At 62.5% G+C, this 56886-nt stretch carries 50 protein-coding genes and 1 tRNA gene (1 of these 51 only partly in view); 31 read left to right on the top strand and 20 right to left on the bottom strand.

Annotated features, from left to right (window positions below; genetic code table 11):
• The 5 genes from NH195_RS18680 to NH195_RS18660 all read right to left on the bottom strand — a co-directional run.
• Positions 1 to 228 carry the beginning of a GNAT family N-acetyltransferase gene (locus NH195_RS18680; RefSeq protein WP_066710671.1) on the bottom strand. The gene continues 393 nt to the left of window position 1, outside the view, so 228 of the gene's 621 nt are visible here — the first part of the coding sequence; its start codon is at positions 226 to 228; its stop codon lies off the left edge, out of view.
• A gap of 41 nt (positions 229 to 269) precedes the next feature.
• Entirely contained in the window at positions 270 to 914 is a 645-nt protein-coding gene (locus tag NH195_RS18675) for a DUF2306 domain-containing protein (RefSeq protein ID WP_066710665.1), read from the bottom strand.
• A 74-nt stretch (positions 915 to 988) separates the two neighbouring features.
• Positions 989 to 2266, bottom strand: coding sequence for a phosphopyruvate hydratase (gene eno, locus NH195_RS18670; RefSeq protein WP_066710663.1), 1278 nt, complete (start codon positions 2264 to 2266; stop codon positions 989 to 991).
• A 193-nt stretch (positions 2267 to 2459) separates the two neighbouring features.
• Entirely contained in the window at positions 2460 to 3368 is a 909-nt protein-coding gene (locus NH195_RS18665; protein ID WP_066710661.1) for a DMT family transporter, read from the bottom strand.
• A gap of 264 nt (positions 3369 to 3632) precedes the next feature.
• Complete coding sequence (locus tag NH195_RS18660) at positions 3633 to 4469, bottom strand: oxidoreductase (protein WP_066710659.1); 837 nt, start codon at positions 4467 to 4469, stop codon at positions 3633 to 3635.
• Between the two features lie 121 nt (positions 4470 to 4590).
• Between NH195_RS18660 and NH195_RS18655 the strand changes: the two genes are divergently transcribed.
• Entirely contained in the window at positions 4591 to 5226 is a 636-nt protein-coding gene (locus tag NH195_RS18655) for a TetR/AcrR family transcriptional regulator (RefSeq protein ID WP_081424024.1), read from the top strand.
• Positions 5227 to 5506: 280 nt separating this feature from the next.
• On the opposite strand, the gene NH195_RS18650 is transcribed toward NH195_RS18655, so the two are convergent.
• The 3 genes from NH195_RS18650 to NH195_RS18640 form a co-directional block, all read right to left on the bottom strand.
• Positions 5507 to 6340, bottom strand: a complete 834-nt coding sequence (locus NH195_RS18650) for a PhzF family phenazine biosynthesis protein (protein ID WP_066710654.1) — start codon at positions 6338 to 6340, stop codon at positions 5507 to 5509.
• Positions 6337 to 7608, bottom strand: a complete 1272-nt coding sequence (locus NH195_RS18645; protein ID WP_066710651.1) for a cation:proton antiporter — start codon at positions 7606 to 7608, stop codon at positions 6337 to 6339. Before NH195_RS18645 ends, NH195_RS18650 begins: the two co-directional genes overlap by 4 nt.
• A gap of 77 nt (positions 7609 to 7685) precedes the next feature.
• Positions 7686 to 8393, bottom strand: coding sequence for an endonuclease/exonuclease/phosphatase family protein (locus NH195_RS18640; protein ID WP_066710649.1), 708 nt, complete (start codon positions 8391 to 8393; stop codon positions 7686 to 7688).
• A 93-nt stretch (positions 8394 to 8486) separates the two neighbouring features.
• Here NH195_RS18640 and NH195_RS18635 point away from each other — a divergent pair, with 93 nt between their 5' ends.
• Complete coding sequence (locus tag NH195_RS18635; RefSeq protein ID WP_238379806.1) at positions 8487 to 9101, top strand: DUF2238 domain-containing protein; 615 nt, start codon at positions 8487 to 8489, stop codon at positions 9099 to 9101.
• Positions 9102 to 9118: 17 nt separating this feature from the next.
• Positions 9119 to 9682, top strand: coding sequence for a putative glycolipid-binding domain-containing protein (locus tag NH195_RS18630; RefSeq protein WP_066710642.1), 564 nt, complete (start codon positions 9119 to 9121; stop codon positions 9680 to 9682).
• A gap of 3 nt (positions 9683 to 9685) precedes the next feature.
• Here the strand turns inward: NH195_RS18630 and NH195_RS18625 are convergent, their stop codons facing one another.
• The 3 genes from NH195_RS18625 to NH195_RS18615 all read right to left on the bottom strand — a co-directional run bounded on the left by NH195_RS18625 (position 9686) and on the right by NH195_RS18615 (position 12657).
• Positions 9686 to 11086 carry a protein adenylyltransferase SelO gene (locus tag NH195_RS18625; RefSeq protein WP_155846238.1) on the bottom strand — a complete coding sequence of 467 codons (1401 nt, stop codon included), beginning with the start codon at positions 11084 to 11086 and terminating at the stop codon, positions 9686 to 9688.
• Positions 11087 to 11132: 46 nt separating this feature from the next.
• Positions 11133 to 12083 carry a nucleoside hydrolase gene (locus tag NH195_RS18620; protein WP_066710635.1) on the bottom strand — a complete coding sequence of 317 codons (951 nt, stop codon included), beginning with the start codon at positions 12081 to 12083 and terminating at the stop codon, positions 11133 to 11135.
• A gap of 73 nt (positions 12084 to 12156) precedes the next feature.
• Positions 12157 to 12657 carry a hypothetical protein gene (locus NH195_RS18615; RefSeq protein WP_066710632.1) on the bottom strand — a complete coding sequence of 167 codons (501 nt, stop codon included), beginning with the start codon at positions 12655 to 12657 and terminating at the stop codon, positions 12157 to 12159.
• A 140-nt stretch (positions 12658 to 12797) separates the two neighbouring features.
• Between NH195_RS18615 and NH195_RS18610 the strand changes: the two genes are divergently transcribed.
• Positions 12798 to 13208 (top strand): SufE family protein, encoded by a 411-nt coding sequence (locus NH195_RS18610; RefSeq protein ID WP_066710629.1) that lies wholly within the window; start codon positions 12798 to 12800, stop codon positions 13206 to 13208.
• A 75-nt stretch (positions 13209 to 13283) separates the two neighbouring features.
• Here NH195_RS18610 and NH195_RS18605 read toward each other — a convergent pair whose 3' ends face one another.
• Complete coding sequence (locus NH195_RS18605; protein ID WP_238379805.1) at positions 13284 to 13934, bottom strand: DUF1638 domain-containing protein; 651 nt, start codon at positions 13932 to 13934, stop codon at positions 13284 to 13286.
• Positions 13931 to 14623 carry a corrinoid protein gene (locus NH195_RS18600; RefSeq protein WP_066710626.1) on the bottom strand — a complete coding sequence of 231 codons (693 nt, stop codon included), beginning with the start codon at positions 14621 to 14623 and terminating at the stop codon, positions 13931 to 13933. Before NH195_RS18600 ends, NH195_RS18605 begins: the two co-directional genes overlap by 4 nt.
• Positions 14624 to 14708: 85 nt before the next feature.
• Here NH195_RS18600 and NH195_RS18595 point away from each other — a divergent pair, with 85 nt between their 5' ends.
• Positions 14709 to 15812 carry a PA0069 family radical SAM protein gene (locus NH195_RS18595; RefSeq protein WP_066710623.1) on the top strand — a complete coding sequence of 368 codons (1104 nt, stop codon included), beginning with the start codon at positions 14709 to 14711 and terminating at the stop codon, positions 15810 to 15812.
• 19 nt (positions 15813 to 15831) lie between these two features.
• On the opposite strand, the gene bmt is transcribed toward NH195_RS18595, so the two are convergent.
• From bmt to NH195_RS18580, 3 genes are all read right to left on the bottom strand, one after another.
• Positions 15832 to 16845 carry a betaine--homocysteine S-methyltransferase gene (bmt, locus tag NH195_RS18590; RefSeq protein WP_066710621.1) on the bottom strand — a complete coding sequence of 338 codons (1014 nt, stop codon included), beginning with the start codon at positions 16843 to 16845 and terminating at the stop codon, positions 15832 to 15834.
• Between the two features lie 173 nt (positions 16846 to 17018).
• Entirely contained in the window at positions 17019 to 19043 is a 2025-nt protein-coding gene (locus NH195_RS18585; protein ID WP_066710619.1) for a phosphatidylglycerol lysyltransferase domain-containing protein, read from the bottom strand.
• A 424-nt stretch (positions 19044 to 19467) separates the two neighbouring features.
• A complete protein-coding gene (locus NH195_RS18580; protein ID WP_066710614.1) occupies positions 19468 to 19779 on the bottom strand; it encodes a DUF1476 domain-containing protein in 312 nt (103 codons plus the stop codon).
• Between the two features lie 234 nt (positions 19780 to 20013).
• Between NH195_RS18580 and purC the strand changes: the two genes are divergently transcribed.
• The 4 genes from purC to NH195_RS18560 all read left to right on the top strand — a co-directional run bounded on the left by purC (position 20014) and on the right by NH195_RS18560 (position 22518).
• On the top strand, positions 20014 to 20781 hold the full coding sequence (gene purC / locus NH195_RS18575; RefSeq protein ID WP_066710611.1) for a phosphoribosylaminoimidazolesuccinocarboxamide synthase: 768 nt from the start codon (positions 20014 to 20016) through the stop codon (positions 20779 to 20781).
• 46 nt (positions 20782 to 20827) lie between these two features.
• Positions 20828 to 21058 (top strand): phosphoribosylformylglycinamidine synthase subunit PurS, encoded by a 231-nt coding sequence (purS, locus tag NH195_RS18570; protein WP_066710610.1) that lies wholly within the window; start codon positions 20828 to 20830, stop codon positions 21056 to 21058.
• 160 nt (positions 21059 to 21218) lie between these two features.
• The gene (locus tag NH195_RS18565) at positions 21219 to 21524 is read left to right on the top strand and encodes a hypothetical protein (RefSeq protein WP_066710609.1); all 306 of its coding nucleotides are present in this window, start codon (positions 21219 to 21221) and stop codon (positions 21522 to 21524) included.
• A 100-nt stretch (positions 21525 to 21624) separates the two neighbouring features.
• Complete coding sequence (locus NH195_RS18560; protein ID WP_066710608.1) at positions 21625 to 22518, top strand: DUF1176 domain-containing protein; 894 nt, start codon at positions 21625 to 21627, stop codon at positions 22516 to 22518.
• Positions 22519 to 22579: 61 nt separating this feature from the next.
• On the opposite strand, the gene NH195_RS18555 is transcribed toward NH195_RS18560, so the two are convergent.
• Positions 22580 to 23599 (bottom strand): LLM class flavin-dependent oxidoreductase, encoded by a 1020-nt coding sequence (locus NH195_RS18555; protein ID WP_066710607.1) that lies wholly within the window; start codon positions 23597 to 23599, stop codon positions 22580 to 22582.
• A gap of 193 nt (positions 23600 to 23792) precedes the next feature.
• On the opposite strand from NH195_RS18555, the gene NH195_RS18550 reads away from it, so the two are divergent.
• From NH195_RS18550 to NH195_RS18525, 6 genes are all read left to right on the top strand, one after another.
• Positions 23793 to 24257, top strand: coding sequence for a DUF1203 domain-containing protein (locus NH195_RS18550; protein ID WP_066710604.1), 465 nt, complete (start codon positions 23793 to 23795; stop codon positions 24255 to 24257).
• 264 nt (positions 24258 to 24521) lie between these two features.
• Positions 24522 to 25190, top strand: a complete 669-nt coding sequence (gene purQ / locus NH195_RS18545) for a phosphoribosylformylglycinamidine synthase subunit PurQ (RefSeq protein WP_066710601.1) — start codon at positions 24522 to 24524, stop codon at positions 25188 to 25190.
• A gap of 147 nt (positions 25191 to 25337) precedes the next feature.
• Positions 25338 to 27131 carry a sensor histidine kinase gene (locus NH195_RS18540; protein WP_081424022.1) on the top strand — a complete coding sequence of 598 codons (1794 nt, stop codon included), beginning with the start codon at positions 25338 to 25340 and terminating at the stop codon, positions 27129 to 27131.
• 54 nt (positions 27132 to 27185) lie between these two features.
• The gene (locus tag NH195_RS18535) at positions 27186 to 28520 is read left to right on the top strand and encodes a sigma-54-dependent transcriptional regulator (RefSeq protein WP_066710598.1); all 1335 of its coding nucleotides are present in this window, start codon (positions 27186 to 27188) and stop codon (positions 28518 to 28520) included.
• A gap of 90 nt (positions 28521 to 28610) precedes the next feature.
• Complete coding sequence (locus NH195_RS18530) at positions 28611 to 29351, top strand: hypothetical protein (protein WP_155846237.1); 741 nt, start codon at positions 28611 to 28613, stop codon at positions 29349 to 29351.
• 55 nt (positions 29352 to 29406) lie between these two features.
• The gene (locus tag NH195_RS18525) at positions 29407 to 30183 is read left to right on the top strand and encodes a hypothetical protein (RefSeq protein WP_066710592.1); all 777 of its coding nucleotides are present in this window, start codon (positions 29407 to 29409) and stop codon (positions 30181 to 30183) included.
• A gap of 55 nt (positions 30184 to 30238) precedes the next feature.
• Here NH195_RS18525 and NH195_RS18520 read toward each other — a convergent pair whose 3' ends face one another.
• Positions 30239 to 30787, bottom strand: coding sequence for an NADPH-dependent FMN reductase (locus NH195_RS18520; protein ID WP_066710589.1), 549 nt, complete (start codon positions 30785 to 30787; stop codon positions 30239 to 30241).
• 724 nt (positions 30788 to 31511) lie between these two features.
• Between NH195_RS18520 and NH195_RS18515 the strand changes: the two genes are divergently transcribed.
• The 8 genes from NH195_RS18515 (at position 31512) to NH195_RS18480 (ending at position 42574) form a co-directional block, all read left to right on the top strand.
• A complete protein-coding gene (locus NH195_RS18515) occupies positions 31512 to 34409 on the top strand; it encodes an Rne/Rng family ribonuclease (RefSeq protein ID WP_066710587.1) in 2898 nt (965 codons plus the stop codon).
• A 180-nt stretch (positions 34410 to 34589) separates the two neighbouring features.
• Positions 34590 to 35342 carry a cytochrome c biogenesis CcdA family protein gene (locus NH195_RS18510; protein ID WP_066710584.1) on the top strand — a complete coding sequence of 251 codons (753 nt, stop codon included), beginning with the start codon at positions 34590 to 34592 and terminating at the stop codon, positions 35340 to 35342.
• 60 nt (positions 35343 to 35402) lie between these two features.
• Positions 35403 to 36623, top strand: coding sequence for a hypothetical protein (locus NH195_RS18505; RefSeq protein WP_066710582.1), 1221 nt, complete (start codon positions 35403 to 35405; stop codon positions 36621 to 36623).
• Positions 36620 to 37969, top strand: a complete 1350-nt coding sequence (locus NH195_RS18500) for a cytochrome P450 (RefSeq protein WP_066710579.1) — start codon at positions 36620 to 36622, stop codon at positions 37967 to 37969. Before NH195_RS18505 ends, NH195_RS18500 begins: the two co-directional genes overlap by 4 nt.
• 171 nt (positions 37970 to 38140) lie before the next feature.
• Entirely contained in the window at positions 38141 to 39187 is a 1047-nt protein-coding gene (locus NH195_RS18495) for a cysteine synthase A (protein ID WP_066710576.1), read from the top strand.
• On the top strand, positions 39184 to 41625 hold the full coding sequence (locus tag NH195_RS18490) for a DUF3772 domain-containing protein (protein ID WP_066710574.1): 2442 nt from the start codon (positions 39184 to 39186) through the stop codon (positions 41623 to 41625). The genes NH195_RS18495 and NH195_RS18490 overlap by 4 nt, the downstream gene beginning before the upstream one ends.
• A complete protein-coding gene (locus tag NH195_RS18485) occupies positions 41622 to 42338 on the top strand; it encodes an alanyl-tRNA editing protein (RefSeq protein ID WP_066710572.1) in 717 nt (238 codons plus the stop codon). The genes NH195_RS18490 and NH195_RS18485 overlap by 4 nt, the downstream gene beginning before the upstream one ends.
• A gap of 146 nt (positions 42339 to 42484) precedes the next feature.
• Positions 42485 to 42574, top strand: a tRNA-Ser gene (locus NH195_RS18480).
• Between the two features lie 105 nt (positions 42575 to 42679).
• On the opposite strand, the gene NH195_RS21340 is transcribed toward NH195_RS18480, so the two are convergent.
• The gene (locus NH195_RS21340) at positions 42680 to 42841 is read right to left on the bottom strand and encodes a hypothetical protein (RefSeq protein WP_155846236.1); all 162 of its coding nucleotides are present in this window, start codon (positions 42839 to 42841) and stop codon (positions 42680 to 42682) included.
• Between the two features lie 376 nt (positions 42842 to 43217).
• On the opposite strand from NH195_RS21340, the gene NH195_RS18475 reads away from it, so the two are divergent.
• The 5 genes from NH195_RS18475 to NH195_RS18455 all read left to right on the top strand — a co-directional run bounded on the left by NH195_RS18475 (position 43218) and on the right by NH195_RS18455 (position 50990).
• Complete coding sequence (locus NH195_RS18475; RefSeq protein ID WP_066710570.1) at positions 43218 to 45152, top strand: hydantoinase/oxoprolinase family protein; 1935 nt, start codon at positions 43218 to 43220, stop codon at positions 45150 to 45152.
• 5 nt (positions 45153 to 45157) lie between these two features.
• A complete protein-coding gene (locus tag NH195_RS18470) occupies positions 45158 to 45556 on the top strand; it encodes an acetone carboxylase subunit gamma (RefSeq protein WP_202906530.1) in 399 nt (132 codons plus the stop codon).
• Positions 45557 to 45676: 120 nt separating this feature from the next.
• Positions 45677 to 47833 carry a hydantoinase/oxoprolinase family protein gene (locus tag NH195_RS18465; RefSeq protein ID WP_066710569.1) on the top strand — a complete coding sequence of 719 codons (2157 nt, stop codon included), beginning with the start codon at positions 45677 to 45679 and terminating at the stop codon, positions 47831 to 47833.
• A 59-nt stretch (positions 47834 to 47892) separates the two neighbouring features.
• A complete protein-coding gene (locus NH195_RS18460) occupies positions 47893 to 50163 on the top strand; it encodes a hydantoinase B/oxoprolinase family protein (RefSeq protein ID WP_066710567.1) in 2271 nt (756 codons plus the stop codon).
• Complete coding sequence (locus NH195_RS18455) at positions 50160 to 50990, top strand: hypothetical protein (RefSeq protein WP_066710564.1); 831 nt, start codon at positions 50160 to 50162, stop codon at positions 50988 to 50990. Before NH195_RS18460 ends, NH195_RS18455 begins: the two co-directional genes overlap by 4 nt.
• Before the next feature lie 107 nt (positions 50991 to 51097).
• Here NH195_RS18455 and NH195_RS18450 read toward each other — a convergent pair whose 3' ends face one another.
• Positions 51098 to 53086: a sigma-54-dependent Fis family transcriptional regulator gene (locus NH195_RS18450; protein WP_066710561.1), complete on the bottom strand. Its 1989-nt coding sequence runs from the start codon at positions 53084 to 53086 to the stop codon at positions 51098 to 51100.
• Positions 53087 to 53538: 452 nt separating this feature from the next.
• Between NH195_RS18450 and NH195_RS18445 the strand changes: the two genes are divergently transcribed.
• The 3 genes from NH195_RS18445 to NH195_RS18435 all read left to right on the top strand — a co-directional run.
• Positions 53539 to 54840, top strand: coding sequence for a CobW family GTP-binding protein (locus NH195_RS18445; protein ID WP_081424029.1), 1302 nt, complete (start codon positions 53539 to 53541; stop codon positions 54838 to 54840).
• A gap of 33 nt (positions 54841 to 54873) precedes the next feature.
• On the top strand, positions 54874 to 56181 hold the full coding sequence (locus tag NH195_RS18440) for an RNA polymerase factor sigma-54 (RefSeq protein WP_066710559.1): 1308 nt from the start codon (positions 54874 to 54876) through the stop codon (positions 56179 to 56181).
• Positions 56182 to 56200: 19 nt separating this feature from the next.
• On the top strand, positions 56201 to 56886 hold a 686-nt coding region (locus NH195_RS18435), incomplete at its 3' end, for a CoA transferase subunit A (protein WP_066710557.1).

Below are 56886 nucleotides of genomic sequence, written 5' to 3'. Positions count from 1 at the left end.
TGAAAACCAAAGCCAATCCTCACCCACACGCCGATAAAGCACGCGATACCAATCGAGATCGGGCGCCTTATGGCGGATCAGTTCCAACCCCGGCTGCTCCGGCACAGGGCGCGGCGTGGGCCGCGCGAACATCTCAAGATAGGTGACAATGGTGGCGAGCTTGCCGGAGGGCAGCTCGTGGATACCGTCTTCGAGCGGGCTGGGGAGGGGGCTTTGGGTGTTGGTCATGGGGGAAGAGTGACGGATGCTGCGAGGAGGTGCAAGTGGGATCACCTGCGCAATGCAAGCCGGGTTTGCGCCAAGAAGCTCTTGAGGTCATTGCGGAAAACCCAACTATAAATTGCGCCGTTGATGGCCAGAGCGGCGATGGACGCCGGGGCGAAGGCGACCGTGAACTCGACGGGGATCACAAGGTTGACGCCATAGATGATCCAGCGTGCCGTGGCCACGGTCAGCCCGAGGGTCAGGCTGGCCATCATGAACAGCCGGTGCGTTTTGACGTCCCCACGACGGATGGCCCACAGCGCGAGGGTCAGGGACAGGAGCAGAGCCAGACAGATCGCATAGGTGCCGAAAATGGTCAGCCCGCCACCAACCGCTGGGAAGGTGAAGACCATGACCATGATGGCGAAGCAGGAAAATATGGCGCTGAGACTATAGATGTAGCCGGAAAGCCGGTGCCAAAACCGCAGTGGGCGGGATCGCAGGGCGGGGATGGTTTGCAGAGGCCCGGTGAGGAAAAACAGGATGCCGGGCAGTAGGTGAGCCGTGCTGAGCCAAGGAGCATCGAGGTATCTTTGTTGGAGCCAGCCCACCTCTTCGGTCAGAATGCCCCAGACATAGAAAAGCCGCTCGACACTGTCGTAGAGAACCGGCAATGCCAAGATGTAGAGCAAAAGGGCGGTTCGGGGCATGATACGTCCAAAGTGATTAATAAAAAGCCCCACCAATCTGGCGGGGCTTTCTCTATGTCGTCAAGCGCTTGCGCTTATTTCTTCAGGATCGACGTCCCGGCATATTCCGCCGTCGCACCAAGCTGTTCCTCGATGCGGATCAGCTGGTTGTATTTCGCCATCCGGTCGGAGCGCGACATGGAGCCGGTTTTGATCTGGCCGCAGTTGGTGGCCACAGCAAGGTCCGCAATCGTAGCGTCTTCGGTCTCGCCCGATCGGTGCGACATCACGTTGGTGTAGCGCGCGCGGTGGGCCATATCGACGGCTTTGAGGGTCTCCGACAGCGACCCGATCTGGTTCACTTTCACGAGCATGGAGTTCGCCACGCCTTGCGCAATGCCAGAGGCCAGACGCTCCGGGTTGGTCACGAAGAGATCGTCCCCCACGAGCTGGACTTTATCGCCGAGTTTCTCGGTCAAAAGCTTCCAACCGGCCCAGTCGTCCTCGGCCATGCCGTCTTCGATGGAGATGATCGGGTAGTCGTTGCAGAGCTCGACGAGGTAGTCGGCGTTTTCCTCGGACGTCAGCGATTTGCCTTCGCCCTTCATCTCGTATTTGCCGCCCTCGTAATATTCGGTCGAGGCGCAATCGAGCGCGAGGTAGATGTCTTCGCCCGGCTCGTAGCCCGCTTTCTTGATCGCGGCGAGGACGAAGTCCAGCGCTTCGCGGGTCGAGGAGATGTTCGGAGCAAAGCCGCCTTCGTCACCGATGCCGGTGTTGTAACCCGCAGCGGACAGCTCTTTTTTCAGCGTGTGGAACACCTCGGAGCCCATGCGGATCGCTTCTTTCACGCTGGTGGCGGAGACCGGCATGATCATGAATTCCTGAAAGTCGATCGGGTTGTCGGCATGCTCGCCGCCGTTGATGATGTTCATCATCGGGACCGGCAGAACGCGGGCCGAGGAGCCGCCGACATAGCGGTAAAGCGGCAGGGCGGAATAGTCGGCGGCGGCTTTCGCGCAGGCCAGCGAGACGCCGAGGATGGCGTTGGCGCCAAGGCGGCCTTTGTTCGGCGTGCCGTCAAGTTCGATCATTACGGCGTCGATGGCTTCCTGTTCGGTTGCGTCCATGCCAACGAGGGCTTCGGCGATCTCACCGTTCACGGCGGCGACGGCCTCGAGAACGCCTTTGCCCATGTAACGGGACTTGTTGCCGTCCCGTTTTTCCACGGCTTCGTGGGCGCCGGTCGAGGCACCCGAGGGCACGGCGGCGCGGCCCATGGTGCCGTCTTCGAGGATGACGTCCACTTCCACGGTCGGATTGCCGCGGCTGTCGAGAATTTCGCGACCGATGATGTCGATGATGGTGCTCATGGCTTAGTCCCTTTGCAATTTGGTTGGCGGGCCAGTCGGATGTCTGAATATCAGCCGGAACGGGCAGGTCAACAATGCATGCGCTAACATGACGCGTCTCTTTGTTCGCAAGCCTGCGTAAAGCCGCGTCATGCAACGGTTTTGTGACGTTTGCTCCGGAAAGCGCCACGAAAAGCGCCACGCAAAAGCGTTGTCAGAGCCGGGGGGCCTCGAGATCGGCGGCCAGAGCCTCGCGATCCAGGCGCGCCCGCTTGCGCTCGCGCAGGAAGGTGTACAGCCCCGAGGCGATGATCAGGGCAGACCCCGCGAGCGTCATCAGATCAGGCCGCTCATGGAACACAAGCACACCGCCGATCATGGTGAACACCAGACGCGAATAGCGGAATGGCGTCACTGCGGAGGCATCGCCAAGTCGCATGCCCGCGACGATCAGGGTATAGCCCGCAGCCCCGGCAAGGATCGCGATCAGGGTCTGAAAAGCCAGCGACAGGTCGGGGGCGACAGGGGCGGCGCCGGAAAGCCAGAGGTTCAGCAGGGCGGCGGGGATGACGGCAAGGAAGGCCTGAAAGGAGACGACCGTGGAGGGCACGGCAGCATCCATCACCCGGGTCATCAGGTCACGCGTGGTGATCGCCACCACGGCGATGAGCACCCAGAGTGCCTGCGGTTCGAACCCGGACATGCCGGGGCGGATGATCATCAGCACCCCGACAAAGCCAAGCGTGATGGCGCTCCAGCGTCGCCAGCCGACGCGTTCACCGAGAAACAGTGCAGCGCCCAACGTGACGGCCAGAGGCATCGACTGAAACACTGCGGCGACGGTGGAGATCTCGACCCGCGAGAGTGCGGTGACAAAGGCGACGGAGGCGACGGCCTCGGTCAAGGCGCGGATCAGGATCACTGGCCGCCAGTTGCGCGGCACGAAGACCGGATCGCCGCGCAAGAGTGCCCATGTCAGGAAAATCCCGGCACTCACCACGGAGATGGCCAAAAGCACCTGCCCCACCGGCATGAAGCCGGAGAGATGTTTGATGAACATGTCTTCCACGGTGAAAAACGCCATGGAAGCGACGATCATGAGGATGGCGCGCAGATTGTGCATGGGGCTGTCCTTGAAATGCCTCCTTCCGCCATGCCCTGTGCGCGGCGTTCTGGCAATTGCGCAGAGCCGCAGACGGGGGATGCGGGAAAGCGCTCAGCCGGTCGCGATGAACCGACGCGGTTCGCTCCGTCGCAGATCCTTGGTGGTGCAGCGGACAAAGAGTGTCTCAGGCATGAAGGCTCCGCTGCCGGGCTTCAAAGATGAATGCAGACCGGTTTGCTCCAGACTGCATGTGCACCCTGTCGCAACGGCCCCGGGGGCGATTCATTTGAGCATCGACAACATCATCCCGTCGAACATGCGGTGCGGCAGGGTCCGGCGCAGGAGATAAAGCAGTTTCGAATACTTCCCGGCGCGGTAGACGGTCTTTGGTTTCACGTCTGAAATGGCACGGGAAATGACCTCCGAGATCACGGAAGGCGGCGAGCCGGGCGTCGCATTTGTATGGCGCAGCGCATCATAGAGCGGCTTGTAGGCCGGGGCTTTTTCGTTCCGATCCAATTCCTTGGCGAGTACGCCGGAAAACCCCGTGTCGATGAACCCGGGCGCGATCAGCACCATGAAGATGCCCTTGTCCTCGACCTCGAGGCGCATCGCGTTGGTGAAGCCTTCGACAAAGAATTTCGTGCCATGATACCAGGCACCCAAGGGGGTGTGGATTGTGCCGCCGATCGAGGAGATGTTGATGATCCGTCCGGATTTCTGTTTGCGCATCTGCGGCAAAACCAGTTGGGTCATGCGGGCGGGTCCGAGGATGTTGACCTCGATCTGATGGCGGGCCGTGTCCATGGAAATATCCTCGACCGCGCCATAGGTGGCAAAGCCCGCGTTGTTGATCAGAACGTCGATGCGGCCTTCGCTGTAGAGCAGCTCGTCCACCGCGTCGCACATCGAGTCGTCATCGCTCACATCGAGCGCGAGCACATGTCCTCCTGCCGCCCGGATCGGCTCCATCCTCTCGATGCGCCGCGCGCAGCCGTACACGATATGGCCCTGTTTCAGGAGATCGAGAGCAGTTTGAAGCCCGATGCCGGAGGACGCGCCGGTGACGAGAATGACTTTCGGGTCGGTGGATCTCGCAACGGGGGACGGGCTGGACATCGGATGGGCTTTCTTTGACTTGTGAAGGGGAGGTGTGCAATAAGTGACCATTGGTCATTTAATTAATGACCGTCGGTCATTTGTAAAGCGCAAAGATCGAGCGAAAGAGAGGTAAAGGCCTATGTCTTTGGTCGAAAAAAAGAAAAGAGCGCGCACAAAGGTGGAAAAAACTGACCGCCGGTCATTTATATTGTCGGAAGCACGAGAGATGATCGACGAATCGGGGTTCGATGGCGTGACCATGGCGGGGCTTGCAAAACGTGCGGGGCTGGCCAAGGGGACGCTCTATCTCTACGTGAAAACCAAGGAAGAGCTGTTCGCGCAGCTCTTTGTCGAGGCGTTGACCGAGTATGTCTCGGCGGTGATCCCCTATCTCGAGGACGACGCGGCGCTGATCGACGCGATGATGCGGGAAGCACAGGCGGTGCCGCTGTTCCTGCCGCTGATGGCGCGGCTGACCACGATCATCGAGGCGAACCTGAGCGAGGAGGCATTGATCGCCACCAAACGTGCGGTGGGCGGCGAGGGGATGCGGCTTGCGACCGAGATGGCCGTGGCGCGGGCGATGGGCAGCACGGAGGCGTTCGAGCTCGTCCATGCGCTGGTCGTCGCGCTTCAGGGTGCGGCGCAACTGGCGGTGCCGCGCCCGGCATTTTTCGACGATCTGCCCGAAGATGTCCGCGGGATCTACGAGCAATCCAATGCGGAGGTGGCTTTTACCACCACCGCGCGACTGATCCTCAAAGGGGCGCAGTGAGGGGGGGCTGAGGGCGTAAACCACCTGTCGGCAAAGCGTCGGCTTTGCGTCGGACTTTTGTCGGACCCCTTTTGAGACGCTTAGGACGTGGAAGGCGTGGAAAGGGGGACGAGACACAGGACTTTCTGAAACGGAAGCGCGTGGCGCAGAGGGAGCCGAAACAGAGCCGCGCGGACGTGGAAGAGTGGCGCGATGATCAGAAGACTGAGAGCGTGCTGGGAGGCCCGCCGACATAAGAAGGATGCGGGAAGAGGTCGGCTATACGAACCGAAAGATCACCTCAGAACACCAGTGCCCCTTCCATCATCCGAATGGCCTGCCCACCGATGGTGACGCTCCCGGCATCCACGGAAACGGTGATGCGCGAGGGGCGGCCCATGTCGTCGCCCTGATGGATCTCAAAGGACAAATCCTCTCTCGTCGCCTCAAACAGCAACCGCCCAAGTGCCGCCGCCGCCGATCCGGTGGCGGGGTCCTCGGGAATGTCGTCGAGCGGTGAGAACATGCGCAGATGCACGGTGTCTCCGTCACGCCAGTAAGGGGCCTGCGCGAAATCGAGCCCCATCGGATAGCGTGCATGGCCCGCACGGAAATGCGCGAGATCGGTGGCGATGCGCGACAGGGCTTCCCGCGTTGTCAGTTCGGTGAAGGTGAACGCCAGCCCCATGCCGGCCATGATCGGAGCGCTCTTGAAATCCGCCATCTCGAGCCCGAGCGCACTGGCGACCAGCGCCGCATCCGGATGCGCGAGAGTTTCGAGCGGCTGGCGGGCGGTGAACCGTGCGTTGCCGTTTTCGGCCTGCGCCGTGATCAGCCCGACCTTGAGTTCGAGGCGGAGATCGGGTCCATGGCCCATCTCGGAGAGCGCCACAGCGGCGCCGATGGTGGGATGACCGGCAAAGGGCACTTCCATCGTCGGCGTGAAAATCCGCAGACGGGCGGTGTTGGCCGAATCTTCCGGCGGATAAAGGAAGACCGTTTCGGAATAGTTGAATTCGCGGGCGATCTTTTGAAGCTGATCTTCCGGGAGAGAGGTGGCCTCCGGCACCACGGCCAGAGGATTGCCGCCAAACGGCCGGTCGGTAAAGACGTCATAGGTCAGATAGCGGGTCAAATCTTAAGCTCCGGTTCACGGCCCACACGTTTCGCCAGCGGCGCGACGGTCAGGCCCTGCACGATGATCGAGAAGACGACGATGACATAGGTGGCGGCAAGGATCACGGGTTTCCAGTCGCTGTCCGGCAGGGAGAGGGCGAGGGCCACCGAGATGCCGCCCTTGAGCCCGCCCCATGTCATGATCGGCACCGCGCCGCGCGAAAACGGCGAGACATTGTGCAACAGCATTGCGGGGACGACGACGGAGATCAGCCGGGCGACGAGCGCCAACACGATGGCGAAAGCGGCGGCCTTGATGGTGACCATGTCGAAGACCACGGCGAAGACCTCGAACCCGATCATCAGGAACAGGACGGCGTTGAGGATCTCGTCGACCATGGTCCAGAAGGCGGCGACATATTTGCGGGTCTCTTCCGACATGCCGTATTTCGTGCCGACATCGCCGATCAGAAGCCCGGCGCAGACCGCCATGATCGGGGCGGAGACGCCCAAGGCCACGGCAAGTTCGTAGCCACCAAATGCAAGGCCCAAAGTGATCAGCACTTCGAGCGAATAATCGTCGATCATGCGCATGACGCGGAAGGTGAGCCAACCGAGGACGAGACCCAGAACGGCGCCGCCCACGGCTTCGCGGAAGAACAGCTTGCCGACCATGAGCGCCATGTTTTCCTCTTCGCCCGTGCTGCCGTGCCCCGAGGACGTAGCACCGAAGGCAAGGCCGACGAGGATCAGATAGACCACGTAACCGACACCGTCGTTGAACAGGCTTTCGCCCGCGATTTTGGTCTCGAGGCTTTTCGGCAGGTTCGCGTCCTTGAGCACACCCAGAACCGCCACCGGATCGGTTGGCGAGATCAGCGCGCCGAAGGTCAGCGCGATCAAAAGAGGCATGCCGGTGAGCCAGGAAAACCCAATGCCGACGACGGCTGTGGACAGCGCCACACCGAGAGTCGCCATGAGGATGACGGGGAGCCACTGGTCCTTGAGGTCTTCGAGTTTGACATGCAGCGCGCCCGCGAAGAGCAAGAGGCCGAGCATGCCTTCCAGCAACGTGTCGGTGAAATCGAACTCCTGCACCGTGGCGCGGATTTCCTCTTCGAACACGGTGTTGGGAAACAGGAAATCGACGCCGATGATCGCCAGAGAGGTGACGAGGGAGACAACGAGAATGCCGATGGTGCTGGGCAGACGCAGGAACAGGTAGTTGATCGCACCGAAGGCGCCGGCGAGGACGATCAGCAGGGAGGCGAGTTGCAAAACGGTCATGGCAAAGGCTCACGGGAAGGATAATCCCGCCCTGTGTAGCACTCTGACGCGTCAGGAAAAGGGGAGACTGCGACGGCTCAGGGCGCAGGCAGGCGCAGATCGGCCCAGACCGGCAGGTGATCGGAGGCGCGCTGCGACAGCACGGTCTGTACGACGCCCGCGTCACGCATCTCGATCCGGTCGGAAAAGGCAATGCGGTCGAGCGCGGCCATCGGGCGGTTGGCATGGAAAGAGCGACCGGGGGTGGAAATCTCGAAGGCGTCTTTCAGCGGATCGAGGCCCTGCGTCTGCGACCATTCGTTGAAATCGCCGAGGATAACGGTCGGTCGGGCATCGAGTGTCGCGAGATGGGCGCGGATGGCGTGGAGTTGCTTTTGCCTGGAACTGCGCAGGAGCCCCAGATGCACGCCGACGACGCGCAGATCCGGCAGATCGACGGCCACCGCCCCGCGCGGCTCGAGACCCGGCAGGTCGAGACGATGCACGGCCTCGACGGTGGCGGTTTTGCGCACGAGAATGGCGTTGCCGTGCCAGCCGACGGAGACGGGTGAGGTGTTGACGGGCAGGGCGATGAAATCGGTGTGGCTCTCGATCATCCGCGCGGGCAGGGCGGCGGGGCGGGGGCCAAGGCGCAGGTCGGCCTCTTGCAGGGCCACCACATCGGCGCCGATGCCGTTGATCACGTCGAGGATGCGACCGGGCGCGCGCCGACCGTCCGTGCCGCGACATTTGCGCAGGTTATAGGAGGCCAGCCTCAGAGCGCCTGTTTCCACTTTGGGTTGCATGCGGTTAAGATAGGTGCACAATGTCGGCATTTCACCCCCGGTAGAGGCCAGATGCGTCAGTTTTTCCGCACATTTCGTCAAGAGCCGATCGTTATGCGGCTGGTGTGGCTGGCGCTGCTTTCGGAATTCGTCGTCTCATTGGTGACGGGCCCCTATTCGACGGCCTTCATCGCGCTGGGCACTTTCGGGCTGACGCTTTTGCCCATGGCCTTCGCGCGGCGGTTCCGGATCTACATCCCGCGCAGCTTCATGGCCGGGATCGTGCTGTTTCTCTTCGCCACGCTGTTTCTCGGCGAGGTGGACGATTTCTACTATCGCTACTGGTGGTGGGATGTGGTGCTGCACGGCGGCTCGGCGCTGGGCTTCGGTCTTGTCGGGTTCGTGGCGATCTTCATGCTGTTTCAGGGCGACCGCTATGCCGCACCGCCCTGGGCGATGGGATTGTTTGCCTTCAGCTTTGCCATGTCGATCGGTGCGCTCTGGGAGATTTTCGAATATTCCATGGACCAGATGTTCGGCACCAACATGCAGAAATCCGGGCTTCAGGATACGATGTGGGACCTGATCGTCGATGCGGGCGGCGGGCTGATCGGAGCACTGTCCGGGGTGATCTATCTCAAACGCGACCGGCGCGCGCCTTTCGCCGGGCTGATCCGTGATTTTATCCAGCGCAATGGAAAATTTTTCACGAAATATCGGGACAAATAAGCCCCAGGGAGGCCCTCATGTCAGTACGTATTGCGGTTCGCTGGAACGCCTGGGAGGCGGAGGGAATGGAGCATTGCCATCTTCTGGTCGATGCTCAGGGCGCGGTGCTCACTGCGGCGCTGAGCGGCGGGCAGTCTCCGGCCTATGCGGCGCAATACATGGTCGCGGCCGATGCGGCGTTTCACACCCGTGAAGTCTGGGTCAGATACGTCGGCGGGCCTGAGCTTCATGTGACGAGTGACGGAGAGGGCCATTGGCGTGACACGACGCGGGACGAGGCGCTGCCGGCGCTTGCGGGCTGTCTCGATGTCGACATCGCCGTGACCCCCGCGACGAACATGCTGCCGATCCGGCGTCTCGGACTGGCCGAGGGAGAGAGCCGGGAGATTGAGGTGGCCTATGTGCCGCCGCCGGGAGAGGGCGTCGGGCGCTTCCTGCCGCGTAAGGTGGCGCAGCGCTACACCTGCCTCGGTCCGGAGCGGTATCTCTATGAAGGACTCTCCAGCGGGTTTGCCGCCGAGATCGAGGTCGATGAGCACGGGCTGGTGCGCGACTATCCCGGCGTGTTTCGCCGGGCGTGACGCTCAGGTGCCGCAGAAGGTCATGTGCACCATCTGATCCTCGCGCGGTGGCAGTCCCAGATCGCGATCCGCCTCCGCAAGATCGAACGGGTGCGACAGCACCTCGGCGAGACGTTTCGCCTTGCTGTCATCGCCCGCAAGAGACGCCTGAATCGCCTCTTCGATGCGATGATTGCGCGGGATGACGGCGGGGGTGGCCTTGGCGGCGATGTCCTGCCAGTCGGGGCTGCGGCGCGCCTGCCAGCGTGCGGACCAGTCGTCGAATATCTCCCGGTCCAGCATCCAGTCGCGCGCGGAACCGTCGAGCAAGCCGCGGAAGGTATTGGTGAAATCCGCGCCGTCCTTGGCCATCATCCCGAGCAGATCCTGGATCAGGGGCAAATCGTCTTCGCGGGCATCCGCAATGCCGAGCTTGGCTCCGAAGACCTTACGCCATTCCGCCTGATAGAGACCGGGGAAGGAATTCAGCACCTCGGTCAGCGCATCAATCGCCTGTTGCTGTCCGCCAAGCTCGTCTTCGAGCTGCGGCACGAAACAGGAGCCGAGCTGGGCGAGGTTCCAATGCGCCATGCTCGGCTGTTGCTCATAGGCATAGCGCCCATGGGTGTCGATGGAACTGTAGACCGCTTTTGGACTGTAACCGTCGATGAAGGCGCAGGGACCGAAGTCGATGGTTTCGCCGGAGACGGCCATATTGTCGGTGTTCATCACGCCGTGGACAAAGCCGAGGCCCATCCATGTGGCGATGAGCCGTGCCTGTGCGTGCACCACCTCCTGATAGAACTCAATCGTATTCGTGGCCTGCGGGAAATGCCGGGCGCGAGCGTGATCGGTCAGGAGGCGGACCGCCTCATAATCCTCGCGGGCGGTGAAATACTGAAACGTGCCGACGCGGATATGCGAGGCCGCAACGCGCACCAGAAGGCCGCCGGGATAGGCGCGCTCGCGCTGAACCCGCCCGCCGGTTCTGACGGCGGCCAAGGCGCGGGTCGTGGGAACGCCCACGGCATGCATGAATTCGCTGACGATATACTCGCGCAGCACCGGCCCGATCCACGCCCGGCCGTCGCCATTGCGCGAATAGGGTGTGCGCCCCGCGCCTTTGAGATGAATGTCGAACCGCCCCTTGTCCGTGACCACCTCGCCCAGCATCACCGCGCGGCCGTCGCCAAGCTGCGGCGACCAGTTGCCGAACTGATGCCCGCCGTAAACCTGCGCAATCGGATCGGCACCGTCGGGAATGACATTGCCCGCGCAAATCTCCGCATCCCAATCGGCGACGCCCAGCTCAGCGGCCAGAGGCGCGTTCCAAAGCACCATTTCGGGGGCCGGCGCGCGTTCCGGCGCGATGCGGGTGAAGAAACGGTCGGGCAGGCGGGCATAGGAATTGTCGAATTGGGTCATGGGGCTTATCTAGTCCGTTTCCTTTGCTGTCCAAATACTCGGCAGGTCAGGCCAAACGTCGCACCCTCTCGGTCAGAAGCGCAAAGAAGCCTTCGGCATCCGCCTCTCCCATGAACATCGCGTTCTTCGGCCGGTCGGTCACGCCCCACCAATCCGCAACGGTCATGCCGCGCGTCAGATCGGATTTGGTCTCGATCTCGACATTGATCAGGCGACCGGAGAACAGCTCGGGCCGGATCAGCCAGGCGATCACGGTCGGATCGTGCAGCGGACCGCCTTCGGAGCCGTATTTCTCGATGTCGAAGCGCTCGAAGAAATCGAGCCAGCCCGCGACGACATCGCCGAGATGGTTGCCGAAGTCCTTGAAGACCTGCAAACGCGGTGCAGTGACCAGAACCTTATGCGTCACGTCCAGGGGCATGACGGTGAGTTTGGCGCCGGAACGGAACACGATCTCGGCGGCTTCCGGGTCGACATAGATGTTGAACTCGGCGGCGGGGGTGATGTTGCCCACTTCGAAATAGGCCCCGCCCATGAGCACCACTTCCTGCACACGCGCGACGATGTCGGGGGCTTTCTCAAACGCGGTCGCGATGTTGGTCAGCGGGCCCATGGGGCAGAGGGTCACCGTGCCGGAGGGCTCCGAGCGCAGCGTTTCGATGATGAAATCGACGCCGTGCTGCGCCTGCAACGTCATGGCGGGGGTGGGCAGTTCGATGCCATCGAGCCCGGTCTTGCCATGAACATGTTCGGCGGTCACGAGCGTATGTGCGAGAGGGCGGTCACAGCCCGCGAAGACCTTGACGTCGGGCCGTCCGGCAACTTCGCAGATCTTGCGGGCATTTTCCGAAGTGCGGGCAATCGGCACGTTTCCGGCGACGGCGGTGATGCCCAGAAGGTCGATCTCCTCGGGCGAGCCGAGCGCCAGAAGGATCGCCATGGCGTCGTCCTGGCCGGGGTCGGTGTCGATGATGATCTTGCGGGGAAATCCGGACATATGCGCGCCTCACTTTTGATTTGAGGCCAAGATGGTCCGGGTTTCTGCTTTTGTCAAAGCGGTTCGGGGCCGTTCAGCGGCGCACCTGACGTGCGCCGTCCGCACCCTTGACGATGATGGTGCGAATGCCTGCGATGGCGTCAAAAGACAGCGAACGCGCGGCGGTGATCCTGCGCTGGGCGCTTGTGCCGGCGGGGGCGGCACCTTCTGGGGTGCGCAGGCGGAATTCGAGCACCAGCGTGTCGGCGCGCTCCGAGGCCACGGGCACCAGTTCGGCATCGAAATAGCCGGTGGAGGGCAGGGCGGCGGTGGCGGTCACGATGGCGCCGGAGGCCGATTGCACGACCTGTACATCGCTGATTGTGGGGGCAAGCGGTCGGGTGTCGACGAAGACCGGATAGCCTTTGCGCGGCGCGAGGGATTTGATCGTCACGACCTGCTGGCCATTGGCGTCGACCGCGACGGGTTCGGATTTTCCGAACCAGTTGAGCGGGTTGAACCGCGACTCTTTCACTGAGGCGCAGCCCGCCAGAAGCGACAGAACCAGCCCTGAAATGATCACCTGACGCCGCATCGGCCTCTCCCTTTCACGTCCACGTCCAAAGGGCTACCCGAAAAGCGGCAGGTTGAAAAGGGCAGGTTGCTGTGCTGGACCTTTTCCAGGCGAACGCGTAAGGATTTGCGGGACGACAGGAGCGGTTCAAGGAGTGGATCATGGCGCGCGAAGAGTTTGAAGAGATTGTCGAAACCTTCGAGTTTCTCGACGATTGGGAAGACCGCTATCGCCATGTGATCGAGATGGGCAAGGCCTTTCCGCCGCTGGACGACGCCTTCAAAGTGCCTGCGACCAAGGTCGAGGGCTGTGCCTCGCAGGTGTGGCTGGTGCCGACCATCGAGGATGGCAAGTTCGAGTTTCGGGGCGCGTCGGATGCGATGATCGTGCAGGGGCTGATCGCGATCCTGCATGAGTTGTTCGCTGGGCTGACGGTCAAGGAGGTTCTGGCGACGGACGCCCATGCGGAACTGGCGCGGCTCGGGCTTGACGAGCACCTGTCTTCGCAGCGCTCGAACGGCTTGCGGGCGATGGTGCAACGCATCATGGAGACGGCGGAGCGAGCGGTCTGAGCCGAAGGCGGAGAGCGACCCTGACGCCGTTTTCGAGTATTTTGCAGCAAAGGAAACGCTGGGTTCGGGACGTCGTCAGGTGCGCAGGAAGCGGTCCAGATCGCCATAGCCGGTGAAACGGCGCTCAAGCGGCAGTTCAAGCCGCGCGGCGCAGGTTTTGGCGATTTCGGTGAGGGCCGGATCGTCGGTTTGCGCCAGATAGACGAGTTTCTCGTAATTGCCGAAATAGGCGTGAAGCAGGTCCGGGTAGCGGTCGAGGCCCAAGGGTTTCCAGACGAAAGCGTCGAACTGGCGCGCGAGGAAATCGGTGAGGTAATAGGTCGTGGGCTCGTCGCGGTCAGGAAATTGGTCCATCCCGTCGAAAAACGCATAGCAATGCGGGGCGTCGATCATGGTGACGCCCTTTTTGTCGCACAACGCCTGCAACAACCCGCCGGTGCCGCAATCGCCATATGCGATCAGAATGTGATCGTAATCCGCACGATGTTCGTCAATCGCGCGCTCGACGGCGGCGGGAATTTTGGCCGGGTCGTTGTGCAGGATGGCGGGCAGGCAGGTGAGCGTCAGGTGATCCAGACCGTTGAGCCGGATGATCGCCAAGACCTCACGCGCCAGCGCACCACAGGCGATGACGAGGGTCTTGCCTGTGCCGGTCTGTGCGAGGCCCCGATCGCGCAGGTTTGCATCGGTCAGGGCCTCGCCGCTTATCCGGGAGATGTCGCTCACAACTGGTTGTGCCGCGCGTGCACGAGCTTTTTCGCGGTCTCGACGGCAATCGCCGCGTCGTCGCAATAGGCATCCGCGCCGATGGCCCGGCCGAATTCCTCGTTCAGAGGCGCGCCGCCGCAGAGCACGATATATTTGTCGCGCAGGCCCTTTTCGCTCAAGCTTTCGATGACGGTTTTCATATAGGGCATGGTCGTGGTCAAAAGCGCCGACATGCCGATGATGTCCGCGCCTTCGCGCTCCGCGGTGCCGATGTAGTTTTCAGCCTCGGTGTTGATGCCGAGGTCGATGATTTCGAAACCCGCGCCCTCCATCATCATCGCCACAAGGTTCTTGCCGATGTCGTGGATGTCGCCTTTGACGGTGCCGATGACCATCTTGCCCATTTTCGGCGCGCCGGTTTCGACGAGAAGCGGTTTCAGGATCGCCATGCCGCCCTTCATCGCCTGAGCGGCGCGCAAAACTTCGGGGACAAAGAGGATACCATCGCGGAAATCGTCGCCGACGATGGCCATGCCCGGCACCAAAGCCTTGGTCAGAATGTCATAAGGCGTCCATTTGCGATCCAAGAGGATGGTGACGCCTTCCTCGATCTCTTCCTTGAGACCGTCGTAGAGGTCGTCCATCATCTGTTCGGTCAGCTCGCCGTCATCGAGTTCGGAGAGGATCAGATCGTCTTCATCAGACATGGGCGTTTCCTTTCATCAGGCAAATCGTGCCGGTCGCGTTCAGGCGCTCTTGGCAAATGTTCTCATTTTGTTCTAGTGTCGCAGCATGAGCCACGAATCCACGTTTTTCTTTTCCGACACGCTCCCGCTCGGCCTTGTGCCGAAAGCGCGGGGGGCGGGGTCGAATGCCTCCGGCCGGTTCGAACGGCTGGCGCGCGAGACCTTTCTCGACGGCTGGGACGCGGAGGTCGAGGCGAAGACTTTGGGCACCACCACGGTGGACGAGCGCCCGAAGAAGATCATCACCCGCAACGACAGTCCCGACATTCCGTTCGACCGCTCGATCAACCCGTATCGGGGCTGTGAGCATGGCTGTTCCTATTGTTTCGCCCGGCCCACGCATGCCTATCTTGGCCTGTCCGCCGGTCTCGATTTCGAAACCCGGCTGACGCGGAAGGTCGGCGCGGCGGAGGTTCTGGCGCGGGAACTCTCGGCCAAGGGATATGATGTTGCGCCCATCGCGATGGGCACGAACACCGATCCCTATCAGCCCATTGAGGCGCGCGACCGGATCATGCGCGGCATTCTTGAGGTGCTGCGCGATCACAATCACCCGCTGACGATCACCACCAAGGGCACGCTCATAGAGCGCGACATCGACATTCTGGCCCCCATGGCCCGCAAGGGGTTGGTGCAGGTGGGGGTTTCGATCACCACGCTGGGCTCGCGCCTGTCGCGGCAGATGGAGCCGCGTGCGCCGGTGCCCGCGCGACGCCTCAAAACCATCCGGGCGTTGAGCGATGCGGGTATTCCGACCCATGTCATGGCCGCCCCGATGATCCCGGCGCTGACCGATCACGAGCTGGAGGCGATCCTGACGGCGGCGGCGGCACATGGTGCGCGTTCGGCGGCCTTTATCATGCTGCGCCTGCCTTTGGAGGTCGCGCCCCTGTTTGAAGAGTGGCTTGAAACCCATGTGCCGGATCGCGCCAAACGGGTGATGAACCGGGTGCGCGAGCTGCGCGGCGGCAAGCTCAACGATCCGCGGTTCGGCAAGCGGATGAAGGGGGAGGGCGAATGGGCGGAGCTGATGGCCAAACGCTTTGAGATCGCGCTCGCCCGCACCGGGCTTGCGCGAAAGGGGCCGGGGCTTAGGACCGACCTCTTTGCCGTGCCGCCGAAACCGGGCGACCAGCTCTCTCTGTTTTGACCGAAGGTGCGACATGATCTCAGCGACGGCGACGCCCGGAGCGTTCGCGTTTGGCCGGGCCCTTGTCGTCGGTGCCGTCCGAGGCGGAGGAGAAGCCGCCGAGTTTTTCGGCGATCTCTTCGAGTGTCGGGCGCGGCCCGCGCGGGCGGGTTTCCAGCGCTTCTTTCATGGCCTTGAGATGCTCCGGCGTGGTGCCGCAGCAGCCGCCGATGATGCGGGCTCCGGCGTCGCGCGCCATGACGGCATATTCGGCCATCAGCTCGGGCGTGCCGTCGTAATGAATGTGGCCGTCGACATAACGGGGAATGCCGGCGTTGCCCTTGGCGATGATCGGGCGGTCATGGCCCTGTGCGGAAAAGCCCAGAACGGTGCGCAGCAGGTCCGACGAGCCGACGCCGCAGTTCGCGCCGTAAGCAATCGGCGGGGTCGGCAGCTTCTCGACCATGTTCGACAGTTCGGTCGAGGTGACACCCATCATGGTGCGGCCCGCCGTGTCGAAACTCATGGTGCCGATCCACGGCAGCTCCGCCTTGGCGGCACCTTCGGCGGCGGCCCTGTATTCGTCGGGCGAGGAAATGGTTTCGATCCAGGCGATGTCGGCGCCGCCCGCCTTGAGACCCTTGGCCTGCTCATAGAACATCTCGACGGCGCGCTCGTAGGAGAGCGGTCCCATCGGCTCCATGATCTCGCCGGTCGGGCCCATGGACCCCGCGACGATCACCGGGCGGCCCGCGGCATCGGCGACCTTGCGGCCGATCTCGGCGGCGGCTTTGTTCAGCTCGAACACACGGTCTTCTGCACCATGGAGTTTCAGGCGCGAGGCGGTGCCGCCGAAGGAGTTGGTGAGAAAGATGTCGGAGCCCGCATCGACGGCACCTTGGTAAAGCTTTTCGATGTTCTCCGGCTTGTCGACGTTCCAGAGTTCCGGCGCGTCGCCCGAGGACAGGCCCATGTTGAACAGCGTCGTGCCCGTCGCGCCATCGGCCATCAGCCAGTCGCGGGTCTCGAGAAGTTTGGTCAGGGCGTCGGTCATGAGGCCTCCGGAGGTTTGCGGCACGAGGGTGCGCGCGGGGTCAAAAGGGGATCGCCCTGACGGGAGACCGCCGGGCGTTTGGGCTGATGTGCCACGTCTGACCCGATTTATCAAATTCAATCAGGTCATAAAGATCATGAGCCACAGACCACATTGGCGTTTGGGAGCTGGGCTCAGCCATGACGCCCGGTGAACAGACGCGAGAGGCGCAGGGTGCTGTGGGTGGCGAAACGGGCGGCCTTCATCGGGTTGCCGGTGGGCTTCGGCGGCGGCGCAGTGACCCGGCGCAGCACATCCATGGCCGAGACCGCCAGCGCAATACGGGAAGGCGCGACGAGATAGAGGGTTTCCCAATGCGGCGCGAAGGCGGCTTTGAAGCGGCGCAGACCGGCGGCGCCGGAGCGGGCGAGGAATTTTGCGCGCAGACGCCGGATGAGCGGATCGCTGTCCTCGCCCTGCCACGGCACGGCAGCCAGAGACAGGCGCGGCACGCCCTGCTCCCGGGCGCTCTCAATGGCGGCGGCGATCAGGAGTTGGATCGTGCCGTCGGGGGCGGCGGGGCCGAACCGCATGAGATCGAGGGTCATCTCGTTGCGGCTTTCGTGAAAGCTGACGAAGGCCACGAGGTTGCTGCCCTGCCAGGCGAGGAAGACGCGCTGGCACGAGATGTAATCGCGATCGTATGTGCCCATGGAAAAGCCGCGCTCACGACCGCGCAACTGGAGCCATTCGGCGGCGACGCGGTCCATCTGATCGAGCGGCAGATCGTGATGGCTGGCCTCTGTGGTGCGGATGCCCTCCTCTTCGGCTTTGCGCAGAATGCGACGGAGCTGGCGGTATTTCGAGCCGTCGAGGGAGAATTCAGAGGGGCGCAGCCAGGCCTCTTCCGCGGTCGGCAGGACCCGCCAGCCGGCGGCGCGGGCGGAGGCGGCCATGCGCGCACCGCATTTGTAGATCGCGGGCATGCGGTAGCGACGGGCGGCGGCGCGGGCCAGCGCCTCGCGCGTGGCGGAGGGACAGGCGCGGGCGGCGAGCGGGTCGGAGAGCATGACGAGCGACTGACCGATGGGCGCGGCAAGGCCGAGGCCGGTGCCATCGCTGGCGGTCAGAAGCGAGAAGTCGCGGGTTCTGAGCAACCCGGCCTCGGCGCGGGGCGCGGCAAAGATCTGGACTTCGAGCTGGGGGGAGAGGAAGGGCTTGGGGTCGGTTTTGACCAGTTTCGGCTCCTGCGCCAGATTGCTTTTGTGCGGCCCGCGCAGGATGACGAGCGCGGAGATCGACGCCGGAATGACGTAATAGACCAGACGGAAGGCCACCACCGCGCCCAGAAGCGGCTCCAGCGGCACATCGGGCAGAAGCGAGGTGAGCGTCGCCTCGAACGGCCCGAGACCGCCGGGGGTGGAGGCGATGAGACCGGCACCGAGCGAGAACAGATAGGCGGAGATTGTGTGGCCCAGAGGCAGGTGGAGATGTTCGGGCAGCAGCGCATAGAGTGCGAGACCGGCAAAGATCGTGTCGATGGCGGCCAGCCCGATCACGGTGGCCATGGTGCGCAGCGACGGCCAGGGGACGCGCACGAGCGGGCGGGGCGGGTAGATCGACAGGATCGCCATGGTGGCGGCCAACAGGATCGCGCCTGTGGCGAGGGTCTTGATCCAGGGCAGTTCCGGTTGGAAGAACATCAAGGCGGCGGCGGCGACCACGGCCCAGCCCGCAAGGAAGGAGAGCGCCACGGCGGCGGAGAGGCGCGCGGCCTGCCAGAGCGTCAGTTCGGGCAGCATGCGCCAGCGGATCAGCGTGCCGGTGAGCGCGCCGAAGCCGAGAAATTGCGCAAGCCCGATGGCGACGATGCCGCTTTTGCGCGCGGCGCGGTCGGAAATGCCGGTGCCGAGCTGGGCGTGCAGCACACGGTCATATTGGCCGACGGCCCAGAAACTGCCCAATGTGGCGAGGGCGGCCATGCCCCATTGCAGGGGGGCGATACCGGCGATTGTGGCGAGCACGGCGTGAATGTCGAGATGCGCCACCTTTTCCCACAGAAGCCAGCCGAAAAACAGCATGACGGCCAGCGGCAGGGCCTGTTTGCCGATGAGTTTGCGCAGGCCCGCAGGATCTGCGGGCTGCGCCTGAGGGGGCGGCGCGTCCGGAGCTTGCGGCAGGTCGAGGGTTTTCTCGATCTCGATCGGACTGTGTTGCATCGGACCCGTGCTCCTCTTCTGGGCCGTTTCGGAGCCGCAGGCGGATGTCCCCCGTGTGCGGTCCTTGCAGGCATAAGCGCGCTTTCCCAAGATTCGATTAAAGCGTCACGCCTTTACACTGAAGGATCAGAGAAAGGCGAGGGGCATGCCGCGCTCATATCTTGTCCTGCGGTCCGTCAAAAGCTGTGTCTCCGTTTCTTGGCGGCCGCTTGAACTGTGACGTGGTCGGGCGAGAATCTCGGCACAGTTGCCAGTGCTCTGCCGGGGCCTTTGTCCTTGGGGGACGTTGGGCCGGAGCCGGAGGCGGGTGTCTTGAACATGTCGGAGATGTGCGGAGAAAAACAAGGGTCCGTATGGGGACACGGACCCTTGCGCCTGTCACTTTGAGGTGAGGCTTTGGTGATATTACCGGTGTCGCCGGGGCTTAGCTGGCGGTCAGTTCGGCTTTGGCTTCGGCCAGGAAATCGGCATATTTCTCGCGCACGTCCATGGCGGTGGCACTGGCGCCGAGATCGGCGGTGACCTTAGCGATCACGTCCTCCGGGCCGGATTCTTTGAGATCGGCACGGATCACCTCTGCGGTGTAGCTGTCGATCTCGCTGGCGGATTTCCCGAGTTTCTCGGCCGCCCATTGCGCAAGTTTGCGATCAGCACGGGCCTCCAGGCGGAACTGAAGCTCGGTGTCATGTGCATATTTGCTCTCGAAGGCCGCTTCGCGTTCGTCGAAGGTGGTCATGGCAGGCTCCTCCTCTTTAACCTCTTGTTTAGGATTATGCCGTCGCGGGCGGGGCCGGACAAGGATGTAGATCAATATTCTGTTTAAACTTTGGGCGATCCGGGGCGCCCGTGACGCAGAACTCCTGTTGCAGAGGGTCGCGCCCACCTTGCCCCCGGCGTTGCCTTGCCCTAAAGAGCGCATTTGAAGTGGCCGGTCGTAATGATTCCCGGCCCCACCAGCTTTGGAGGCCCCATGGCGCGCCGCAAGAAAATCTACGAAGGCAAAGCGAAAACGCTCTACGAAGGTCCGGAACCGGGCACTCTGGTGCAGTATTTCAAGGATGACGCGACCGCGTTCAACGCGCAGAAACACGCGACCATCGAGGGCAAGGGCGTGTTGAACAACCGTCTCTCCGAGTTCTTCATGAACGGTCTGACCGCTCTGGGCATTCCGAACCACTTCATCAAGCGTCTCAACATGCGCGAGCAGCTCATCCGCCAGTGCGAGATCGTGCCGCTGGAAGTGATCGTGCGCAACTATGCCGCGGGTTCGATGGCGAAGCGCCTCGGGCTTGAGGAGGGCATCCGCCTGCCGCGTCCGATCATCGAATTCTCCTACAAGGACGACGCTCTGGGCGACCCGCTCGTGCCGGAAGAATATATCATCGCCTTCGGCTGGGCGAGCCAACAGGATCTCGACGACATCGTGGCGCTGGCGCTGCGTGTCAACGATTACCTGTCGGGCGTCATGTATGGCGTCGGCATCCGTCTGGTGGATTTCAAGATCGAGATCGGTCGGGTCTGGGATGGCGATTACATGCGCCTGATCGTGGCCGACGAGATTTCGCCGGACTCGTGCCGCCTGTGGGACATCGAGACCAACCAGAAGCTCGACAAGGATGTGTTCCGTCGCGATCTCGGCTCGCTGACCGATGCCTACACCGAAGTGGCGCGTCGTCTCGGCGTTCTGCCGACGAACGGTCCGATCGAAGACGCCGACACGCCCAAGATCATCAATTGAAAGCCACGAATAGTCCGGTGAATGGACCAGTGAGAGGAACGACTTCATGAAAGCCCGCGTCTTTGTCATGCTGAAAAACGGTGTTCTGGACCCGCAGGGTGCCGCCGTGCAACACGCGCTTGGCGCGCTTGGGTTCGAGGGCGTCAACGAGGTCCGTCAGGGCAAGGTGATCGAGCTGGATCTGGCCGAGGGCACGACGGAAGCGACCATCACCGAGATGTGCGAAAAGCTTTTGGCGAACACGGTGATCGAGAGCTACAAGATCGAATTGCTCTGATCGAAGTTCTCTGGGAGATCAGAGGATTGGAATGAGAAAGCCGCCCCGGGGATGATCCCCGTGGGCGGCTTTTTCGTATCTTTTTGAGTGTAGACCTGTAGATTGATGCGGCGCACAGACATTGAAGTCGCAGATGTTATTTTGAAATGTGAGTTGAACCATGAGCAAACAGAACGATCCCGCTTATAAATACCTGCCCAAACCCCGGCAATCGCAGGCAGAGAATGGCGAGGCGGAAGTCAAACATGGCCTGTTCACCGATATTGCCTATGTGACCGCCTGGTCGGTGGGGCTTCTGGGGAGTCTGGCGGCGGTTGCTCTGATCGTTTCGGCGGCGCAAGGGGGATATGATACAGAATACGAGATATTCATGGGGTTCGTGATGCTTGGAGGAAGCTGGGTATCCGCCTCTTGCCTCGGCGTTCTGGCGGAGATCAGTCGCAAGCTTTCGACGCGGGGCGCGTGAGGCCCTTGGCGCGCGTCGCCCGGTCTGGCAAAAGTGACAGTGAAAGCGCGGGGACATCTCTGGCGGCTTTCCTTTGTCTGTGTTGCAAAAAGGGTTAACGATGGTTTCCGGTGTCAGATTTTTCACCTCTCTGCGCATGCTTCTGAGTGCCGCGATGCTCCTGCCCGGGGCGCTGCGGGCCGAGACGGCGGTGTTCCACCACAAGCAATGGCAGGCGCATTGCGGGCCGGAGTATTGCACACTCACCCCACGGGCCTATCCGGTCCTGTCTCTGATGCGGGGCCATGAGAGTGGCGACTGGGTGCTGAGCTTTCGCGATCGGGCGATGGTGGACGAGGGCGCCATACTGATCGACGGGGTCGCCATGGGCTGGCAGCAAGACAGGGCAATGGCCTTCCCGACACCGCTGCTCGACGGCAATACCCTTGAGATCGCCTATGAGTCGGAGGGATTCAGCGAGGGCGTGTCTCTGGCCGGGATCAAGGCAGCGATGCTTTGGGCGGAGGAGCAGCAGGGGCGCATGGGCACGCGCAGGCTCATGCTGCATCAGCCCGACTGGGAGGCCTTGCAGGCTGAGGCGCGCAAGATCACCGAAGAGATGTGCGACGGGCCCTTGCCCGGAGTGCTGGACAATGAGGCGGGGCCGCAGGAGATCGAGGGCCGTCCGGAGGTTCGTGTGCTGTCGCAGCTATGCTGGACGGCGGCCTATAATGTCGGTTCGCAGGTCTATCTGCTGGGGCCGGAGCTGGATGGTGTGGCGCCGGTGCGGTTGGCGGCGGTCGATCCGGAAGGTGCGGCGGAGCCGGAGTTGGCGCTTTGGGGGATCGAGGGCGACACGCGGGTGCTCGACAGTTTCTACAAGGGGCGCGGTCTGGGCGATTGCTTCACCCATGAGACCTGGCGGTTCGACGGGTTTGCCTACCGGCTGGAGCGGCGGATCGTCGATGACGCTTGCGACGAGAAGATCATTCCCATGATCACCTGGCCGGAATAGCGGCGTCGGACCCACCTCGGGGGTGGGGCCGTCCGTCGTGATTTCCACGCCGCGATGCGGTTCAGCGCCAGCCGAGCGCAGGCGCGACCTCGTTCAGGATCGTGTCCAACACATGCACGTTGTACTCGACGCCCAGCATGTTCGGGACGGTCAAAAGGAGCGTATCGGCTTCGGCAATCGCCTCGTCCTTCTTGAGCTGGTCGATGAGCCGGTCCGGCGTGTCGGCATAGCCGCGCCCGAAGATCGAGCGGGTCTGGTCGATCATGCCGATCTGGTCGCTGTCCTTGCCGCCCTGGCCGAAATACATCCGGTCCATATCGTTCACGAGCGCAAAGATCGAGCGGCTCACGGAGACACGCGGTTCGCGTGTGTGTCCGGCGGCTTTCCAGGCGGCGCGATAGGCGCGGATCTGCTTGGCCTGCTGCACATGGAAGGGCTCGCCGGTCTCGTCGTCCTTCAAGGTCGAACTTTGCAGGTTCATCCCCATCATGGCCGCCCATTCGGCGGTGGCGTTCGAGCCGGAGCCCCACCAGATGCGGTCGATCAACCCTTCGGAATGCGGTTCGAGACGCAACAATCCCGGCGGGTTCGGGAACATCGGGCGCGGGTTCGGCTGGGCAAAGCCCCGGCCTTCGAGCTGTTGCAGGAACACCTGGGCATGATGCCGCGCCATGTCTGAGCCGTCTTCGCCCTCGGCGGGTTGATAGCCGAAATGCCGCCAGCCGTCGATTACCTGCTCGGGCGAGCCACGGCTCAGGCCAAGCTGCAACCGCCCGCCCGCAATGAGGTCGGCGGCCCCTGCGTCCTCGGCCATATAAAGCGGGTTTTCATAGCGCATGTCGATCACGCCGGTGCCGATCTCGATCTTCGAGGTCTTCGCCCCGATGGCGGCCAGAAGCGGGAAGGGGGAGGCCAGTTGCCGGGCAAAGTGGTGCACGCGGAAATAGGCGCCGTCGAGGCCAAGCTCTTCGGCGGCGACCGCGAGGTCGATGGATTGCAGCAAAGCATCGGAGGCGGTTTGCACCGCAGAGCCGCGTTCGGGGGCCCAATGGCCGAAGGAGAGGAAGCCGAGGTTTTTCATGACATATCCTTTCATCGCCGCCGGGAAGGGGCGGCGTGTTGCCCTCTACCTAGGAAGCCGGAGGGGCTTGGGGCAAGGGCGCGCTCTGTTTGCTCAGGCACAGGATCGGTGCGCGGGCGTTTTGCACAAGTTCCGGGTCGCTTGAGGGACGGTAGTTTTCTATCTGAAAAGATAGAAAAAAGGAGATGTTACCATGATCTTTCAAGGAATGCCGACGCTCACCGCCCATGCGCTCAGACTGGGCAAGCCGGATGCCAACGGTCAGGAGCCGGAGTTCGTTCTGAACCCCTATGACGCCGCCCCTTGTCGTCATTGCCTGCGCAACATTCCCAAGGGGCACGGCATGCTGATCTGCGCGCACCGACCGTTCGAGACGCGCAATCCCTACGTCGAAACCGGGCCGATCTTTCTTTGTGCCGCGCATTGTGCGCCCTACCGGGGGGAGGGGCTGCCGGAGGTTCTGACCAGCTCGCCCGAGTATCTGGTCAAGGGCTATGACATCGACGAGCGCATTGTCTACGGCACCGGGCGGATCGTGCCGCAGGCGGAGATCGAGTGCTATTGCGCGGAGCTTCTGGCCCGCGACGAGATCGCTTTCGCCGACATCCGTTCTGCGCACAATACGTGCTGGCAGGTGCGGGTGATGCGATCGGATTGAGACACGGAAAATCCGGGTGGAGTGCTGATCTGACCGGGCAGGGCGGTGATTGTAGCGCGCGAGGCCAGCGTATGGATCGGTCTGCATCCGGGACAACTTGTGAAGGGCATTGATCCCGCTGCGGCGTTGCACATGTCGCCGCCTCGTCCCGGTCTTCGGGCGCAATCGGCAGGCGCGGCCTGCCCCGCGGGACACAACCCACTTGATCCGAACTCCGCCCCGGCGTATCAGGCGCGTAAACCGCCCTCACAGGAGTCCCGCCCGATGAAAGCCGCCGTTCTGCAATTCCCCGGGTCCAACTGCGACCGCGACATGTATATGGCGCTGAAGGCCGCTGGCGCCGATGTCACCATGGTCTGGCACAAGGACGCCGAACTGCCGGCGGGCGTCGATGTGGTCGGTGTCCCGGGCGGGTTTTCCTATGGCGACTATCTGCGCTGCGGCGCGATTGCGGCCAACTCGCCGGTGGTGGCCTCGCTCAAGAAACACGTCGAGCGCGGCGGCTATGCGTTCGGCATCTGCAACGGCTTTCAGGTTCTGACCGAAGCGCGGCTTCTGCCGGGGGCGCTTTTGCGCAATGCCGGGCTGAAATACATCTGCAAGACCGTGCCGCTGGCCGTCGAGACCACCGACAGCCCCTATACCTCTGCTTTCGCCCAAGGTCAGCACATCGGCATTCCGATTGCGCATCATGACGGCAATTTCACCGCCGACGAAGAGACGCTCGATATGCTTGAAGGCGAGGGCCGTGTGGCGTTCCGGTATCTCGACAACCCGAACGGCTCGAAACGCGACATCGCGGGCATTCTCTCGGAGAACCGCCGGGTGCTCGGCATGATGCCCCACCCGGAACGCGCCGCCGAGGCCGCCCATGGCAATCAGGACGGCAAGCTGTTTTTCACTTCGCTGACGGACGCACTGGTATCCGCCTGATCGGCTTTGGGCTGACCGGTTTCCGCCCAAACCCCTGTCGCACAGGCGGGAATTTGCTCAAATGGAGGCCCCTGCCTGTGCTGCGGGGACCATCGCCCTGCGGCGGCCCCTTGCGGCTCGCCTTCGGGCGCGGGTAATCTGGACGGCATGAGCGATCGCGACATCATCGGGGGAAAACCACGGGCCGAAGGGGGCGCCGGACGGCGGTCCGGGCGGGCCCGCACCATGGGCTGGGCCGGACGGCTGGCGCTTGTGGGGTTTGTCGCTGTGGCGATCGGAGTGATCTGGGTCAGCAATCTGTTGCTCACCGAGCGTTTCACGACACAGACGCGCAACCGCGCCGAGGTGCGTCAGGCGCTTTACGCCGGCAACCTGATGAGCGAGCTGCAACGCAATTCCATCGTGCCGATCCTGCTGTCGCGCGACCCGATCCTTGTGGGCGCGCTGACCTCGCGGGACTTTTCCCAGACCTCGCAACATCTGATCGCCTATGTCGACGAGATCGGGGCCGCGGGGATCACGCTTCTGGATGAAAGCGGACGGGTGGTGGCTGCCACGGATCGCTCGCTTCTGGGCGCCAACAACCGCCAGACGCCCTCCTTCATCGACGCGCTGCGCTCCAACGATACGATTTTCAAAAGCACGGCGCTGGACAACAATGCCTACGAATTCAGCTATTCGCGCCGGATCGACGTCAATGGCGCGCTGGCCGGGGTGATCGTGGTCAAGGTCGATCTTGCCAAGTTCGAAAAGAGCTGGGCGGGGATTTCCGACGCCGTCATCGTGGTGAACTCCGAGGGCAATATCATCCTGTCGACGGAGCCGCGCTGGCGGTCGAAATCGGAGGGGGAAGCGCTCGCCACCCGCGATGCGCCGACCGCCATCGAGCGGGCGTTCCAGATCACCACCGATTGGTCGGCGGACCCGAACGAGACCTATCTCGGCGGTGAAGCGGTGATGCGTCTGGAAAGCCGTATTCCGTTTCGCGGCTGGCGGATGACGTCTTTTACCACCTATGCTTCGGTGCGCGAACGGGTGAACGGGGTTCTGGCACTCGAAATCATGGGCTTTGCCATCCTCCTGGCCGGGGCGTTCTATCTGACCTCGCGCCGCGCCGTGTCGCGTGCCGGGCTGTTTCAGCGTGAAAGCGCCGAACTGCGGCAGTTGAACGCCGCGCTGCAACGCGAGATCGCCGAACGCAAACGGGCGGAAAAAAGTCTTGAGGTCGCCGAGCAGACGCTGGCGCAAAGTTCGAAACTTGCGGTTCTGGGCGAGATGTCGGCGGCGGTCAGCCATGAGTTGAACCAACCTCTGGCGGCGATGAAAACCTATCTTGCGGGCGCGCGTCTGCTGATCAAGCGCAAACGGTCGGAGGAGGCTCTGGCGTCTTTCGGGCGGATCGACGATCTGATCGAACGCATGGGCGCGATCACAAAACAGTTGAAATCTTATGCCCGCAAAGGCTCCGATCAGTTGCATCCCATAGATCTGCGCGACTGCGTGTCCTCGGCGCTGTCGATGATGGAGCCGCAGTTCAAACAGGGCGCGGTGGAGATCATCCGCAGCCTGCCGCCGGAACCGGTGGTGGTCGATGGCGACCGGGTGCGGTTGGAGCAGGTGCTGGTGAACTTGTTGCGCAACGCCTTTGACGCCTCGAAGCATTCGGACGAGCCGCAGATCGAGATCCTCGTGACGGGCGGCACTCAAGCAAGCGTGACCGTGCGTGACAACGGCACCGGGATCGAGAACCTCGACACTTTGTTCGAGCCTTTCTACACCACCAAGGCTCCGGGCGACGGGGTGGGGCTCGGGCTTGCGATCTCCTCTGGGATCGTCACCGAACTGGGCGGGCGGCTGATGGCGCGCAACCGTCCGGGGGGCGGTGCGGCTTTTGAAATGGTGCTGCCTCTGTCGGAAGAGGCTAAACACGCGGCGGAATGATCCCGTCCAGACGTTTAAGGTCCGATGCGGGCCGGAAGAAGAAGGGAAGAGACCATGGCGACGGCAATGAAAATCGCGATTGTCGATGACGAACAGGACATGCGGCAGTCGATCAGCCAATGGCTGGCGCTCTCGGGGTTCGACACCGAAACCTTTGCGAGTGCCGAGGACGCGGTCAAATCGCTGGGCGCGGATTACCCGGGCGTGGTGATCACCGACATCAAGATGCCGGGGATGGACGGGATGCAGTTTCTCAAGAAGCTGATGAGTGTCGACAGCGGTCTTCCGGTGATCATGATCACCGGCCACGGCGATGTGCCGATGGCGGTGGAGGCGATGCGGATCGGTGCGTTCGATTTCCTTGAAAAACCGTTCAACCCGGACCGGATGACCGAACTGGCGAAGAAAGCCACCAATGCGCGCCGCCTGACGCTCGACAACCGGATGCTGCGCCGCGAGCTGTCGGACGGCACCGGCATCATGAACAAGCTGATCGGGGCGTCCCCGGTGATGGAGCGGCTCCGCGAGGATATTCTCGATCTGGGCCAAGCCGACGGGCATGTGTTGATCGACGGCGAGACCGGCACCGGCAAGACCTTGGTTGCGCACGCGCTGCATGCCGTGGGCACGCGGGCCTCGAAGAAATTCATCACCTTCGCCTGCGCGGGGCGCGATGAGGCGGACCTGACGAAACGGCTGTTCGGGCCGGACCCGGACGGGCAGATTCAGCCGCTGATCGAGGAGGCGCGCGGCGGCACGCTTGTGCTTGAGGACATCGAGGCCATGCCGATGGTGCTTCAGGCGCGGTTGCTCAAATGGATCGACGAACAGGGCACGCCGCCGGAGACGCGGGTGATCGCGATCTGCAATCTGCAAGAACAGGGCCGGACCTGTGAAAGCGCCATGCGGCCGGACCTCTATTACCGCCTCGCGGCGATGAAGATCACCACGCCGCCGCTCAGACAGCGGGGCGAGGATATTCTTTTGCTCTTCACCCAGCTCAGTCAGCAATTCGCCGAGGAATACGGCTGCGACGCGCCGGAAGTGTCGGCGCAGGAGGCGGCGCAATTGTTGCAAGCACCCTGGCCGGGCAATATCCGCCAGTTGATCAACGTCGCCGAACGTTCCGTGCTGCAAAGCCGTCGCGGCTCTGGCTCGATCACCTCGCTTCTCCTGTCTGAAAGCGACGCGCCGGAACAGCAGACCATGACCACCGAGGGCAAGCCCCTGAAGGAATATGTCGAGGCCTTCGAGCGGATGCTGATCGACAACACGATGCGCCGTCACAAAGGCTCGATCGTGGCGGTGATGGACGAACTGTGCCTGCCGCGCCGGACGCTCAACGAGAAGATGGCCAAATACGGCTTGCAGCGCTCGGATTATTTGTAACATGCCGAAGCGGGTGTGAAAGCGCCCGCTTTTTCGTCTGAGAATTTGAAAAACGAATTTCAAGCGGGTTAGCTACGGGGCATTTTCCATTTGTCTGATTTATTTTTCGTGGGTCTTTTCGCTTTGTTCTGCCTTAGCAACTTGGCCGTCGTTGGTGTGGGGGGCTGGATGCTTTCGCGCAGGCGTTTCGATGCGGGTGGGATCCTTTTAAGCGCTTTCGTCGCGTTTTATACCGTGCCGCAAATCCACTCTTTTTTCCAGCTTCGTGCCTCCGAGCATGCGTTGTCGGACATGACGTTTCAAGAGGTGGAACATCTTGGCGTGCAAGGGCGACGTGTTCTTTGTCTGATGTCGCATGGTGATGATGGTCAGGGAAGAATTCCCTCTTTTTGTGAACGTATGTTTGAGGCCCATGCCCCCTCCGACATGATCGTTGTGAGCGATTTTGAGAGCAACCTAGCCATGACGCCGGGGACGCTCGATCTGAACGGGGTGCAGGTGGAGAGGCTGCGTACTGAGGCGCGGCAGTTGCCTGATGGGCGGGTTTATCAGGAGATCGTGTCCGATCCGGAGATCGGACAGGGTATGGGGAGGGAGTTCGAGGTGATCCTGCGGCTGTCGACATTGGCACCCGAGGAGAACGACAGGCTGCATCTGACATCCTCCCAAAAAATCGAGGCCTATGATCTGTCTGTGAAAGACCTGCCTGTCGCTCGTTTTGTCACAGGTGATGTGAAGGTTCATAAAGGTTGGTTCTGGTTCATCGGGGATGTCGAGAAAATCCCGCGCTCCGGGCAGATGTCTGCCAATGTCTGGGCGTTTCTCCTGTGATTTTGCAGTCTTGGAGGGGGCAGTGTCAAAGCCTCAAGAGTCAGAAAGGTCGTAAATGATAAATTTTAGCACTTGGGACGTGATTGTTGTTTTATTGATGGGCGTGCTGGTTTTTCTGGGGCCGGTTGCTCTTTTCCTATGGGGGATTAGGTTGATCCGGCGTGGTCAGAAGGGCATCGGTTATGCCTTTGTCGTTCTTCCGATTGGGTATTATCTCATCCCAAATGTTATTGCTGGCGTACAGTATCTGACGATGCGCTCCTACACTTTGTCGCAGTGGGCGGTGCCTGAGACGCCACTCACCGTGGAAGGGCGCAGTGTTCTTTGTATTTCTGAGAGTGAAGGCGTGCCATCGGTCTGTAAAAATCTCCTCGAATACCGTGCGCCCTCCGAGATGATTCATGTTCAGGTTTCCGATGACGTCGATGATACAGGCGACTTGGAAACCACGTATCAGAGGGTTGAACGTCTGACTGTTGTGACGAAAATGTTCTATGAACATGAGATTACGAATGTCGTTCAGACGCCGATAGAGCTGAAGGTAAAGCCGGAACAGTTCGACGTTGTGATCCGGGAATTTTGGCCGCACCGAAAAGCGGAGCGTAAAGAGCGCATGCCGCGAAATCTTCATGTCCGGTTTGTTCAAGTGTTCGATAAAACGCAAAAAGCGGGTCCCGTGGCACAGTTTGCAGACGGGCAGGCACAGTTGAACTATGGCATCGTATGGATGTTCGGAGACTATGTTTATTTTCCCGATGGCGATGAAATGAATCTGAGGCGCAATCGTTTCATCTGCGGGGATGATGCCAATCCATACTGCTCGGGATATTGAATGGAAAAAGGCGCCCGGTCATGGGCGCCTTTCTGCTTTAGGGGCGGGAAAGTCTTTAGATGTGGGCTTTGACCCAGGCCGCATAGGCTTCCATCCAGGATTTGAGGAAATCCTCGGTGCCTTCGGTGACGATTTTGCCCTCCTCGTCGAACAGGTTCCACAGGTTGCCGATATAGGCTTCGGGCTGTTGCATGGCGGGCATGTCGAGGAACACCAGCGGCTGACGCAGGTGGTGGTTGGCGCCGAACCCGCCGATGCCGGACGGGCTTGCGGTCACGATGCCCGCCGGTTTGCCGCCCCAGACGCTGGCGCCATAGGGGCGCGAGCCGACGTCGAGGGCGTTCTTGATCGCGGCGGGCAGGGAGCGGTTGTATTCCGGCGTTACGAAAAGCACGCCGTCGGCGGCTTTGATCTCGTTGCGAAACCGGGTCCAGCTTGCGGGCGGGGTGTCGGTGTCCAGATCCTCGTTGAAGAACGGCAGATCGCCGATCTCAACGAAATCGAATTCCATGCCTTCGGGGGCGAGTTTGGTGAGGGCTTTGGCGAGTTTCAGGGTCTGGGAGTCCTTGCGGAGCGAGCCGACCAGAAGAGCGATACGGGTCATGATATGTCCTTTCGGGGGGCGCATCTGGATATGCGCGTTTTTGCTTATTTCATAAATCAAAATATTACTTTTGATCGAAAATGAACAGAGCGACTTGTGTGCGACGTGGCACCCTGTCTCTGTTTTGCTGCACAGGACGGGATATGAGAGGCCGGGGACGGGGCGGGGAGCTGCGGCGAGGGACGCAGACGGTGCGCCGGGGATGCGCAAGGGAGTGTTAACCATTATGCCGTTAATTTGAGGCGAATCCGCCGGATAGGGCCGACAAAGGTGCGAAAATGGCGTTTCGATGAATTTGCGTGTTGTCTAAAGGCACAGGCATCACTACTGATATAGAAACGCAGGTCCGTCGGGCGCTTGGCCGTCCCGGAAACCGCGTGAGACAGATTCGCTGCATGCGTGTGTTGGAACTCAGGGCCATTCCCGAGGCTTCCCCGCAGAGCAGACCGATACCGCCGGGCGGCATGACAAAACCTCCGGCACGAACCGCCCGAAGCCTTATCCATAGGTCAGAGGGATTTGAACGGGCGCCGAGGGGCAGATGCCTCGCTAAGCGCCGGAGAAGAACCGCGATGCAACGCGCAGAGGCAAGATCAGAGCACAGAGCGGGCGCCAGCGCCCCCGCCGTCTTGCCCGCACTGCTCGCCCCAAAATATCACCCGGATCAACGCGTCACCTTCGGATACGGAGGTGCGCCCGCTTCGGGTGCCGGAAGACAAATTCAATGGCAAAGAAAATGCTCATCGACGCCACCCACGCGGAGGAAACCCGCGTTGTGGTGGTCGACGGAAACAAGGTCGAGGAATTCGACTTTGAATCGGAAAACAAACGCCAGCTCGCTGGCAACATCTATCTCGCAAAGGTGACCCGCGTCGAACCGTCCCTGCAGGCGGCGTTCGTGGATTACGGCGGAAACCGTCATGGGTTCCTCGCCTTCTCCGAGATTCATCCGGATTATTACCAGATCCCGCTGGCCGACCGTGAAGCCCTGCTGGCAGAGGAAATGGAATATGCCAAGGCTCAGGAAGAGGAAGAGGAAAAGCCCAAGCGGTCCCGCCGCTCGCGGTCGCGTTCGCGTTCCAAAACCCGTGCCGAAGAGGTCAAATCTGCGGATGCGGTCGAGACCCGTGAGGTCACGCTCGACGAGGCGGAACAGGGCGACGAACAGGATGGCGCCTCTGTCGCCGGGATGGATGTGATCGAACCGGAGGCCTCCGAGGCCGATGCGATGATCGCGGACGACGCGAATGCGGATGAGAATGGCTCTGTCGAAGAGGGCACGTCGCCTGCGTTCACCGTGCAGGATACGCCGGTCGAAGAGCCGGACGAAGTTGCGGGCGAGGCTGAGTCGGACACCGTCGCGGAAGAGTCTGTTTCCGAAGAGGAAACGTCTGAAGACGAGACCTCCGAGGGTGACGATGAAGAGGCTGATGAGGGCGATGACGAGGACGAGGTGGACGCCGCCGAGGCCGACGACGGCATTGAAAGCGTCGCCGACGATGACACCACCGAGGAAATCCGCCCGCGTCGCAAACCGCGTCCGCGCAAGTACAAGATCCAGGAAGTCATCAAAGTGCGCCAGATCATGCTGGTGCAGGTCGTCAAGGAAGAGCGCGGCAACAAGGGCGCGGCGCTCACCACCTACCTGTCGCTGGCCGGTCGCTATTGTGTGTTGATGCCGAACACCGCGCGTGGTGGTGGCATCTCCCGCAAGATCACCAATGCCGCAGACCGTAAGAAACTCAAAGAGATCGCAGGCGAACTTGAAGTGCCGCAGGGCGCCGGTCTGATCATCCGCACGGCGGGCGCACAGCGCACCAAGACGGAGATCAAACGCGACTACGACTATCTCAAGCGGATGTGGGAACAGATCCGCGAGCTGACGCTGAAATCGGTGGCGCCCGCGAAGATCTACGAAGAGGGCGACCTGATCAAACGGTCGATCCGCGATCTCTACTCGAAAGACATCGACGAGGTGATCGTCGAGGGCGATGGCGGCTATCGCGAGGCCAAGGACTTCATGAAAATGATCATGCCGTCCCACGCCAAGAACGTGAAACCCTATGCCGAGAGCCTGCCGCTGTTTGCGCGTTATCAGGTGGAAAGCTACCTCGCCGGGATGTTCAACCCGGTGGTGCAGCTCAAATCCGGCGGTTACATCGTGATCGACGTGACCGAGGCGCTGGTCGCCGTCGACGTCAACTCGGGCCGGGCCACGAAAGAGGGCTCGATCGAGGAAACCGCGCTCAAGACCAACCTTGAGGCCGCCGAAGAGGTGGCGCGTCAGGCGCGTCTGCGCGACCTAGCCGGTCTGATCGTCATCGACTTCATCGACATGGAAGAGCGCCGTAACAATACGGCGGTCGAGAAGCGTCTGAAAGACAAGCTGAAAACCGACCGTGCGCGCATTCAGGTGGGCCGTATCTCGGGCTTTGGCCTGTTGGAGATGTCGCGTCAGCGTCTGCGTCCCGGCATGCTCGAGGCGACGACACAGCCGTGCCCGCATTGTCACGGCACCGGGCTGATCCGCTCCGACGACAACATGGCGCTCACGATCCTGCGTCAGCTCGAGGAAGAGGGCACGCGCAAACGCTCCCGTGAGGTGCTGCTCAAGGCGCCGGTCGCCATCGTCAACTACCTGATGAACATGAAGCGCGAAAAGATCGCACAGATCGAGACGCGCTATGGCATGGCAGTGCGGATCGAGGCCGATCCGTTCCTGATCTCGCCGGACTTCTCCATGGAACGGTTCAAGACGGCAACCCGCGTGGTGCCCGAAGTGGTCGCTCCCGTGATTTCCGCCTCTGCCGATCTGATGGCGGATTACGACGAGGAGATCGAGGACGAGGATCTGACGGAAGACGAGGCAGAAGCCACGGAAGCCGTGTCCGAAGAGGTTTCGGAAGAGACCAATGGCGACGACCAGAAGCCGAAGAAACGCCGCCGCCGTCGTCGTCGTCGCAAGAAAACCGATACGGTGGACGGGCAGGACGAGGCTCAGGACAACGGGGCCGAGGATGCCTCCGACGAGGAGGACAGCGCCGAGGGTGAGGCCTCCGAAGAGGGGGCAGAGGCCCCCGGGACGGTGAGCGAAGAAGTCGCGCCGGTCGAGGCCGAGGAGAAACCGAAGCCGCGTCGCAAACGTCGCACCAAAGCGGAGATCGAGGCCGAGAAGGCTGCGAAAGCTGCCGAGGGAGAGGCGTCGGCGGAGACGGGTGAGGCCGCGGATGCCGTTGCCGAGGAGAAACCGAAGCCGCGTCGCAAACGTCGCACCAAGGCGGAGATCGAGGCCGAGAAGGCCGCGAAAGCCGCCGCCGAGGCTGAGGCTGCGGCAGAAGCACCGGTCGAGCCGCAGGCGGAAGCGCCCGTCGAGGCCGCGTCTGAGACGGAGGCACCGGTTTCTGAGCCTGTCGCGGAAGCCAAGCCGGTCAGCGAAGCGCCTGCCGAGCCTGTGGCCGAGGCGGTGAGAGCTGAGCCTGTCGTGGAGGCGGTCGTGGCCGCGCCGGTGATCGAAGTGGTTGCCGAGGACGCGACGCCCGAGCCGGAGCTTGCGGAGGCGGGCGAACCGGAGGCCGCGGAGGACGATGACAAACCGAAGCGCCGCGGCTGGTGGAGCCGCTGAGCACCGCTCAGAGAGTTAAGGCAGAGAGTTAAGAAAGCGGCCGGGTCAGTCCCGGCCGTTTTTCGTTTGGCCGTCTCTTTGGGGCCCTGTGCCGCTCTGAAACATCCCCCAACGGGAATGTGAGGTGCCGCGACACAGGAGGCGCTAGGCGGGGCGGCGGTTTTCTGGCATGAGGCTCACATGTTCGGAATTGATCTTTTTGACGCAACGCTCCTGCCTTCGATGCTCGTGGCCCTCGCCGCGGGCATGGTGTCGTTTCTGAGCCCCTGCGTTCTGCCTATCGTGCCGCCCTATCTCGCCTATATGTCCGGGATTTCCATGAATGAGCTCACGGGCGGCGGCAAAGGCTCGCGCAAGGCGATCCTGCCCGCACTGATGTTCGTTCTGGGCCTCTCGACCGTGTTCCTGTTCATGGGCTTCACGGCCTCGGCGTTTGGGATGTTTTTCCTGAAAAATCAGGTGCTTTTCTCACGCATCTCCGGCGTCGTGATCATCATTCTGGGCCTGCACTTCCTCTCGGTGTTCCGCATTTCCATTCTTGACCGCGAAGCACGGCTGGATGCGGGCGACAAGGGCGGCACGGCTTTCGGCGCTTATGTTCTCGGGCTTGCCTTCGCCTTTGGCTGGACGCCCTGCATCGGGCCGCAACTGGGGGCGATCATCTCTATGGCGGCGTCTGAAGGCTCCGTGTCGCGTGGCACGACGTTGTTGGCGACCTATGCCGTGGGGCTCGGTCTGCCGTTCCTTCTGTCGGCGATTTTCATCACCCGCGCTGTCGGTGTGATGAACCGTCTCAAGCGCCACATGGGGCTGATCGAGAAGATCATGGGGGGGCTTTTGTTGCTCGTGGGTTTGATGATGGTCACGGGCGCTTTCTCGCGCCTGTCCTATTGGCTTTTGGAAACCTTCCCAGCGCTCAGCCAATTGGGCTAATAGGGCTTAATTTCGCCCGAAACCCGCGCTAGGTTATCGGAAACATTGAAGGTTTTCGGTATGAGCGAGCAGGGCAAAGAGGTGACGCGGCGCCGGGTGTTCTACATCCCGGGCTACGATCCGATTCCGCCGCGCCGTTACCGCGAGCTTTACCGCAAAGAAGGCGCGGCGCAGGCCGAGATGTCCGGCTATACGCTCGGCCTCGCTCCGAAAAAAGGTCGCAATTTCGGCTGGTCCGTGGCGGGTGAAATCGAGGGCGCGCAGACCCGCAGCGACATCGACGTGCTGGTCTGGTCCGACATCGTGCAGCAGAGCATGGCGGCGGGGATTTTCCGCACCTATCTGATACTTGCGCGCACCGCATGGACCTATGTTTCCACCGGCGCTCTGTTTCGGCTGATGAAGCTCCGGCGCGGGCCGATGATTGCGGCGCTTTACCCGATCGGCGTGCTTCTGGCGCAGCTTCTGATCGCGGTCTTGCTGCTCGCTCTGATCACTTGGAGCGGACGCCTCCTCGGGGCTGCATGGATCGGGTTGGTTCCGGGCCTCCTCGCGGCCTTTCTGCTCTTGCGCTGGTTCAAAGCGAAAGATGACAGGATTTTCGCCTATTACCTGATGCATGACTATGGGTTTTCGGCGCGTTGGCGCGGGGCCGATCCGCCCGCTCTGCGTGCGCGGATGGACGAATTCCGCGCCGAGATTGCGGAGGCTTTGCGAGAGGATTGGGACGAGGTTCTGGTGGTCGGTCACAGTTCTGGTGCGCATCTCGGCATTCAGATTCTGGCCGATCTGATCCGCGCGGGCGAGGTGCCGGAGCGTGGGCCGGTGCTGTCCTTCCTCAGCCTCGGTCATGTCGTCCCGATGGTCTCCTTCCTGCCGGAAGCCAAGGTGTTGCGCCGCGATCTGGCCTATCTGTCGACCCGTGATGAGCTGTTCTGGCTCGATGTGACGGCACCGGGCGATCCGTGCTCTTTCGCGCTTTGCGATCCGATCAAGGTGTCGGGCGTCGCGCCCGCAGATCAGAAATGGCCCCTCGTGATCTCGGCGGCTTTCACCCAGACGCTCAGCCCGGAGAAACAGGCCAGACTGAAACGCCGCTTCTTCCGCCTGCATTTTCAGTATCTTTGCGCTTTCGACCGCCCCGGAGAGTATGACTATTTCAAAATCACAGCGGGCGGCGAGACATTGGCAGCGCGCTTTGCAGGGGCCGTGCCAAGCCCCTCGCGGATCGACACACCGGCCAATCGGTTCACGGAGATGGCACAGGAGGGAAAACTGTGATCCCGCCGAAACCAACGCCGCGCCCCGAGAAAACCAGCCTGCGCAATTACGTCAAACTTTTCCGCAAAGACATCCTGTCGGCGCAACCGGCCAAGCTTTATCGCGCCTGGATGGCCGAATATAAAACGCCGTTTTTCCGCAGTTTTCTGGTCAATCAGCCCTCGCTCGTAAAACGCGTGCTCAATGAAGAGCCGATGGAGTTTCCGAAATCCGGTCGCGTGGCGGAGGGGCTTCGGCCGCTTCTGGGCAATTCGGTCTTCCTCACCAATGGCGAGACATGGTTGAAACAACGCCGCATCATCGACCCGGCTTTTGAGGGCGGGCGGCTCAAGGACACGTTTCCGGCGATGCTCGGGGCCGGGCAGGCGATGGTGGCGAGGCTCAAAACTCAGCAAAACGCCTTCGACATCGAACCCTTCGCCTCGGAGGGCGCGGCGGATGTGATTTTCCGCACGTTGTTTTCGATCCCGATCACCCATGAGGCGGCGGCGAAGGTGTTCGACGAGTTCCAAGGCTATCAACGCGCGCAGCCCATTCTCAACATCGCCGCCTTCATCCCTTTGCCGAACTGGCTGCCGCGGTTTCACCGCAAGAAAACCCGCGACGGCGCGAAAGCGATCCGCAAGCTGATCACCGATCTGACGCGCGCACGCATGGCGGAGATCGCGGCGGGTACCGCCCCGGACGATCTGGCGACCAAGATCATGACCACAGCGGACCCGGTCACCGGGGATCGGTTCGACACCGAGGAGATGGTCGATCAGGTGGCGATCTTCTTCCTCGCCGGGCACGAGACCTCGGCCACGGCGCTTGGCTGGGCGCTTTGGCTTTTGGCGGCCAATCCCGATATTCAGGAGCGCGCGGCCGAGGAGGCGCTGAGCCTGCCGGGCACGCCGACCTTCTCCGATCTGTCGAAACTCCGCTTCATCAAGGATGTGTTCCGTGAGACCCTGCGGCTCTATCCGCCGGTGCCGATGATGGTGCGCGAGGCGAAATGCCCGGTGCGGTTTCGCGAACGCGACGTGCCGAAGGGCGCGCAGATTGTGCTCTCGCCCTGGCATCTCGGGCGGCATGAAATTTTCTGGGAACGGCCCGATGAGTTTGACCCGGACCGGTTCAAAACCGAGAATGGCAAGGCCTGCCTGCGCGACGCCTTCATCCCGTTTTCCTCTGGGCCGCGTGTTTGCACCGGGGCCGGGTTCGCCATGGTCGAGGGCCCGTTGTTCCTCGCGCTGATCCTGCGCGCTTTCCGGCTTGAGACTGTCCCCGATAAAACCCCGGTGCCCGTCGCCCATCTCACTGTGCGCGCGCGAGATGGAATCTGGCTCCGTCTTGCGCCGCGCTAATGCGGCCTTCCGATGGTGGAAATACTCATGGCGCCACGGGTGAAGATAAAACACCCGTTCCGGGATGGAGCGAAAAACCGGAACGCCCTCCCTCTCTGTTTGCCGCTCTCTTGAGTTCGCGGGATGTGCGTCCTACACATTCAGGGACTGCGAGATTTAAAGGATATAGCTATGTCTGCTCCTTCTGCCCTGAAACGCGATATGATCGACAGCATCGGCAACACGCCCCTGATCCGGCTGAAAGGCCCGTCAGAGGCCACGGGCTGCGAGATTTATGGCAAGGCGGAGTTCATGAACCCCGGCCAGTCGGTCAAGGACCGCGCGGCCCTGTTCATCATTCAGGATGCGTTGAAGAGCGGTGCGTTGAAACCCGGCGGCACGATTGTCGAGGGCACGGCCGGCAACACTGGCATCGGTCTGGCGCTCGTGGGCTCGGCTCTGGGCTTTCGCACCGTGATCGTGATTCCCGAGACGCAGAGCCAGGAAAAGAAAGACATGATCCGTCTCGCGGGCGCGGAGCTGGTTCAGGTTCCCGCAGCTCCCTATTCCAATCCGAACAATTACGTCCGCTATTCCGAACGTCTGGCTGCTAAACTTGCACAGAGCGAACCGAACGGCGTGATCTGGGCCAATCAGTTCGACAATACGGCGAACCGTCAGGCGCATATCGAGACCACGGGGCCGGAGATCTGGGAGCAGACCGGCGGCAAGGTCGACGGGTTCATCTGCTCGGTCGGCTCGGGCGGGACGTTCGCAGGCACCGGCATGGCGCTTCAGCCCAAGGGTGTGAAAATCGGCCTCGCCGATCCGATGGGGGCCGCGCTCTATAGCTATTACACCACGGGCGAGCTGAAATCGGAGGGCGGTTCGATCACCGAAGGCATCGGGCAGGGGCGGATCACCGCAAACCTCGAAGGCTTCACCCCGGATTTCGCCTATCAGATCCCCGACGAGGAGGCGCTTCCGGTGGTGTTCGATCTTCTGGAGCACGAAGGCCTCTGCGTCGGCGGCTCGTCCGGCATCAATGTCGCGGGCGCGATGCGCATGGCGAAGGAAATGGGGCCGGGGCACACCATCGTCACCATCCTCTGCGACTATGGCACGCGCTACCAGTCTAAGCTCTTCAACCCCGAGTTCCTCAAGGAAAAACAACTTCCTGTGCCCGAATGGCTAGACCGTGGACCGCGCGTTCTGCCTGACGTATATGAAGGAGTATGATCGCACAGTTTCTGACCCGCCTTCTCCTGATCCTCTGTCTTGCGCTGCCGCTTGCGGCCCGGGCGCAGGATGGGGTGTCGCCAGATTACACCCAATGGGACAAGGCCGCGAGCGCGGCCGAGACCCGGATTGGCGACAGTGACACGAGCAATGCCGATCTAGAGCAATTGCGCGACGATCTCGTGGTCTGGCGCGAAAGCTTTCTGGCGGCCGAGAATTCCAACGGCACACGGATCGACACGCTCAAGGCCCAGATCGAAGCTCTTGGGGCGGCGCCTGCCGAAGGTGAGACCGAAAGCGCGGAAATCGCGCAGCGGCGCAAGGAGCTGAACAAGCAGCTCGAAGCGGCTCAGGCCCCTGTGAAGACCGCCGAAGAGGCCTATACGCGGGCCAACGGGCTTATTGCCGAGATTGATCAGGTGTTGACGGAGCGGCAGGCCGATGTGCTGATGCAGCGCGCGCCGAGCCCGCTCAACCCGACGCTCTGGCCGACGGCGGTCAAGGCGCTGGGGCAAACCGCGGGGGCGGCCTGGACTACGGTGTCGGAGGCGGCGCGCTCGGAGAGCGGACAGAAGATTCTGCGCAGCAATACCGCCTCCATCGTTTTCTACCTCGTGATCGCGCTGGTGCTGGTGGCGCGAGGGCGCTTGTGGTCGGAGCGGATGACCGATTGGGTGCGCAAACGCGTTTCGGGCGATGCGGGCAAGGGGGTTACCGGGTTTCTTGCCTCGATTGGCCAGATCGTGGTGCCACTCGCCGGTCTTATCGCCATCACATTGGCCGCCGGCGCCTCGGGGCTTCTGGGGCCGCGCGGGATCATCGTCTTCGGTTCCATTCCGCAAATCGGTCTGGCCTATTTCTTCTGGCGCTGGATCGCCGGACGGCTGTTCTATCCGACAGGGGCGGGGGAACCGATCCTCGATCTGGGCGCGGTGCGCCGCGCCGAGGCGACGACCATGGGGACGCTCGCGGGCGTCATGGCGGTGCTCAACGATGCGCTCATCCAGCTTGCGGACATCGACGATTTTTCCGAGGCGACACTTGCCGTTCTGACCTTTCCGCTGGTGGCGATTGCCTGTCTGGCGCTCATCCGGCTGGCGGGCATCCTGACCCCGGGCGAGACGCGGGGCGGCGAGGAGGACAAGGATGAGCCGGAGACGGAACACGGGTTCGCCCAGCTCATCCTGCGCACCCTCGCGCGCGTGGTCTTCCTAGCTTCGGTTGCCGCACTTTTGCTGGCTGCGGCGGGCTATATGAATGCGGGCAAGGGCATCGTCTTTCCGCTGCTGCGCTCGATCGGCCTTCTGGGCTTCGTCGCGATTCTCTCCCGGTTGGGGTACGACCTCTATGCGCTGGTGACCCGGCAGCCGGGCGGGGCGAAGGACGCGCTGGTGCCGGTGCTTCTGTCCTTCGTGATCGTGCTCGCCTCGCTGCCGTTCTTCGCACTTCTCTGGGGGATGCGGGAGGATCAGCTCTGGGAGCTTTGGGCACGGCTGCGCGAGGGGATCAGTTTCGGTGGCGTGACCATCTCGCCGACCAGTTTCATCACGCTTGTCGTGGTCTTCATGATCGGCATGGGGTTGACGCGGCTGTTGAAGACGGCGCTGACCTCGACCGTGTTGCCGAAGACGAAGATCGACAAGGGCGGTCAGAACGCGATTGTCGCGGGGGCTGGCTATGTCGGCGTGGTGCTCTCGGCCATCATGGCGATCGTTGCCGCCGGGATCGACCTTTCGGCTCTGGCGATTGTCGCAGGCGCCTTGTCGGTCGGGATCGGGTTCGGTCTTCAGAACATCGTGCAGAACTTTGTCTCCGGCATCATCCTTCTGATCGAACGTCCGATTTCGGAAGGCGACTGGATCGACCTCGGCAATGGTTCGATGGGCATCGTCAAGGATATTTCCGTGCGCTCGACGCGGGTGGAGACCTTTGACAAGACCGACCTGATCGTGCCCAACGCCGATCTGATTTCCAATCAGGTGACCAACTACACCCGTGGGAACCTGATCGGGCGGGTGATCATTCCGGTGGGCGTCGCCTATGGCACGGACACACGCAAGGTGGAGGCGATTCTGCGCGAGATCGCCGAGGATCATGCGATGGTGGCGGTCAATCCCAAGCCGCAGGTGCTGTTCCTGAATTTCGGCGCCGATGCGCTTGAGTTCGAGATCCGCGCGATTCTGCGCGATGTGACCTATGTTCTGGCGGTGAAGAACGACATCAACCATGCCATTGCCAAGCGCTTTGCCGAAGAGGGCATCGAGATCCCGTTCGCGCAGCGCGACATCTGGCTGCGCAACCCGGAAGCCTTGCAACAGAAACCGGCGCAGTCTGCGGTTCCGGAAGCCGCAGTGCCCGAGCGGGCGATGATCGAACCGTCGGATCTCGAGGAGGGCACAGGGGAAGCCGTCGAGGATGGCGAGGGAGAAAGCACATGACCGAGCCCTTGTTCCGTGAGGATGCCTATCTGCAGGAGACTTACGGCACGGTGAGGGGCCACACGCCCGAGGGCGGCGTGATTCTCGACCGGACGATCTTCTATGCCACGGGGGGCGGCCAGCCCGGGGACAGCGGTTGGCTCGACTGGTCGGGGGGCAGTCTGCCGATTGCGACAGCGATCAAGGGGGAGGGCGATGCGATTGTTCTCGTGCCCGCCGAACCTGCTGCCTTGCCGCCCCTTGGTGCAGAGATCACACAGCGGCTCGACTGGATGCGCCGCCACCGCCACATGCGGGTGCACACGGCGCTGCATCTCCTGTCCGTGGTGATCCCCCTGCCGGTGACCGGGGGCTCCATCGGGTCGGAGAAGGGACGTCTGGATTTCAAGATGGACGCGCCGCCCGCCGACAAGCAGGGGCTTGAGGATGCGCTCAACGCCTTGATCGAGCGCGATCTGGTGATCTCGGACGACTGGATCACCGATGAGGAATTGCTGGCCAATCCGGCGATCGTCAAGACCATGTCGGTCATGCCGCCGACCGGGCAGGGCCGGGTGCGGCTCGTACGGATCGGGCTGGCGGCGGATCAGGTCGATTTGCAGCCCTGTGGTGGCACCCATGTGGCACGGACCTCGGAAATCGGCCGCATTCGCTTTGGCAAGGTCGAGAAGAAGGGCCGCGACAACCGGCGCGTGACGATTCATCTCGACTGACCGGGGACCGGCCCGATGCGATCGGTGCGTTTGATCTTCGCCGGAGCCATGGAAAAAAGGCCTTCCGCCGCGCGCGTCAAAAAACATTCATTTTCTGTCATTCCGGGGGTTGCATCCCCCTTGGCACCTCCACTATAGACGGCCTCGGACAGGTGGCCGAGTGGTCGAAGGCGCACGCCTGGAAAGTGTGTAGGCGGGGAACCGTCTCGAGGGTTCGAATCCCTTCCTGTCCGCCACCCTCTTTTTCAGATCATGTAAAATCAACTACTTGAGCGATTTGTGTGCACAAAATTGTGCTACAAATTGTGAAACGTATTTGGCCATCTCTACCGGCGCCTTGATCACTCCCATCTATGCGGATTCGCGAGGAGTGGCAGCATGACCGTGTCCAGAACATTTGCAGAGGTCGCTTTCACCGAATCCATGATCATGCGGAAACGCTTCGGGATCACGGAGAGGATGACTTGCTGCCGATCCGGCGTGCGGATCTCGATGGCCAGCAAGGGCCGTTTCCTCGACATTATTTTTGGGGGGAGCGGCTGTGGCTACGCCCGGCAGCGGCCTTAGACCCGCAGGACACTCATCCGGACAGAATGCCTACTGCGGACGCGAACGTTCGAATTATGGACGGGGGTCTCCTCATTGAGGCGTGTCCGTCCGACTGTGTGAAATAAAAAAACCTTATATTTCAGAGTGAAGATCCGTTTCTCCGACCTGTCTCCCGGGTTCGGAAGTGTTTCTGCTTCACCGAATGGCAGGCGTGTTTCAACGGATCGACACAGAGGAGAGCGTCGATCCGTCTCGATACGCCGGGTGCAGGTTCTGCGCCCGCAGGGGCCGGTTTGCCCCAGGCATCAAAAACGGGAGGAGAAATGCACGATGGCATTTCAGATCAATATCGATAACGGCGGGACGCTGACCGATGTTTGCATCATGTCCGACGAGGGCGTGAAGAAGACCAAGGTTCTGACCACGCCCTACGATCTGTCGAAATGTTTTTTCGAAGGTCTGCAAAAGGCATCGGAGACCCTTTACGGGGCCGAAGATGTCAAACGTCTGCTCGAAGAGGTGGAGTTGATCCGCTATTCGACGACACAGGGCACCAATGCAATTTGCGAGCGCAAAGGGCCGAAACTGGGTCTCATTCTCGACCAGGCGGCGACGGACCTGGCCGAGGCGCTGCGCGCCCATGACCCGGATGTTTATGACGCTCTGGTCGGGGACCGGGTGGCCTATATCGACGCCGCCATTCTCGATGCACCGGAGGCCGAGGTCGAAATCGTCAAGACAATCAACGAACTTACCGCCAAAGGCGCCAATCGTCTGGTCGTGTCGTTCGGCGGCACCGGGTTCCATGCCAATGAGGACAAGGTCAAGAAGGTCGTGCTGCGCAAATATCCGCGCCACCTTCTGGGTGCGGTGCCGGTGCTCTATGCCTCCGATCTGACCGTGGACCGCGCGCCCGAGCGCCGGGCCTGGTCGGCGCTGATCAACGCCTTCCTGCACACCTCGATGGAGGCATTCCTGTTTCAGGCGGAAAACCGGCTGCGCGATTATCGCACCAAGAATCCGCTGCTGATCTTCCGCAACGATGGCGATGCCTCGCGGGTGGCCAAGACCGTGGCGATCAAGACCTATTCCTCTGGTCCGCGCGGCGGCATGGAGGGGATGCGTGGCTTTGCCAACATGTACGGGTTCCGCGATGCGGTCTCAATTGATGTCGGCGGCACCACCACCGACATTGGTCAATGCACCGATGGCAAAGTGGCCGAGATCCGGCGCGGCCATGTCGAAGGCATCTCTGTGTCCTTCCCGCTGTGCGAGATTTCCAGTGCCGGGGCCGGGGGCAGTTCTGTGTTCAAGGCGAAGGACGGTGCGATTGCGATCGGTCCGGAAAGCGTCGGCGCCCTGCCGGGACCGGCCTGTTTCGGCCGTGGCGGCAAGGAGGCGACGATCACCGATGCCAGCCTGCTCTCGGGGCTGCTCGATCCGGGGTCGTATTTCGGCGGCGGCATGGGGCTCGATGCAGCGCGGGCGGAAGCCGCCGTGATGGCCAATGTCGGCACACCTCTGGGGCTCGATCTCGACCAGACCGTTCAGGCGATGTCGGATGCGTTCGAGACCAAGATTGCGGCGGAATTGCACCGGTTCACGACGATTTCCGCAGATACCGTACTGATGGCCTTTGGCGGTGCCGGTCCGCTCAATGCCTGTGGCGTGGCCGACAAGGCCGGGATCAGGCGGGTCGCCATTCCGGCGATGGCGGCGGTCTTCTCGGCCTATGGCATCGGCTCGTGCAACGTCTCGCAGAACTATGCGGTCGATCTGGCCGAACACACCAGCGAAGCCCTCAAATCGACGCTCGACAGTCTCAGGCAGAAAGCCGCCCGCGACATGTTCGCCGAAGGCTTCGAAGAAGGCAGCTACGCGGTCTCGGCGCGGCTGGTGGCCCAGTCCGGCGACAGGGAGACGGTTCATGAACTGAACGGATCGGAAAGCTTCCCGGCGGAGATGGCCGGGGCGGATGCGGTCGAACTGGAACTCTCCGCCGTCAAATCGCTGCGCAAGGGCGAGGCCAAACAGGTCGCCGTGTCGCGCAAGGCCGCGGCCAAGGCCGATGGCACGCGCAATGTGTTGGTGCCGGAACAGGGCCGGATCGACTTGCCGGTCTATCGCCTGAACACGATGCAGCCGGGCGATTTCGCCGCCGGGCCCGCGATCCTCGAAGAGGATTATTTCACTGCCCGCATTCCTGCGGGTTGGACCTTCACCGTCTCCGAAGCCGGTGATGTCATTCTGGATCGGGAGGAGTAAGGCCGATGAAAATTCCTATGACTGAGTATCTGCGGATCGACCTTGAAACGGAAAAATGGGAGTGCCGTGTCTGCGATCATGTGATCGCGCCGGCGGAGGGCAACTACAAGGAAGGCCTGCTGGTTCACAATCGCAACCCGCAGGAGATCCACCCGCCGGTGATCGACCCGAAGATGTATCGCTACACTTTCGCGCCGGACCCGGACTGGGTGCGCATCCTCGAATTCTGCTGTCCGAAATGCGGCACGCAGGTCGAGACGGAATACGCGATCCCGGGTCACCCGCCGCTGTGGGACATGCAGGTCGATGTGCCCGCGCTGAAAGCCCAATGGGCCGCGCGCGGTCCGGAGATGCTGCCGGACGCCGGGCCCGTGGTGGCCCCGGGCCGGGCGCACAGCCACTAAGCCAGATCATCCTGTCGGCCCGTGGCACGGCCCCGGGCGGACGATCCGACATCTTCAAGAGAACAGTGCCGGGACGGCCCGTCGAGGAGGACGGCATCCCGGGCACGATAGGGAGAGAGAATGAAACGTGTATCCGTTGATATCGGTGGGACTTTCACCGACTGTTTCGTCGTCTGGGGCGATCAGTATATCGAGACCAAGGCGCTCACGACGCACCACAACCTCGCCATGGGGTTCAACGAAGCGCTGGGCAAGGCCTGTAGTGAGCTGGACGTCGATCTCGAACAGGTCCTGACCGAGGTGGACAGCGTCCGCTACGCCACCACGCTCGGCACCAATGCGCTGATCGAACACAAGGGGCCGAAGATCGGCATGCTGGTCACCGCAGGCTATGAGGCCACCGTGCCGCTCAGCCGTGCGCGGGGCTATGGCGAAGGGCTCGACAATCTGGGACAGCAGGATCTGCCGAATGCGCAGCGCCCCGATCCGCTGGTCGAAGCCCATATGATCCGCGGCGTGCGGGAGCGGCTGGATTTCCAGGGCAAGGAGGTGATGGCGCTGGATGAGCCGGATCTGCGTCGGCAATTGCGCGAGCTGGTCGACCGTGGTGCCCAGATCATCGTCGTCGCGCTGGTGAATGCGGTGGTCAACCCGGTGCATGAACAGCGCATCGAAGAGATCCTGCTTGAGGAATACCCCTCGCATCTTCTGGGCGCGATCCCGGTGATCCTGTCGCATCAGGTGGCCGGGCGGAAGGGCGAATATGTCCGCTCCACCTCGGCCATTGTCGATGGCTACCTGCACTCGACCATGTATCACGCGCTGTCTCAGCTCGAACAGAACCTGCGCGCCCATACCTATGAAAAGCCGATGCTGGTGATCCACAATTCCGGTGGCATGGCGCAGCTCAACTCGACCGACGCGTTGCAGACCATCCACTCGGGCCCGGTTTCCGGCATCGGCGCCTCGGAGCACCTGTCGCTGCAGGCCGAGCTTGGCAATGTGGTGGCGACCGACATGGGCGGCACCTCCTATGACATCGGTATCGTCGTCGAGGGCGGCATCAAGCACTACGATTTCAACCCGGTCATCGACCGCTGGCTGGTGTCGGTGCCGATGGTGCATCTGGTAACGCTTGGCGCGGGCGGGGGCTCGGTCGCGTCCTATGACCGGATGTACAAGACCGTGAAATGCGGTCCCGAAAGCGCGGGCTCCGACCCGGGACCTGCCTGTTACGACCGTGGCGGCATGAAGGCCACCGTCACCGATGCCGATCTTCTGCTGGGTTATCTGGATGCCGAGAACTATGCCGGCGGTTCCATTCCGCTCAACCCGCGCCGGGCCAGGGCGGTCATCGAGGACACGATCTGCGATGAGCTTGATTGCGATGTGATCGAAGCGGCCAAGCTGATCCGCGAAAAGGTCGATGACAGCATGGCCAACGGGCTGTTCACCGAACTGCGGGCCCGCGGTTATGATCCCAAGGATTTCACCATGCTGGCCTATGGAGGCAACGGCCCGCTGCATTGCTGTGGCATCGCCCAGAACCTGTCCATCGACAAGATCCTGGCGCCGCCCCTCAGCTCGGTGTTCTCGGCGGTCGGCGCGGGCAACATGCATCAGCTTCATATCCATGAGCAATCGCTCTACATGGTGCTCTATGACAGCAATACCCGCGAACTGTTCAGCGATTACGACCGTTTCAACGGCATCGTGGCGGAGCTGAAGGAACGCGGCCGTCAGGACCTGCGGCGTCAGGGCGTGCCCGATGACCAGATCCTGTTCGATCTGGAACTGGACATGCGCTATGGCAACCAGTTGGTGCAGACCACCGCCGTCATCCCGTTCCATGAGCTTCACAGCCCGGCCGATGTGCTTCAGGTGATCACCCAGTTCTCCAACGATTACGGCAAGCGCTTCGGCGAAGGCAGCCAGGCTCCCGAGGCCGGGATCCGGATCAACACCATCCGGGTGTCGAGCTATGTCAGGCACGAGACGGTCAAGTTCGAGGACATCAAGCCGGTCGACAAGGCCGCGCGCCAGACGCCGCCGTCCCCGTCCAGCACCCGTAGCTGCCATTTCGTGGGGCAGGACGGGGCCATCGACACTCCGGTCTGGGCGCGCAAGGACCTGGTTCCGGGGGTCGAGATCGAAGGACCGGCAATCGTCGCCTCCGAGGTTACGACCTATCTCGTGAACCCGGGCTGGACCTTCGTGACCGCGAAACAAGGGGCCTCTTGGTTCCTGCGGAACGAAACCCCGGCCATCAGGCACTGAAAACGGCAGCCCCGGCGAGTGGAGCGCCGGGGCCCATGATCCGACAGGAGGAGAAAACCATGAAAGACCTGAACACCACCGGCCCGGCCCCCTCGGCCGAGGACATGAAACTGATCAAGCAGTTTCTCGAAGACACCACGCTGTTTCTCGGGCCCGATCCCGAGATCATGCAGAACCACGACCTGATGGAGCGCAGCCCCGACGAGGAGCTCGCCATCGGTCAGAATTTCGATCATCACATGATCGCCCGTATCCGCGACCGGCTGCAATCGGGGTGCGACGAAGGCTATGAGATGGTCGAACAGATGGGCGCCGCCCCGGGCGCGAAATGGGGCGATGTGATCACCGGCATCTATACCGCCAGCGGGGATCTGGCGCTGGCCTCTGCGGGCGGCGTGCTGCTGTTCTCGTCTGTGGTGCACCATCCGATCAAGTTCATCGTCAAGAACTGGATGAACGAACCGACCGTCGGCGTGCGCGACGGCGACGGTTTCATCCACAACGACTCGCGTTATGGCAATGTGCACAACACCGACCAGTCGATGATCCTGCCGATCTTCCACGAAGGGCGTCTGGTGTGTTGGGTCGCCTCGACCGTGCATGAGGGCGAAAACGGCGCCATCGAGCCGGGCGGCATGCCGTCGATGGCGGAAAGCCCGTCTGACGAGGGGCTGAAGATGTCGCCCTTCAAGGTGGTCGAAAACTACCAGATCAAGCGCGACCTGCTGACCTTCCTGCAAAACTCGGTGCGTGAGCCGAAGCTGCAACTCGAGGACATGAAGGTCAAACTCTTCGCCTGTCTGCGCATCAAGCAGCGTATCGAGGAAACGCTGAACACCGAAGGCCCGGAGGCGCTGGTCGCCATGCTGCGGCTGACGATGGAGGATGTGCGCACCGAAGTGAAACGTCGTCTGACGGAATGGCCGGACATGTCGGTGCAGACCTATATCATCCAGGACTCGACCCTGCGCGAGAACTGTGTGGTCAAGGTGAACTGCAAGCTGACCAAGAAGGGCGACCGGCTGATCTTCGATTTCCGGGGATCGAGCCCGGAATTCACCAACCGTGCCACCAACACTATTCTCGGCGGGCTCAAAGGGATGCTGTCGCAGCTCTTCCTGTGCTACATCTGGCCCGACCTGCCGCGCGGTCAGGCGGCGATGGCACCGATCGAGGTGATCACCGATCCGCATTCGATCCTGAACTGTTCCTACGATGCGCCGAACTCGCAATCGCTGATGTCGATCTTCACCGGCTTCACCGCGGGTCAGCATGCGGTGGCGAAGTTCCTTTACTCCTGCCCGGAGAAATACACCAAGGTGCATGCGCCCACCTTCAACATGATCAACACCTTCATCTGGGGCGGGGTCAGCCAGCATGGCGAGACGCTCGGCAACCTCTGCGCCGACCTGAACGGCATGGGCGCGGGGGCGACCTCGAACCGTGACGGCGAACATGCGCTGGCACCGATCTTCGCCACCATGGCCGACATCGGCGAGCAGGAGGTGAACGAGGAAGACGTGCCCTTCCTGCAACTGGTGTCCAAGAAGATGACGCGGGACGCCATCGCGCCGGGCAAGTACCGGGGCGGTCAGGGCTACACCATGATGGTGGCGACCAAGGACTCGGAGCAATGGGGCTTCATGACCACGGCTCAGGGGGCGAAGATCCCTCCGATCCAGGGCCTGTTCGGCGGCTATGCCTGTGGCACCTATCCGCTGTCCAAGGTCAAGGATGTCGATGTCTACGAGATCCTTCAGAGCGAGCCGGAGAAATTCCGTCACTCGATCGAGGAAATCATGAATGAGCGGCCTTTCGAAGAGGCGAGCTACACCACGCACCATATGGGCATGGGCTTTGAAATCTCGAAGCGCGGTGAGCTGTTCATGATCAGCCAGGGCGCGGGCGCCGGTTATGGCGACCTGCTGGAACGCGATCCGGTCGGTGTCGTGAAGGACATCGAAGAGGGGCTGATCTCGGCGGAAGTCGCGGCGCGGCTCTACAAGGTGGTGTTCGATCCGGCGACGCTGGCGATCGACTTCGAGGCCACCGAGGCCGCCCGGGAAGAGGAACGTCAGGCGCGGATCGCCCGCTCGATGCCCTATGCCGAATTCGTCAAAGACTGGACCCAACCCAAACCGCCTTCGCATCTGAAATACTTCGGCTGCTGGGGGGACGATATCGACACGCTCTACATGGGCGCGCCGGATGTGACGCGCAGGGCCGATACGCCGAAGCCCAATTACATGCCGCATCCGAAAGACGTGCGTATCGCCGAGCTCGAAGCCCGTCTGGCCAATGCGGGGATCGACGGAGGTGAACTGCAATGAGCCAATATCTCGCAGATGATCTGCCCGATGCAACGGGCACGAAGGCGCTGCGGGTCTGGCTGGAGTCGTCGGGCTATGCCCGGCGACTTCTGCTGGGTCGGGAGGGCGATCCCTGGGCGGAAGGGGCGGCGAAATACCTGTCCTTCTTCACTCAGGCTCGGGGATTGTTGCGCTCGGATGTGGCGGTGGTGAATGTTGGCGATCTGTTCCGGTCGTGGATGGCACGTCACCCGGGCCTCGTCGCCGAGATGGCATCGAAGACACGCGCGACCTATCCGCTGCGCCGGATGCTCGAAGAGGCGGGGCCGCGCGCGCTGCTCGACGAGGTGGTCGAGGCGGTCGGCGCGCATCTTCAGGGCCAGACCCCTCTGGTGCTCGCCATGCCCGCGCCGGGGGCCTGGCTGGCCGAGGCGCAGGAACTTGTGGGCCGTGCGCCCGAGGTGGATGCGGATACGACCGAAGACGCGGCCATGTATATCGCCGATTTCATGCGCTGCGTTGCGCAACGCCCGGTGGGCGGGCTGTTGCTCGAAGAGGGCGAGGCACCCGGAGAGGTGTCCGCTTATACGCCATTGTTCAATGCGGCCAGACATTACCGTTGGGCCGTGGTCGGACGTGGCGTTGCCGCCGGTCAGGACGCGCCGTTCGATGCGGTGATCGGAACGGACGACAAGGTGCAAGGCCGCGATGTGAGTGCGGCCCTGTTCGGCGGGATGGACCTGCCCAAGACGACATCTGTGCAATTCCTCTATGCGCAGGTGCCCGTGGACCATCCGCCGGAGGCCGTGCTCGACGCGGTTGCACGGCTGCAGGGGGTGTCGGTCTGATCGCCCTGAATCGTAACGGCACGTCCTGACGGCAACGGCCCCCCGGAAATCCGGGGGGCCGTTTTGCGTTTTTGGAGACCGCTGGGGCGGGACAGGGAGGGGCGCAGTCAGGGCCGCAACCGCTCCAGCGTGTCCTTCAGGTCCAGCTTGTCCAGACGGATATACAATGTGCTCTTGGCGATGCCGAGTTCGCGGGCCACCGAGGTCAGATTTCCGCGGTGGCGCTCGATGGCGGCGACGATGGCTTTGCGTTCGGCCTGTTGCAGCGGGGTCAGCCCCTCCGCTTCGGAGGCAGGGCCTCGCGCCGGGACCGACCAGTCGAACGGCAGATGATCGGGGGTTAAGTCGCCGCCACCGCTTTCGAGGAACATGCCTTCGAGCACATTGCGCAGCTCGCGAATATTGCCCGGCCAGTCATAGTCGGCGAAGTGCTCATAGAGGGCCGGGGCAATGCCAGGGGGCGTCGTCTCGTACCGTTTCGCGATCTGGCTCAGGAGATGTTCCGACAGGTCCGGCAGATCCGTCAGACGTTCGCGGAGCGCGGGCAGGCGCAGCGATGTGACGGCAATCCGGTAGAACAGATCCATGCGGAACCGGCCTTCGGCGGCGTCCGATTTCAGGTCGCGGTTGGTGGCCGAGAGCAGGCGCAGCTTGACCTTGCGCGGGGTGTTTTCGCCAAGCCGGTAGACTTCGCCGCTTTCCAGAACCCGCAACAGATGCGGTTGCAGATCGAGCGGCATCTCACCGATTTCGTCGAGGAACAGCGTGCCGCCGTCGGCCGCTTCGATTTTGCCCTTCATGCCGCCGCGCCGCGCGCCGGTAAAGGCGCCTTCGGCATAGCCGAACAATTCGCTCGTGAGAAGCTCGCGCGAGAAGCCGCCGCAGTTGACCGCCACGAACGGCCCTCTGGCCTGCGGTCCGCTTTCGTGCAGCGCCTGGGCAAAGGCATCCTTGCCGACCCCGGTTTCGCCGAGCAGCAGAACCGGTGCCGGGCTTTTGGCCAGAAGGGAGGCCCGCTGCAGGGCGTCGCGATAGGCCGGGGCCGACCCGCTTAACCGGGCAAAGGCATTTGCCGTGCCCGTCTCGCCGATCGGGGCGGTCTCCCGTTTGGGCGTGCGCCGCACCACCGCCGAGCGATCCGGCAGCACCAGCACCGAGCCCAGCCGCTCGCCGTCGATCTCGATCGGCTTGATCCAGTCACGATCCACCCAGTGCGGCAGGTTCTCCGGTGAAATCCGGCCATTGCGCCAGGGCATCGTGACATCCCGCAGCACGGGGTCGCTCGCGGCCCGGCTCTTGGCCCATTCCGTCATCACCGCCGCAGCGCGTTCGTTGGTCTTGATCGGAACGCCGGAGCGGTCGAACAGGATGATCCCGTCCCGGTCGGCCTGCTGCATCCGGTCGAGACAGTGATCGAGCAACCGGTAACGCAGATCCATTTCCCGCTGGGCCAGCCGGTTTTCAATCCGTCCTGCTGCGGTGATCGCCAGGGACAGGCTGTGACGGCTGTAGCTTCCACTCAGCCCGGAAATGTCCAGAGCCCCGACAATGCCGCCGCTCACCGGGTCGCGGATCACGCTGGCAGAGCAGGACCAGTTCTGGATGCCGGAGCAATAGTGTTCATAGGAATGGATCTGGATCGGTTGTCCGATTTCAATCGCCGTGCCGATGGCATTGGTGCCGCAGGTGTCTTCGCTCCAGTTCGCGCCGGGCATCAGATTGATCGCCTCGCGGCCATCGCGCAGGTTGCTATCCCCTTCGACGCTGAGCACCATGCCGGACGCATCCGTCAGCACCATCACCGTGCCGGTTTCGAACAGGAAGTCCCGCGCGGAGGCGATGACCTTGCTGCTGGCCCGCACAAGATCCTCGCTGTCGGTCAGAAGATCGTAAAGCGCATCGCCTTGTGCCGGGGGCGGAGCACTGCCGCGCCCGGGGTCGACCGCGCCATGGCAGCGCCTCCAGGAATCGTCGATGAGCCGTCGCACGGCATCCGAGCCGCAGTCTTGTCCGGACAGGAACTTTTCCCATGTGGACTGAACCTGACGCTCGTTTTCGGGTTGCGAAAATCTTTGCCGCAAAGCCGTGACAGGCATTCGGTATCTCCTCCCATATTCTGTCGGCGGTTTCTGCTCCGCACCGTCACGGCGGTTCCCTCCCCGGAACCGTGGCCGCGATCGCTGCCCGTTTGGTGGGCACGACATGATCAGGCCGGAAGCCTAGCATCATTTTCCGGCAGGCCAAACAGTTTGCCCAAAAACCTGGCGGTTTCGAAACTGTGACGGCATGGCGGCCGGGGCGATTGCGGTGTGATCTGCAAGGGCAGATCCCGTTGCGGAAAGCGCCGGTCGGAGGGGCCGCGTGGCGGCTTGTCCCGCTCTGCCGGGGCGACGCGTGCCCGACCGCCGGGTGTCCGGATTTCGAACGCCCGGCGGTCGGGCACGCGGAAGATCTGCCACGCCGCCTTGCGCTAACGCCTTGAGTGAGGAGGCAAGGGAAGGCACGGTAAGAAACCTGCTTCTCCTTGGGCAGGAACAGGGAGGACATGATGAAAACGAAGACGGAAACGGTCACACATCCCCTCGCACGCGCCCTCGCGCAGGGGGCGGGCGGGCGCATCCCGGTCACGATCCTGACCGGGTTTCTGGGCGCGGGAAAAACCACGATGCTGAACCGGCTGGTGACCCGGTCGGATATGGCCGATGTGGCGGTGTTCATCAACGAATTGGGCGATATCGGCATAGATCACCACCTCGTGGAGCGAATCGATGATGCCTTGGTGATTCTCGACAGCGGCTGTCTGTGCTGTACCGTGCAGGGCGATCTGATCGCGGCTCTGATGCGCCTGCACGGGCAAATGGCCCGGCGCGAGATCGCTCCCGTGCAGCGTGTGGTGATCGAGACCACGGGACTGGCCGATCCCAGCCCGGTGGTCCGGGCGTTGATGGAGGACCGTCAGGTCTCGGCCCGTTTTCGCTGCGACGGGGTGCTGACCGTGGTCGATGCCACCCGCATCCGCGATCAGATTGTCCGGCACCGCGAAGCCACGGCGCAGATTGCCATGGCCGACCGTCTGTTGCTGTCGAAATGCGATTTGGCCGGACGGGTCGAACAGGATGCCATGATCCGGACGCTGAACGCGTTGAACCCGACGGCACCGCATGTGGTCCTCGACCACGGGGCCTGTGCCCCGGCGGATTTGTTTTCCAGCGGTCTCTATGCCGCGGAAGATGCGCCGCTGAGCCTCGATGACTGGCTGGGACCGGCGTTGACGCCCGACAAGACTGCCCCGCTGGCGGGCGGGGGGCACGCGCCTCTGCCGTCACAGGGCTTCGGGCTGAGCCATGGGCAGGGGCATGCCCCGACAGGGTTGCACTCCGGTCAGGTGCGCAGTTTTGTCGTCCGCTTCGACACGGCACCGAGATGGCGCGGTCTTTCGGTGGTTCTGGGCGAAATCCTGTCGAAATACGCCGGAAAGCTGCTCCGGGTGAAAGGTCTCGTGGCGCTGCCGGGGCTCGATGTGCCGATGGCGCTGCAATGTGTTGAGGATGTCGCCTTTGCGCCGGTCAAGCTCGGCGCCTGGCCCTCCAGCGGTCCGCTGGCCGATGGCATCGGGCGTTTGGTGATCATCGGTGAAAACCTCAGCGAACAGGACGAAGCCACCATTCGCGATCGTCTGGCCCATCTGCCCGGAGATCGCGAAGCGCTGCGTCGCTCCGCTGCGACGCCGGGTCTGCCCACCCGCAACTGGCTGTTGGAACGCGCGCCCTTCACCCCGCAGGAGGGCCTGACCTCGGAGGCCTTCCTCATCCAGCCGCGTTTCCTGCGCGAGGGCGGGCGTCATGGCTGAGCCGCAGCCGGGCCACCGCAAAGGAGCCGCAAAATGACCGGGCTTCATCTGCACCAGAGCACGTCTCAGCGCCTGACACAGGTGATGCAGCGCGCCATCGGGCTGTTGCAGATGGATCATGCCGAACTGGCCGGGCTGCTGATCGAAGAGGCGGCGGAGAACCCCTGTCTGACGCTCACCCTGCCACAGGGCGATGCGGACAGCGCCGCCCCCGAGCCTGCCGGGGCGGAGCGCCGGAGCGTGCCCGGCCCGTGGCGCCCGGCGTTTCTCGGCAGCGGCGATGAGATCGAGACGCTGCGGGCGCATGCCGACGGCTTACATGCGCATGTAGCCCGGCAAATCGGCCTGATCTTTCGCGAGACGCGGGCGCGGGAGATCGCGATGGTCTTTCTGGAGCATCTGGAACCCAGCGGCTGGCTCGGTGCGCCGCTCGAAGACATTGCGCGACAGGCCGGGTGTCCGGCAGCAGAGGCCGAGGCGGTGCTCACCCGTCTGCATGAGGTCGAACCCGCGGGCCTGTTTGCCCGCTCTCTCTCGGACTGCCTGCGCTTGCAACTCGAAGAGGCGGGCGATCTGACGCCGCCGATGGCGCGCCTGCTTGACGCCCTGCCGCTTCTGGCCAAGGGCGACACCGCCGCGCTGCTCGCCCGCTGCGAGGTTGATGCCGAAGAATTGGCTGCGCTGGTGACACGGTTGCGGCGGCTCGATCCCAAACCGGGGGCGCATTTCGACGACGCGCCGGAGCTGCGCCGGGCGCCGGATCTGATCGCCGAACGCGATGAGTTGGGACAATGGCATGTCGAACTGAACGCCGCCAGCGCGCCGCGCATCGCAGTGACCCCGGTTGCGGGAGCCGAACATCGCGCGGCGCTGAAAGAGGCCCGCTGGCTGGAGCGGACGGTGTCGCGTCGCAACAGCCTCGTGCTGGATGTCGCAGCCCATGTGCTCGGCGTCCAGTACGAGGCCCTCGAACAGGGGCCCGCGTATCTCAAACCCCTGAACTGTGCGGATGTGGCCGCAAACCTCGGGGTGCATGAAACGACGATCAACCGGGTGCGCAACGGGCTCTTGATCCAGACGCCGCGGGGCATGATGCCTCTGCGCGCCTTTTTCGCCCGCGGCGGGGCAGGGCACCGGGACGGCTCGCATGTTCCCGCCGAAGCGATCTCGGCCCGCATCGCCGGGTTGATCGCGGCGGAACGCCCGGACAAGCCGCTGACCGATCAGGAACTCGCCACCCGTCTGGCGGAGGCGGGCCTGCGCGTGTCGCGCCGCACGGTGTCGAACCGGCGCCGCATGGCCGGGTTCCCCGGTGCGGCCCAAAGGCGGCACAAAGACTGACTTCAAAAGGGAGAGAAGAGTGAACAAGACATATGCAAGTGCCCCCGACGCCCTTGACGGGCTTTTGACGGACGGCATGCTGATCGCTGCGGGCGGGTTCGGGCTGTGTGGCATTCCCGAGCTTTTGATCGACGCCATCGTCGAGAGCGGCGTCAAGGATCTGACCGTGGCTTCGAACAATGCGGGCGTCGACGGGTTCGGGCTCGGCAAGCTGCTGGAGACCCGCCAGATCCGGAAAATGATGTCGTCTTACGTGGGCGAAAACGCTGAATTCATGCGCCAATACCTCTCGGGCGAGCTGGAATTGGAGTTCAATCCGCAGGGCACTTTGGCCGAACGCATGCGCGCCGGCGGGGCGGGCATCCCGGGGTTTTACACCAAGACGGGTGTGGGCACGGTGATCGCCGAAGGCAAAGAGCACAAGGACTTTGGCGGCGAGACCTATATCCTCGAAGAGGGCATTTTCGCCGATATTTCCATCGTGAAGGCGTGGAAAGCCGACGAGACCGGCAATGCCGTGTTCCGCAAGACCGCGCGCAATTTCAACCCGCCGGCGGCGATGTGCGGCAAGATCTGCATCATGGAGGTCGAGGAGATCGTCCCGACCGGCTCGCTCGATCCGGATTGCATCCACCTGCCGGGGGTTTATGTGCATCGTCTGGTTCAGGGCACGCATGAAAAGCGTATTGAACAGCGCACCACACG

The sequence above is a fragment of the Celeribacter ethanolicus genome (genome assembly GCF_001550095.1).
Classification (GTDB): domain Bacteria; phylum Pseudomonadota; class Alphaproteobacteria; order Rhodobacterales; family Rhodobacteraceae; genus Celeribacter; species Celeribacter ethanolicus.
The sequence above is the reverse complement of the archived record's forward strand: the minus strand, read 5'-3'. Positions and strand labels throughout refer to the sequence as shown.

What these genes read in the sequence shown, in the direction of transcription:
- NH195_RS18640 (WP_066710649.1), bottom strand. Translation starts at nt 8,393, where the DNA reads ATGCAACCCAAAGTGGAAACAGGCGCTCTGAGGCTGGCCTCCTATAAC.
- NH195_RS18625 (WP_155846238.1), bottom strand. Translation starts at nt 11,086, where the DNA reads ATGACCCAATTCGACAATTCCTATGCCCGCCTGCCCGACCGTTTCTTC.
- NH195_RS18450 (WP_066710561.1), bottom strand. Translation starts at nt 53,086, where the DNA reads ATGCCTGTCACGGCTTTGCGGCAAAGATTTTCGCAACCCGAAAACGAG.
- NH195_RS18620 (WP_066710635.1), bottom strand. Translation starts at nt 12,083, where the DNA reads ATGTCCGGATTTCCCCGCAAGATCATCATCGACACCGACCCCGGCCAG.
- NH195_RS18655 (WP_081424024.1), top strand. Translation starts at nt 4,591, where the DNA reads ATGTCTTTGGTCGAAAAAAAGAAAAGAGCGCGCACAAAGGTGGAAAAA.
- NH195_RS18560 (WP_066710608.1), top strand. Translation starts at nt 21,625, where the DNA reads ATGGTTTCCGGTGTCAGATTTTTCACCTCTCTGCGCATGCTTCTGAGT.
- purC (WP_066710611.1), top strand. Translation starts at nt 20,014, where the DNA reads ATGGCGCGCCGCAAGAAAATCTACGAAGGCAAAGCGAAAACGCTCTAC.
- purS (WP_066710610.1), top strand. Translation starts at nt 20,828, where the DNA reads ATGAAAGCCCGCGTCTTTGTCATGCTGAAAAACGGTGTTCTGGACCCG.
- NH195_RS18565 (WP_066710609.1), top strand. Translation starts at nt 21,219, where the DNA reads ATGAGCAAACAGAACGATCCCGCTTATAAATACCTGCCCAAACCCCGG.
- NH195_RS18540 (WP_081424022.1), top strand. Translation starts at nt 25,338, where the DNA reads ATGAGCGATCGCGACATCATCGGGGGAAAACCACGGGCCGAAGGGGGC.
- NH195_RS18485 (WP_066710572.1), top strand. Translation starts at nt 41,622, where the DNA reads ATGACCGAGCCCTTGTTCCGTGAGGATGCCTATCTGCAGGAGACTTAC.
- NH195_RS18645 (WP_066710651.1), bottom strand. Translation starts at nt 7,608, where the DNA reads ATGACCGTTTTGCAACTCGCCTCCCTGCTGATCGTCCTCGCCGGCGCC.
- NH195_RS18665 (WP_066710661.1), bottom strand. Translation starts at nt 3,368, where the DNA reads ATGCACAATCTGCGCGCCATCCTCATGATCGTCGCTTCCATGGCGTTT.
- NH195_RS18675 (WP_066710665.1), bottom strand. Translation starts at nt 914, where the DNA reads ATGCCCCGAACCGCCCTTTTGCTCTACATCTTGGCATTGCCGGTTCTC.
- NH195_RS18445 (WP_081424029.1), top strand. Translation starts at nt 53,539, where the DNA reads ATGAAAACGAAGACGGAAACGGTCACACATCCCCTCGCACGCGCCCTC.
- NH195_RS18520 (WP_066710589.1), bottom strand. Translation starts at nt 30,787, where the DNA reads ATGACCCGTATCGCTCTTCTGGTCGGCTCGCTCCGCAAGGACTCCCAG.
- NH195_RS18455 (WP_066710564.1), top strand. Translation starts at nt 50,160, where the DNA reads ATGAGCCAATATCTCGCAGATGATCTGCCCGATGCAACGGGCACGAAG.
- NH195_RS18595 (WP_066710623.1), top strand. Translation starts at nt 14,709, where the DNA reads ATGAGCCACGAATCCACGTTTTTCTTTTCCGACACGCTCCCGCTCGGC.
- NH195_RS18635 (WP_238379806.1), top strand. Translation starts at nt 8,487, where the DNA reads ATGCGGCTGGTGTGGCTGGCGCTGCTTTCGGAATTCGTCGTCTCATTG.
- purQ (WP_066710601.1), top strand. Translation starts at nt 24,522, where the DNA reads ATGAAAGCCGCCGTTCTGCAATTCCCCGGGTCCAACTGCGACCGCGAC.
- NH195_RS18470 (WP_202906530.1), top strand. Translation starts at nt 45,158, where the DNA reads ATGAAAATTCCTATGACTGAGTATCTGCGGATCGACCTTGAAACGGAA.
- NH195_RS18465 (WP_066710569.1), top strand. Translation starts at nt 45,677, where the DNA reads ATGAAACGTGTATCCGTTGATATCGGTGGGACTTTCACCGACTGTTTC.
- NH195_RS18600 (WP_066710626.1), bottom strand. Translation starts at nt 14,623, where the DNA reads ATGTCTGATGAAGACGATCTGATCCTCTCCGAACTCGATGACGGCGAG.
- NH195_RS18495 (WP_066710576.1), top strand. Translation starts at nt 38,141, where the DNA reads ATGTCTGCTCCTTCTGCCCTGAAACGCGATATGATCGACAGCATCGGC.
- NH195_RS18610 (WP_066710629.1), top strand. Translation starts at nt 12,798, where the DNA reads ATGGCGCGCGAAGAGTTTGAAGAGATTGTCGAAACCTTCGAGTTTCTC.
- NH195_RS18525 (WP_066710592.1), top strand. Translation starts at nt 29,407, where the DNA reads ATGATAAATTTTAGCACTTGGGACGTGATTGTTGTTTTATTGATGGGC.
- NH195_RS18550 (WP_066710604.1), top strand. Translation starts at nt 23,793, where the DNA reads ATGATCTTTCAAGGAATGCCGACGCTCACCGCCCATGCGCTCAGACTG.
- NH195_RS18515 (WP_066710587.1), top strand. Translation starts at nt 31,512, where the DNA reads ATGGCAAAGAAAATGCTCATCGACGCCACCCACGCGGAGGAAACCCGC.
- NH195_RS18460 (WP_066710567.1), top strand. Translation starts at nt 47,893, where the DNA reads ATGAAAGACCTGAACACCACCGGCCCGGCCCCCTCGGCCGAGGACATG.
- NH195_RS18510 (WP_066710584.1), top strand. Translation starts at nt 34,590, where the DNA reads ATGTTCGGAATTGATCTTTTTGACGCAACGCTCCTGCCTTCGATGCTC.
- NH195_RS18490 (WP_066710574.1), top strand. Translation starts at nt 39,184, where the DNA reads ATGATCGCACAGTTTCTGACCCGCCTTCTCCTGATCCTCTGTCTTGCG.
- NH195_RS18475 (WP_066710570.1), top strand. Translation starts at nt 43,218, where the DNA reads ATGGCATTTCAGATCAATATCGATAACGGCGGGACGCTGACCGATGTT.
- bmt (WP_066710621.1), bottom strand. Translation starts at nt 16,845, where the DNA reads ATGACCGACGCCCTGACCAAACTTCTCGAGACCCGCGACTGGCTGATG.
- NH195_RS18505 (WP_066710582.1), top strand. Translation starts at nt 35,403, where the DNA reads ATGAGCGAGCAGGGCAAAGAGGTGACGCGGCGCCGGGTGTTCTACATC.
- NH195_RS18630 (WP_066710642.1), top strand. Translation starts at nt 9,119, where the DNA reads ATGTCAGTACGTATTGCGGTTCGCTGGAACGCCTGGGAGGCGGAGGGA.
- NH195_RS18580 (WP_066710614.1), bottom strand. Translation starts at nt 19,779, where the DNA reads ATGACCACCTTCGACGAACGCGAAGCGGCCTTCGAGAGCAAATATGCA.
- NH195_RS18535 (WP_066710598.1), top strand. Translation starts at nt 27,186, where the DNA reads ATGGCGACGGCAATGAAAATCGCGATTGTCGATGACGAACAGGACATG.
- NH195_RS18615 (WP_066710632.1), bottom strand. Translation starts at nt 12,657, where the DNA reads ATGCGGCGTCAGGTGATCATTTCAGGGCTGGTTCTGTCGCTTCTGGCG.
- NH195_RS18555 (WP_066710607.1), bottom strand. Translation starts at nt 23,599, where the DNA reads ATGAAAAACCTCGGCTTCCTCTCCTTCGGCCATTGGGCCCCCGAACGC.
- NH195_RS18660 (WP_066710659.1), bottom strand. Translation starts at nt 4,469, where the DNA reads ATGTCCAGCCCGTCCCCCGTTGCGAGATCCACCGACCCGAAAGTCATT.
- NH195_RS18585 (WP_066710619.1), bottom strand. Translation starts at nt 19,043, where the DNA reads ATGCAACACAGTCCGATCGAGATCGAGAAAACCCTCGACCTGCCGCAA.
- NH195_RS18440 (WP_066710559.1), top strand. Translation starts at nt 54,874, where the DNA reads ATGACCGGGCTTCATCTGCACCAGAGCACGTCTCAGCGCCTGACACAG.
- eno (WP_066710663.1), bottom strand. Translation starts at nt 2,266, where the DNA reads ATGAGCACCATCATCGACATCATCGGTCGCGAAATTCTCGACAGCCGC.